The following is a 57054-nucleotide window of genomic DNA, read 5'->3' as shown; positions in this document are numbered from 1 at the left end:
CGGCCCCGGCCGGCGCGGGCGGATGTGGCTGCTCACGCCCGTCCCCGCCCCCGACCGGCTGTGGTCCCGCGCCCTGCGCTGGCGCGAGGCGCTGGACCGGTGCCGCTGACCCCGTGCCGTTGATCCCGACGCCGATCTCGGCGCCGTCGCCGTCCCGTCCGGTCGCGAGAGAGCGGCGACGCCGAGGGCGGCGCGGAACGGCCGGAGGTCAGATCCAGCCCTCCAGGGTGGCCATGTAGCCGTCGAAGTCGTCCCGGTGGCTGCAGTGGCCGGTGCCCTTGACCACGCGGACCTCGAAGCCGGCCGCGCGGAGGCGGTCGGCGCCCTCCTCGGTGACGGTGAAGCTGGGGTCGGCCAGCTGCACCAGGGAGGGCACCACCGGGGCCGCGGGGATCAGGTCGGCGCCGTGCAGGTTCTTGATCATGTCGAAGAAGCCCGGGTCGAACCGGCCGAAGCCGGCGAGTTCGGCCTCGATGTCGGCGTCGCTCCAGCGCGGGTTCATCGCGCGGACCGACTCGGCGGTGGCGCCGGCGACCATGGCGCGCATGCCGTCCGCGGCGGCCTCGGGGATGTGGCCGAACTGCCAGCCCGGGTCGTAGTAGACGGCCCGGGCCGGGCGGAGCCGGTCGACCGCCATGGACAGCGCGAGGCCGCCCATGGAGTGGCCGATGGCCAGGTCGGCGCCGGCCGGCAGGGTCTCCGCCAGGTCGGCGGCGACCTCCTCGGGGAGGTAGCGGCCGCGCGGGCTGAGGCCGTGCCCGCGCAGGTCGGGGGCGAGCACGGTGTAGCCGCGCTCGGCCAGCGCCCCGGCCACGGCGTGCCAGGTGCCGTGGTCCGACATGGCGCCGTGGACGAGCAGGGCGGTGCGGCCGCCCTCGCCCCGGGTGTGCACGTGGAGTCGCATGGGGTCCTTGTCTCTCGGAGTGGTGCGGGCGGGGGCGCCGGTCAGGCGACGCCCTTCACCCGGGTGATGGCCAGGGCGCCGATGACGGAGAAGACCGCGCCGATGATGAACAGGTAGGTGTAGCCGCCCAGGGAGACCACGATGGTCCCGGCGACGAACGGGGCGATGATCTGCGGGCCGGCGTTGGCGATGTTGAGCACGCCCAGGTCGCGGGCGGCGTCCTCCTGCTTGGGCAGCACCAGGGTGACGATGGCGTGGTCGGCGGCCATGAACACGCCGAACGCCGCGCCGCCGATCGCGGCCCAGACGAACATCCCGGCCAGGGTGGGCAGCAGCACCGGGACGAGCGTGGCCGCGGCGGCGATGACCCCGGCGACCAGGACGAACGGGCGGCGCCTGCCGATCCGGTCGGAGATCGGGCCGATGACCGAGGTGCAGGCGACGGTCAGCACGGTGTTGGCGATGACCAGCATCGGGATGGCGTCGGTGGGGGCCAGGCCGTCCGGCAGCTCGATGTGGTCGGCCAGGATGTAGGCCTGGTAGCCCATGATGAGGAAGAAGCCCATCATCATGAAGGCCCGGCTGGTGAAGGCCCAGGTGAAGTCGGGGCTCCGCAGTGCCGTCCCGAAGCCCTTGAGCTGGTCGGCGAGGCCGCCGCCGGCCGGGTCGGCGGCGGGGAGCTCGGCGCCGCGCGGGTCGTGGGTGAGCGAGGCGAACAGCACCGCGGCGACCACCAGCGCCGCCCCGAACACCAGGTAGCCCAGTTCGAGGTCGCCGACGAAGCGGGCGGCGGCGAGGCTGCCGGCCACCATGCCGACGGACTGGGCGATGCCCATCACCGCGGAGGCGCTGCCGCGCCGCTCGGCGGGGACGCGGTCCGGCACGGTCGCGGTGATGGCGGCCTGGTAGACGTTGCCCATCGCCTGCGCGGCGCACCAGCCGACCAGCAGGATCCACAGCGCGGGGGCGAAGCCCATCAGGCCGAGGAAGGCCAGGGCGCCCAGGGCGCCGCCGATCATCCAGGGGTTGCGCCGCCCCCAGCGGGACCGGGTGCGGTCGGAGAGCACCCCGCCGATCGGGTTGAACAGGGTGGCGAAGACCGCGCTGGTGCCGGTGACGACGGCGAGGTTGATCTCCTTGTTCGCCGGGTCGAACGCCTCGACCTGGACCGGGAGCAGGATGCTCACCACGCCCAGGTACATCGCGTAGAGCGCGAGGTTGCCGACGGTGAAGAGGCCGAGGAAGCGGCGGAGCCCGCGCCTCCCGCCGGTCCGCTCGACCGGGGCGGGGGCGGCCGGGGCCGTCATCGCTCCGCTCCGTGTGCGGTGGTGTGGACACGAGCAGGCTCGTTCATGGACGCTCTCCTCCATGCGGGGGTGGGGCCTGCGTCGAACCTCCTGGTCGGCGCCGGTTATTCGTTTAAGCTAGGTGATGCGATTAACCTGAGTCAATGCCCCGTTCACGACATGTTCACAGCGGAGCGCACCGGCGCCCCTGCCGGGGCGGGCGGCCGGTCGCGGAGCGAGGCAGAATGATCACGATGAATGCGACCCGTTCCCGCCCCCCGACGATGGGCGACATCGCGGCGCGCGCCGCGGTCTCCACCGCCACGGTCTCCTACGTCCTCAACGACACCCCGGGCAACCGCATCCCGGAGGAGACCCGGCGGCGCGTCCTGGCCGCCGCCGAAGACCTCGGCTACGTGCCGCACGCCAGCGCCCGCTCACTGCGCACCGGCCGCAGCGACCTGGTCCTGTTCGCCATGCCCGCCACCACCCTGGGGCCGCTCGCCGCCCGGTTCTTCGGCGGCCTCGCCGACGAGCTGCGCGCCCTGGGCTACACGCTCATCCTGCACGGCGACCCGGAGTCGCGCGGCGCGAAGGCCGCGCGCGCCTGGGCGGCCCTGCGCCCGGCGGCGGTGATCGCCGAGGGGCGGCGGCTGACCCCCACGGCGGTGGACCTGCTGACCGGGGCGGGCGCGGTGCCGCTCGCCCTGGGCCGCGCCCCGCGCAGGGGCGTGCCGGCGCTGGTCCTGGACCACTGCGGGATGGGGCGGACCGGCGGCCTGCACCTCATCGACCAGGGCTGCACCGACATCGCCGCGATCGTGCCGCGCGCCCCGGTCGTCAAGGAGATGGGCGAGGAGCGGCTGGCCGGCGTGGCCAAGGCCGCCGAGGGCGCCCGGGTGCGCCGCACCGACATGGACGGGACCCCGGAGGACGCGGCGCGCGTGGTCGCCGAGTGGGCCGAGCAGGGCATGCCGGACGGGGTGTACGGCTACAACGACGAGTACGCCGGCCTGCTGCTGGGCGCGCTGGCCGACGCCGGGGTGGACGTCCCCGGCCGGGTCCGCCTGGTCGGCACCGACGACCTGCCGCTCTGCGGGATGCTGCGGCCCCGGCTGACCAGCGTCGGGGCGCGCCCGCTGCTCTCCATCGGCGAGGTGGCCGCGCACATCGCCGCACTGGTCTCCGGCGACGCCGACCCGGCCGCGCCGATCCGCGCCTGGGAACCGGAGCTGCGCCGGCGCGAGTCCTCCTGAGGCCCCGCCGGGCGAAGGCCCTCCCCTGCCGATGATCTTGACGTTGCGGGGCCATCAGAGCGCTCTGATGGCCCCGCAACGTCAAGATCATCGAGGGAGGGGCGGAGACGGAAGCGGCCGCCGCCCGGTGGGGCGACGGCCGCTCAATCGTTCCGGGATCCGGGTCAGACGGTCCCCGAGGCGGTGATGGTGATCGCCTTGGAGGTCCGGCCGCTCTGCGACCCGAGGGCCTCGATCTCCTTCACCAGGTCCATGCCCTCGACGACCTCGCCGAAGACGACGTGCTTGCCGTCCAGCCAGGGGGTGGCGACGGTGGTGATGAAGAACTGCGAGCCGTTGGTGTTCTTGCCCGCGTTGGCCATCGACAGCAGGCCGGGCTTGGTGTGCTTGACCTGGAAGTTCTCGTCGTCGAACTCCCCGCCCCAGATGCTCTTGCCACCGGTGCCGTTCCCGTGGGTGAAGTCGCCGCCCTGCAGCATGAAGGCGGGGATGACCCGGTGGAACTTGGAGCCCTGGTAGCCGTAGCCGTGCTGACCGGTGGCCAGCTCGCGGAAGTTCTTGGCGGTGTCCGGGACGATGTCGTCGTAGAGCTTGAAGACGATGCGCCCCTTGGGGGCCTCGTCGATGGTGATGTCGAAGAAGACGTTGTTGCCCATGGGGTGATCATCGCACGCTCCGGATACCCGATTTCACCTGCGGCGACCGCGCGTCGGGGTACGGGCGCCCCTGCGCCTCCCTCTCGATGATCTCGACGTGGCAGGGGCATCGGAGCGTTCTGTCGGCCTTGCAACGTCGAGATCATCGCCGGTGCGCGGGCGGGCGGCCGCCGGGGAAGAGGGAGGGGGTGCGGCCGCCCGCCGGTCCCGGTCAGGCCCCGGGGAGCGGGGCCGACAGCCGGACGTCGGCGTAGGAGCGGCCCGCCTGGACGTCGTGGCCGCCGGGGACGGGGCGCCAGGCATGCTCATCGGCGTCCCAGTACTCGGCGGCGCGGCGCGCGAGGGCGACCGGGACCTCCACCGTCTCGCCGGGGCCGGCCTGCACCGCGGCGAAGCCGGCCAGCACCCGGGCCGGGTGCTCCCCGCCGGGCTCCCGGGGCGCCAGGTAGACCTGGACGATCTCGCGGCCCGGCCGGTCGCCGGTGTTGGTCACCGTGACCCTGGCCTCGGCCGGGGCCCCGGCGGAGCCGGCCGCCGCGACCTCGATGCCGTCGTAGGACCACTCGGTGTAGGACAGGCCGTGGCCGAACCAGAACGCCGGGGCGGCCGGGGCCTTCTCCCAGGCCCGGTAACCGATGAACACGCCCTCGCTGTACTCGATCCGGCCGTCGGCGGGCACCACGTCCCAGACCGGGACGTCCTTCTCCTCGGCCGGCCAGGTGGTGGGCAGCCGGCCGCCGGGCTCCTCCGCGCCGAGCAGCACGTCGGCCAGGGCCCCGCCGAGCTCCTGCCCGCCGAACCAGCTCAGCAGGATCGCGTCGACCTCGTCCCGCCAGGGCATCAGCACCGGGGCGCCCGCGTTGACCACGACCACGGTGCGCGGCGCGGCCGCGGCCACCCGCGCCACCAGCTCGTCCTGGCGGCCGGGCAGCGCCAGCGTGGTCCGGTCGAAGCCCTCGGACTCCACGTCCTCGGTGGTCGCGGCGATGACGACGGCGACGTCGGCGGCGGCCGCCGCGGCGACCGCCTCCTCGATCAGCTCGTCCGCGCCGGCCAGCGGCTCGGTGTGGTTGAGCGAGAAGCCGACGAAGGCGAAGTCGCCGATGGGCACGCCGTTGGTGCGGTGGGTGAGGGAGACCTCGACCGGCTCGCCCGCGGTGAGGTCGACGGAGACCTCCTGCTGCGGCGGCTGGAACAGCGCGGCCGCCGGGTCGTCGCCCTCGAAGACCAGTGCGCCGTCGAACGCGGTGGCACCGCCGACGGTGAGGGTGAACGGGCCGATGCCGGCGATGGAGAAGGTGTGCCGGCCGGTCGACTCCGGGGTGAGGGTGCCGGTGACGGTGACCGACTCCATCGCACCGGGCTCCACGCCCGCGGGCAGCTCGCCCATCCACCGGGCGGTGCCGTCGGCGATGGTGTCGGTGGCCAGCTCGGCGCCGTCCGGGCCGTGGAAGACCGCGGTGAGCGGACCGCGCAGCGGGGGCAGCGAGTCCCGCGGGTCGGCGCCGACCGCGTAGGTCAGCTCCACGCCGCCGGGAAGGGCGTCGCGCAGCCCCTCCAGCGGGGCGACGGTGCGCTCGGCGAAGACGGTGGCGGAGCCGCCGCCGCTGGTGCGGGCCTCGGAGGCGGCCAGGCCGATCAGCGCGATCCTGCGCACGCGGGAGGGGTCGATCGGCAGGGCGCGGCCCTCGTTGCGGAGGAGCACGAAGGAGCGGGCGGCCGTCTCGCGGGCGACGGCGCGGCCGTCCAGCGCGGCGGGCAGGTCGGACTCCCCGACCACCGGGGCGGCGCCCTCCAGCAGGCCGACCCGGGCGGCGAGCCGGAGGATGCGGCGGGCCATCCGGTCCACGGCCTCCTCGGGGACGCGGCCGTCGCGGACCGCGGCGACCAGCCTGTCGCCGTAGACGGTGCGCGGTCCGGGCATCGCCGAGTCCAGTCCGGCCAGGGCGTCGCGGACGGTGTCCCGGGCGGCGGTCCAGTCGGAGACGATGAACCCGTCGAAGCCGAACTCGTCCCGCAGCACCCCGTTGAGCTCGGTGTGCTCGGTCATGGTGGTGCCGTTGACGCTGTTGTAGGCGGCCATCACGCCCCAGGGGCGGGCCTCGGCCACGATCTGCTCGAAGGGGGCGAGGTAGACCTCGCGCAGGGCGCGCTCGCCGACCCGGTTGTCCACGGTGAACCGGTCGGTCTCGGCGTCGTTGGCGACGAAGTGCTTGACCGTGGTGGCCACCCCGCCCTCCTGCACGCCGCGCACATAGGCCGCGCCGACGGCGCCGGTCAGGTAGGGGTCCTCGGAGAAGCACTCGAAGTGCCGGCCGCCGAGCGGGCTGCGGTGCATGTTCACCGTGGGGGCGAGGAGCACGTGCACGCCCTTGCGGCGGGCCTCCTGGGCGAGCAGGTTGCCGGCCCGCCGGACCAGGTCGGTGTCCCAGGTGGCGGCGATGGCGGTGGGGCTGGGCAGCTGGATCGAGGGGTCGTCGGGGGTCCAGTCCTCGCCGCGCACGCCGACCGGTCCGTCCGACATGACCAGGCGGCCCAGGCCGATCCCGGGGTTCGGGGCGACCGACCACATGCCGGCCCCGGAGAGCAGCCGCACCTTCGCCTCCAGGTCGAGTCCGGCGAGGGCCGCGTCGACGCGGCGCTCCCGGGCGTCCTCCGCCGCCTGGGCCGCAGTGGAATGTGCCGTCATGGTGGATCCCCCTCGGGTCCGTTTCGGGTCCGTTCGGATGGGCGGGGCGGGGCGTGCCCCGGCGCCCGCGGAGCCGTATCCTTCGACCTACCGACTACTCGGTAGTTTTTCGGAGTGTATGCCGGGGTCCCGGCGTTGTGAAGCCCTTCACCGCCCTGCCGAGGGGTCCGCGGAGGGCTCTGCTGACGTGCGCTTCCACTGCGCCGCCGGTACCCTCCTCACTGCCGCGAAGGGCCCGGGGACGGGCCGGGGGGAGGACGTGATGGGTTCCGATTCGGGCCGCCGGCGGCCGGGATACGCCCCCGGCGGGCGCCGGGACGCGATCCTGGACGCCGCCATGGACGAGTTCGCCGACGGCGGGTACAACGGGACGTCGCTGGCGAAGGTCGCCGAGCGGGCCGGGATCACCCAGCAGGGCCTGCTGCACTACTTCCCCAGCAAGCAGGCGCTGCTGGTGGCGGTGCTGGAGCAGCGGGACGCGGCGAACCGCTCCGCGACCGCCCGCGCCGCAGGGGCCGGCGGGGAGGACGGGGAGGACGGCACCGCCCGGATCGGCGCGGCCGAAGTGGCGGAGATCGTCCGGCGCAACACCGGGCTGCCCGGCCTGGTGCAGGTCTACACCGTGCTCAGCGCGGAGGCGGTCACCGAGGGGCACCCGGCGCACGGCTTCTTCGGCGAGCGGTTCGAGCGGCTGCGCACCGAGTTCACCCGCACCCTGCGCGAGGAGCACGGCGGCCGGCTGCGCCCCGGCGTCACCCCCGAGGACGCGGCGACGCTGCTCATAGCGGTGATGGACGGGCTGCAGGTGCAGTGGCTCTACGACCAGGGCGCGGTGGACATGCCCCGCCTGGTCGAGGTGGTGCTGGACGCGCTGAGCGCCCCCGCCGACTCCCCCGCCGACTGAGCGGCCCCGCGATGATCCCGGCGCCGCCGCCCCGACCGGCTTCGGGGCGGCGGCGGTGCCGGGATCATCGGGCAGGGGGCGGGAACCCGCGTGGCGGAAACCCCTGGGACGCCCGGGATTGAGAGCATGGGCCGCTATGAACGGCCTTGAGATGATCGCGGTGCTGCTGGTCGGACTCGCCCTCGGCGCGGCCCTGGGGTGGATGCTGGCGCGCGGGCGCACCGCGGAGGCGCGGGCGGACGCCCGGGCCGCCGAGGAGCGGGCCGCCTACATCGAGGAGCAGCTCGCCGACCGGTTCCGGGCGCTGTCCGCCCAGGCCCTGGACGCCACCGGGCAGCGGTTCATGGAGCTGGCCGAGGGGCGGATGCGCGCGGTGGGCGCCGAGGCCGGGCAGGAGATGGAGCTGCGCCGCCGGGAGGTGGAGCGGCTGGTGGAGCCGTTGCGGGAGACCCTGGCCAAGGTCGAGGGGCAGCTGCGCGAGGCCGACGCCGGGCGCCGCGCCGCCCACGCCGAGCTGGCCAAGCAGGTGGAGTACGTGCGGGAGGGCTCCGAGCGGCTGCGCGAGGAGACCCGGTCGCTGGTCACCGCGCTGCGCCGGCCCGAGGCCCGGGGCCGCTGGGGCGAGCTGCAGCTGCGCCGGGTCGCCGAGCTGTCCGGGATGAGCGCCCGGTGCGACTTCGACGAGCAGGCCTCGGTGCGCACCGAGGACGGGACGCAGCGGCCGGACATGGTGGTGCGGCTGGCCGGCGGCAAGAACATCGTGGTCGACTCGAAGGTGTCGCTGGCCGCCTACCTGGAGGCGGTGGACGCCGGGGACGATGGGCTGCGCGCCGACCGGCTCCGCGCGCACGCCCGCCACCTGCGCACCCACGTGGACCAGCTGGCGGCGAAGGGCTACTGGAAGGCCTTCGACCCGGCGCCGGAGTTCGTGGTGCTGTTCATCCCCGGCGAGGCGTTCCTGGCCCCGGCGCTGGAGCACGACCCCGGGCTGCTGGAGTACGCGATGGGCCGCAGGGTGCACATCGCCACGCCGACCACGCTGGTGTCGCTGCTGCGCACGGCGCAGTACGCCTGGCAGCAGCAGGCGCTCGGGGAGAACGCGCGCGAGGTGTTCGAGCTCGGCAAGCGGCTGCACGCGCGGCTGTCCACCCTGGGCGGGCACGTGGACGGGCTGGGCAGGGCGCTGTCCAAGGCGGTCACCGCCTACAACCAGACGGTGGGCTCGCTGGAGAGCCGGGTGCTGGTGACGGCCCGCCGGTTCGAGGAGCTCGGCCTGGTCGACGGCGACCTGGACCGCCCCTCCGGCGTCGAGGAGCAGGCCCGCCCGCTGGCCTCGGCCGAGCTGACCGCCGACGCCGGCCCGGAATTCCCGGTCGCCCCGGAGGCGCCGGCCGGGCCGGGGCCGGAGGGCCTTCCGGTCAGGGCGCCGGCCGGAGCGGCCGCCGGGGAACCGGCGGAGGAAGAGGAAAAGGAAGAGGAATCGGAGGGCGGCGGCGGTGCGGAGCGGCCGCCTCGGGGGCAGAATTCGGGAACGGCCGGAATCGGGCGGGAGGAATCGGAAACCGGGGACGATGCCGTCCGCGTCGGACTGTACGGCGGCGTGTTCGGCCCGGAGGCGTCGACCGACACGTCTTCTGAGGAAGAGCAAGAATACTCACCACGAGTGACACACTAATCACTGTGAGTCATATAAGGGAGCGTACGGCCATGGGCTCGCGTAGGACGGAAAGCCCCGAAGACCCCCGGGGCCCCTTCTTCACGCCTCCGCCCCCGCGCCGCCGCACGCGTTCGCGCCCCAGGCCGTCCACCCCGCCCGCCGCCTCCGGGAAACGGCCGCAGCGGCCGCCCAAGGGACGGCGGCCCGCGCGGACCGGCCGGGCAGCGGCGGCGGCCACCGGGGCGCAGATCCGCCTCACCGGGCGCGGCGGCGTGCTGGTCATCATCGCCGCCGGACTGCTCGCCGCGCTGATCGCCGAGGCGACCGGCTGGAGCGCGCTGAACGGGTACATGTTCGTCGCGTCGTGCGTGGCGGCCGCCCTGCTGGTGCGTCCGAGCGACCTGCTCTCGCTGACCGTCAGCCCGCCGCTGGCCTACTTCATCGCCGCGGTGCTCGCGGAGAGCCTGCTGACCCTGGGCAGCGAGGGCTTCGCCCGCGGCCTGGCGATCGGCCTGGGCACCCGGCTGGCCGACGTCGCCCCGTGGCTGTTCCTGGGCACCGCCCTGGTGCTGCTCATCGCGGTCTTCCGCGGCCTGCCGGCGAACTTCCGCGACTTCAGCGACCAGCTCAACGGGCGCCGCCCGCGCCGCTGACCCCGCCGCTCCTGCCAACGGCGCCACCGGGGCCGGAATCCGCGGGAATCCACAGGCGCGGGGATCCGGGGTGATCCGCGGTAATCCACAAGGCACGGAAAACCGCTTTCCGCGCGGGACGCCCGGTTGCGATCATCGTCCGCATGATCCGCTTCTCGGACTTCGACACCCGCAACTACCCCACCGTCGACGTCGCCACCGGTTACGGCCGCTGGGCCGACACCTACGAGCAGACCGTCGAGGACATCATGGACCTCGGCCTGCTCGACCGGCTCCCCCGCCCGGACTGGTCCGCGGTCCGCCGCGCCGCCGACCTGGGCTGCGGCACCGGCCGCACCGGCGCCTGGCTCCGCTCCCGAGGGGTCGGCTCCGTCGACGGCGTGGACCTCACCCCGGAGATGCTGGCCCTCGCCGAGAAGAAGGGCGCCCACGACCGCCTGGTGCAGGGCGACGCCACCGACACCGGTCTGGAGTCCGGCGCCTACGACCTGGCCATCGCCTCCCTGATCGACGAGCACCTGCCCGACCTCGCCCCGCTCTACGCGGAGGCGGCCCGCCTCACCCGGCCCGGCGGCTCCTTCGTCATCGCCGCCTTCCACCCGCAGTTCATCATCTCCAGCGGCATGCCCACCCACTTCACCGAGGCGACGGGCGAGTCCCTGGCCATCACGACCAACGTCCACCTGGTCAGCGACCACATCAAGGCCGGCCTGGGGAACGGCTGGACGCTCACCCACATGGACGAGGGCGTCATCGACGACACCTGGATCGCCACGAAGCCGAAGTGGGAGAAGTTCCGCAGCGTCCCCATCTCCGCGGTCTACGCCTGGGAGAAGCAGGAGGTGTGAGGTAGAGGGTCGGTCGGGGGCGCCCCCCCGCACGCGCGGGGCCGACTGACCCCCACCTACTGAATCAGTATTTGAGGGGGGACCATCCCCGCACTTGCGGGGCCGACAACTCGTCGCCCGGGACGGCGGAATGGGAGTGCGGACCATCCCCGCACTTGCGGGGCCGACACTAGTTAACCTGCGCCTCTACTCCCCGACGACCCCGTTTTCATTCACTTGCGTCAGCTCAGAACGGGGCGTCGGCGTCCCTCTCGCCCTGGTGGGCACTGTTCTCCTCCATGGCGACGGCGAGCTTGGCGCGGGCGCCTTCGAGCCACTGCTCGCAGGTCTTGGCGAGCTGCTCGCCCTTCTCCCAGAGGGCGAGGGACTCCTTGAGCGTCAGGCCGCCGGACTCCAGGCGGCGCACGACGGTGTCGAGTTCCTCGCGGGCCTCCTCGTAGCTGAGTTCCGGGCCTGCCGAGCCGTTCTGCTCCTGGCCGGTCTGCTCCGGAGCATCGGGCTCCGGTGCGGTCGCCTTCTTCGCCATGGTCTCCTCAATCGTTCCCGTCCGCGGTGTCCTCGCGGGCGGAGGCGGGTTCGGTGGTCGGTTCGCCCGCGGTGGCCGAGAGGCTGTCCTCGGCGAACCGGAGGCGGAGTTCGTCGCCCGGGGAGACCTCCGTCGCGGAGCGGAGCACCGCCCCGTCCGGGCCCTGGACGATCGCGTAGCCGCGGGCCAGGGTGGTCGCCGGGGAGAGCGCGTGCAGCCGGGCCCTGGTGTGCACCAGGTCGTCGCCGGCACGGTCCAGCGAGACGGTCAGGCTGCGCCGCGCCCGGTCGCGCAGGCCGGTGACCTGCTCGGTGAGGCGGTCGATCTCGCGGATCGGGCTGGCCAGGACCGGGCGCGAGCGCATGCCGTCCAGCCACGCCTTCTCCCGGTCGAGGCCGCCCCGGATGACCCGGCGGGCGCGGTCGCGCAGCTGCCGGATGAGTTCGAGCTGCTCACCGACGTCGGGGACGGTCTTCTTCGCCGCGTCGGTGGGGGTGGAGGCGCGGACGTCGGCCACGTAGTCGAGCAGCGGGGCGTCCTGCTCGTGGCCGATGGCGCTGACCACCGGGGTGCCGGCGGCGGCGACCGCGCGGACCAGCGCCTCGTCGGAGAAGGGCAGCAGGTCCTCCAGGCTGCCGCCGCCGCGGGCGATGACGATGACGTCGACGCCGGGGTGGCCGTCGAGCTCCTTGAGCGCCTCGACGACCTCGCCGACGGCCCGGTCGCCCTGGACCGCGACCTCGCGGACCTCGAACCGGACGGCGGGCCAGCGGCGGCGGCCGTTCTCCAGCACGTCGCGCTCGGCGGCGGAGTCCCGGCCGCAGATGAGGCCGACGGTGCCGGGCAGGAACGGCAGCCGGCGCTTGCGCGCCTCGGAGAAGAGCCCCTCCGCGGCGAGCGTCTTGCGCAGCTGCTCCAGCCGGGCCAGCAGCTCGCCCAGGCCGACGTGCCGGATCTCCAGGGCGAGCAGGGAGAAGGTGCCGCGGGCGACGTAGAAGTCGGGTTTGGCGTGGATGACGACGCGGGCCCCGGCCTGCGGCGCCGGGCCGTTGGCCTCCAGCACCCGGATCGGGCAGACCACCCGGGCGGACACGTTGGCGACCGGGTCGCGCAGGGTGATGAAGGCGGTACCGCCGCGCCGGTTGAGTTCGGCGATCTGCCCCTCGACCCAGATCCGGCCCAGGCGCCCGATCCAGCCGCCGACGGCCTGCATGACCACCCGCACCGGCTGCGGTGCCTCGGCCGAACTCTCCATACCCATGCGTCCGAGCCTAGAGGAGAGCGGTGACGCTTCCGCGGAGGCTCCGACCGCGCCCCGACCACCGAAGGGCTCCCCCTCCTGCGTTGATCTCGGCGTTGTGGCCGTCTCAACCGGCTTGTCGCCAAGAGGTCGTTGCAACGAGGAACCCGGGAAAGGTCGAGGGGCGAGAGATGCCCCGACCGAGTGCGGCGCCCCACGGGGTGCAGGTTCAGGCGAGCGGCGACGGCAGAGGAAGGCGCGGGCGAAGGCGATCACCCGAGCGCGGCACCCCGCGGAGCGAAGGTCCAAGCGGGCAGCGAAGGCAGGAGGGGGACCGGCCGGTCGGTCCGGCGCCCCGCAGAGCAAAGGTCAAGACGGGCGGCAACGGCACCGGCAGAGCCGGGAGCAGAGGCCGTCACCCGAGCGCGGCGCCCCACGGAGCGAAGGCTCAGACCAGCGGCGACGGCGGGAAGGGGACCGGCCGGTCGGTCGGGCGCGGCGCGTCACGGAGTGAAGGTCAAGACGGGCGGCGACGGCAAGGGTAGGGGCGGGGCCGGGCGCCTCACCCGGGTGCGGCGCCTCGCGGGGCGGGGGTTCAAGCGGGCGGCGAGGGCGGGAGAGGGGCGGGGCGCCGCGTTCACCGGCCCGGCCCGGCGCGTGCCCCCGCCGGGGAGTGCCCTTATCCCCTATGCCGGGTTTACGGCGGGGGTCGAGCGGGTGTGGGGGCGGCCTGCGCACCGCGAGAGCACCCCGATTACATATACCAGCGAGTAGTAAGCCCCCAAGCCCCCACCACCCCCTCCCCGATCACCCAGAGTGGCCAAAGCGGGCCCTCCCGGCAGGACAAAAGCGACATCCCGCCCCCGCCCCTGCCCTCCCCGGGTTCCGGCCCCCTGCATCCCGGCCTTCCGGGCCGCTCGAACCCCTGATCAACGGCCCAACCGGGGCGATTCGGGCCTCTCGGGGGCCGATCCGGCCCAGGATGCGCGCTCGGGAATCACCGGGGTGCTCTCGCGATGCGCAGGGCGCCCCTCCCGACCTTCACTGTGCGTATTCATCCAGGTCAGGGGCGGGCGGTGGTTTCAAGGGCGGCCGGCCCCGGCACCCGGGCGACGCGGGAACGGCGAACCCGCCACCCCGGCCGCCCCTCCCTGCTCTGCCGCACCCGACCGACCAGCCGGTCCCCACCGCCGCCCTCGCCGCCCGCTTGAACCTCTGCCCCGTGGGGCCCGCGCCCGGGCGACCGCCTCCGCCTCGGCCCTACCGCTGCCGTCGCCGCCTGCTTGGGCCCTGACCCCGTGGGGTGCCGCGCCTGACCGACCGGCCGGTGCCCACTGCCGCCCTCGCTGCCCGCTTGAGCCCCGGCCCCGTGGGGCCCGCGCCCGGGCGACCCCCGCGCCCCGCCCCTGCCGCTGCCGCCGCTGCCTTCCTGAACCTTCGCTCTGCGGGGCGCCGCACCGGACCGGCCGGCCGGCACGCCCTCCCGCCCTCGCTGCCCGCTTGAACCTTTGCTCCGCGAGGCGCCGCGCCTGACCGGAATGCCGGATCGCTGAGGGGAGAAGGGGGGATCGACACCGGGGAAACGCCCTGCCTGCCGCCCCTGTCCCGCCGACCGCTCCCTCCCGTTGAGCTCGGCGCTTTGCGGGGTCGGGGGTCAGCCGTCCCAGGCGGCGGCGACCGCGGTGAGGACCGAGGGGGCCTGGTTCCGTCCGGCGCGGGCGGCCGGGGCGCGGCGGGCGGGGTCGAGCAGCCGGCCGCCGAACGCGTCCAGCGACGCGGCATCCGGAGTGACCAGGGCGGTGCGGGTCTTCTCCGGCAGCTCGGCCAGCTGGGCGGCGGGGCCGGGGACCGGCCCCCAGCCCGCGGGGATCGGGGCGAGGACCACGACGCGGTCGTAGCCCTCGGCCAGGTCGACGTTGGCCGGGGAGTGGACGCCGCCGTCGATGTAGAGCCCGCCGCCGGTCAGCACCGGCGGCCACACCCCGGGGACCGCGCAGCTGGCCGCCACCGCGTCGACCAGGGGGACGCCGGCCTCGCGGTCCAGCACGGCGCGGTCGCCGGTGTGCGCGTCGACCGCGACGACCCGCAGGTCGGTATCGGGCCACTCGTGCGCGGGGAGGCGGGAGGCGATGACGGCGCGGCGCTCGGTCTGCGAGGAGGTGGAGGTCTTGTGCGCGATCCGCCCGACCCGGGCGCGGGCGCGGCGCGGGTCGCGCTCGCCGAGGAACGCCAGGGCGAACCGGGCCATCCGGAGCCGGGAGACGCGCGCCCCGATCTCGGCGGAGGGAGGGGCCAGCTGCCGCCGGTAGAGCTCGTGCAGCGGCGTCCCGGAGGTGATCTGTGCGCCGACCACCGAACCGGCCGAGGTGCCGACGACCAGGTCGGCGTCGGTGAGGTCGAGGCCGGCGTCGTAGAGCCAGGAGAGGACGCCCAGCTGCCAGGCGATTCCGGTGATCCCTCCGCCCCCGAGAACCAGGGCCTTGCGCATGCCGTTCCTCCTCGCTCTCCGCCGGGGCGGGCCGGCGGGTCCACGTCAGGGTCCGGGCCAGCTTAGACACCCGGGGCGGCCGGCGTCAGAGGCGGCGGGTGCCCTCCCGGGCGATCCCGCAGCTCATAGACGTCCCCGGCACAGAAATAGCGCCTGCCGCGGACGTCCTTGACGCAGCCGATCCTTCCGCGCCGCTCCCACCGGCGCAGCGTCGTCGCCCCGATGTGGAGGAGGAAGGCGGCTTCGCCGGTGGTCAGGTAGTGGTCGGGGTGGGTGTGCTCATCTCGGTCCCGGTCACGGTTGTGTTCTCCCGTGGAGACAGGCCGCGGTCCTCTCGTTTTCGGCGGCCGGGTGAAGCCGGCCCGAAAGACATGGATCGAAATGCACGCCGCCGGTTAGATTCGCTTTATGCCGCCGGCGAACCCACCTCCAGGCCGGGAACGTTCTGGAGATCACCCGCATTGAGCAGAAGAAACGCATTCCGAGGTTGATCGGGCACGGAAGGGGCGGCGCCCCTATCGACTCCCTGGACTTGGATCTGATCACACCGCCCCGACCGGACCGCCTGCCTGACGGAACGGCGATCGCGGCTTCGGACCACGGTTCCGGGAACCTGGTCTACGACACACGGACGGACAGTCCGCCCGGTACGGGAAACACTGGGGCACTCCCCTCCCGTCGATCACTCGGTCAGGCCGTCGGAAGGTCCCCTATGAACGTTTGGCGCAAAGCGAAGTACAGCGAGAACTCGTCTCACTGCGTCGAGGTGCGGGAGCATCAGCACGGCGCCGACGTACGGGACACGCAGAACCGGCAGAACGGGCACCTCGCCTTCCCCGCCCCCGAGTGGAGTGCGCTCATCAGCCTCCCGGCCCGGGCCGACGACCCTCGCTGACCGAATACGGCGGCCCCGGCGAGCGTCCGCTCGCCGGGGCCGCCGGCCGTTCCCGTCGGGACTACTCGCCCTTCTCGGCCTCGGCGTTCAGCTTGGCGATCCGGTTGTCGTACATCCGGATGAACTCGGCGCGCTCCTGGTGGGCGACCTCGTAGGCGCGGAGTTCGCGGACCTGCTCGATGGTGAGCTTGCGCAGCCGGGCCCGGATGGAGGGGAGGGTCAGGCCGTCGTAGCCCGGGACCGGGAGCTCCTCGGCGGCGGGGGCGGCCTGCTTGCGGACCTTCGCCAGGATCTCGTCGCTGGCGACCTGGGTCGCGTTCTCGTTCTCGGCGAGCTCTTCGGCGACGGCCGGCTTCTCCTCCGGGCGGACCAGGTCCTCGCCGGACTCCTCGTTGGGGACCTGGGCCGGCTCGGCGGGGGCGGAGGGGGTCGCAGCCTCGGCGGCGGGGGCCGTGCTGTCCGGGGTTCCGTCCTGGTCGGCGGCGGGCTCGGGCTCGGTGGCGGGGGAGCTCTTCTCGTCGGCCTTCTCCGCGGCCTTCGCCTCGGACTTCTTCTCGGCGTCCGCCTCCGCGGGCTTCGCTTCGGGCGCCTTCTCCGCCTTCTCCGCCGGCTCCTGCGCCGCCGGTTCCGCGGCGGGGGCCTCGTCCTTGCGGGCCGCGGTCTGCTCGGCCGCGGGCTCCGCGGTCTGCTCGGCGGAGGCCCCTGCCGCCGGGACCGCGGCGGGCTCGGCCGCCTCGGCGGCCGGGGCACCGGCGGGGGTCGCCTCCCCCTTGCCGCGCCCGAAGATGCCCTTGACGATGGTCAGGAGTTTGGTGGCGATCGAAGGGTTCGACATTGGACTGGGGCTCCTGCCGCTATCGCTAGTACCAACGGGGCTCTATAGACGGTTCCGAGGACGCAAGTCAACCAGGATAGGGCCGCCAGGATGGACCCGGGCGCTGAAGAACGGAGCCGAATTCGCCATCTCGGGACGGAACCGATCGCTGACCGTTATCGGAGGTCCACCATGCGGACCCTCGGCGGGTCCTGCTGCGGGCCTCGCTGCGGGCTCTGCCGCCGACTCCGCCGCCGAATCGGCTGTGGGATGGGCGACACCTGGGCGAGGGCGTTGCCCACCGCCCATAGGATGGGCCCCATGACTGCGACGAATCGCCGCCGTGTCCTGCTCGCCCAGCCCCGGGGTTACTGCGCCGGGGTGGACCGCGCTGTCGTCACGGTCGAAAAGGCCCTGGAGCAGTACGGTGCTCCGATCTACGTGCGCAAGCAGATCGTGCACAACACGCACGTGGTGAGCACCCTGGAGAAGCGCGGTGCCATCTTCGTCGAGGAGACCGACGAGGTGCCCGAGGGCGCGATCGTGGTCTTCTCCGCGCACGGCGTCTCCCCCAAGGTCCACGAGGAGGCCGCGGACCGCCGGCTCAAGACGATCGACGCCACCTGTCCGCTGGTCACCAAGGTGCACAAGGAGGCCAAGCGGTTCGCCGCCGAGGACCGGGACATCATCCTCATCGGCCACACCGGCCACGAGGAGGTCGAGGGGACCAGTGGCGAGGCGCCCGAGCACATCCAGATCGTGGAGAGCCCGGACCAGGTCGACCAGGTCCAGGTCCGCAACCCGGACAACGTCTCCTGGCTCTCCCAGACCACGCTCTCCGTGGACGAGACCAACCAGACCGTCGACGCGCTGCGCGAGCGGTTCCCGAACCTGCTCGACCCGCCCAGCGACGACATCTGCTACGCCACCTCCAACCGCCAGGACGCGGTCAAGGCGATGGCGCCCGAGTGCGAGCTGGTCATCGTTGTCGGCTCGGACAACTCCTCCAACTCGGTGCGGCTGGTCGAGGTCGCCCTGGAGGCCGGCGCGGACGCCGCGCACCTGATCGACAACGCCTCGCTGATGGACGAGGCCTGGCTTGAGGGCGTCACCACGGTCGGCGTGACCAGCGGCGCCTCCGTCCCGGACATCCTGGTGCGGGACCTGCTGGACCGGCTCGCCGAGTACGGCTTCGGCGACGTGGAGGGCGTGCGGACCGCCGAGGAGCGGCTGACCTTCTCCCTCCCCAAGGAGCTCCGCAAGGACCTGCGCGCCGAGTCGGCCTGACGCCCGCGCGCAGGACGCGAACACGCGGCAGGGGCCGCCGCCCGGTTCTCGGGCGGCGGCCCCTGGTGCTTTTCCGGGAGGGCGCCCAGGCCGGCGGCCGGGCGGACCGGGGCGCCCAGCGAGGGGTCAGCCCTCGCCGGTGAGCCTGTCCCTGGCCGCGTCGGCGGCGGCACCGGCCGGGTCCTCGGCGATGCCGCCGACCGCGTCGGCCTGCTCCTGGACGGACTGGGCCGCGTCGGCGGCCCCGCCGAGGGCCTCTTCGCCGGCGCCCTGGAGCGCCTCCTCGGCCCCGCCGACCGCCTGCTCCTGGGCGGACTGCGCGGCCTCCGCCGCCCCGCCGAGGGCGTCCTCCTGGAAGGACTGCGCGGTCTCGGCTGCGCCTCCCAGGGCGTCCTCCTGGAAGGACTGGGCCGCGTCGGCGGCCCCGCCCATCGCCTGCTCGGCCTGCTCCCCGGCCCCGCCGAGGGTGTCGGTGGCTCCCTGCACGGCCTCGCCGGCGGAATCGCCGAACAGGCCCTTTACCCAGTCGAGTATGTCGCTGATCATCTTCTCTTCACTCCCGCAAGGGGGCGCGGCGCGCCCGGCGTCGCTGTCCTCGACGCCCCTGCCCGCCCGAGATAAGCATCGGGTGAAGCGGCGGCCTTTTATCCGGGCCGGAATCCCCACGGGGTCCGGCGGCGCCGAGTGTGGCCTGTCCGCCCTTCAACGGGGGCGGCGCGGCAGCGGTTCCGGTTTTCACCGGTAGGGAAGATTAAGGATGGGGGAAGGCGCCGAAACCCGGTGGATTCGGCCGCCCGAACCGGGGGTCTCGGCACTGCGGCCCCCATCAGAGCGCTCTGATGGGGCCGCAGTGCCGAGACCGTCGGGGAGGGGGTGGGCAAGAGGGAGCGGGGCGCGGCGGCGGGGGCCGCGTCCGGTCAGACCTCCTGCAGCGACCCGGCGAGGACTTCCAGCTCCTCGTAGCCGGACCCGCCGGTGAGGACGACGGTCGCGTCCTCCCCCCGCTTGACCAGCGCGTGCCGGGTCCCGGTGCCGTCCAGGTAGCGCTCCCACTCCTCGCCGCCGACCTGGGAGGAGCCGTCGCGCTCGCCGCCGCCGGTCGCCTTCTCGACCATGGCCTCCGGCTCCTCCTCGCCGATCAGCAGCTCGGCGTGCCGGTCGTCGGGGGTGGCGAAGCCGAGCTTCCAGGTCACCGGCTCCTCGGTGGAGAGGTCGGTGCTGGTGGGGACCCAGCCCTCGGGCAGGCCCTCCGGGGCGTAGGCGGTGAAGTCCGCGGTCTCGGCCAGCATCTCGGCGTCGGGGCGGTAGTCGACGCTGGGGATGTGCTCTTCGCTGCGCCAGTTCACCACGAGCGCCATGATCAGCAGGATGCCGACGATGATGCCCATGGCGATCGCCATGCTCCCCATCGTCGACTCGGACCGGTTGTACGTACTCATGATGCTTCCAGCTTGCCGCAGGTCGCGCGGTGGTCCGCACCGGGGTGGGGCCGCGCGGGGCGGAGTCAGCCCGCGTCCGGGGGCTCCTCCGCTCCCCCGGTCCGCCGGTTCCGCGGCCGCAGACCGGAGAGCAGGGCGGTGACCTCGTCGGCGAAGCGCCGGGCCTCGTCGTCGTCGAGCCGCACCACCTCGGAGACGGCGACCAGCATGGAACCGCTCACAACGGTCATCAGCGGCTCGTCCACCGGCTCGTCGGCCTTGCGGAACAGGGCGGCGTTGCGGTCGGTCCACTCGCGCAGCCGGGAGCGGAGCCGGGAGTCGAACCCGGGCGGGCCGTCGCCGCTGAAGAACAGGGCCGCGGTGTCCCGCTCCACGATGCAGCCCTCCAGGTAGGCGCGGGCCGCGGTGTACATCAGGCGGGCCGGGTCGGTCTCCCCCTGCGCGCGGGCCTCGGTGACCGCCTGCCGGGTGCGGTTCTGCTGGCGCTGCTGGAACTCCTCGTAGAGGGCGAGGAAGAGGTCGGCCTTGCCGGTGAAGTGGTGGTAGAGGCTGCCGACGCTGGCGCCGGCCTGCGCCACCACCTGGCTGACCCCCGCCTTGGAGAAGCCCACCGTGGTGAAGACGTGCGCCGCCGCCTCCAGCAGGGCGGCCCGGGTGGCGGCGCCGCGCGGTGCTCCCCGCCCGGCCGGCCGCCCGTTCTTCTCGGCCTTGTCGACTGTCACGTCCTCGACCCCGTCCTGTCCGTCACCGCCTGAAGCACGAGGCTACGCCCTTCCGAGCCCGGTTCGGCTCGTCACCGCGCGCCGACTGCGCCACATCTTCGGCCGCGCCGCTCCGAGCGGGGCGCCCGGCCCGCGCCCGCGACCGGGGGCGAACTAGAGTTGTCCTGAGCACCGCCGACCGGCAGGGGCTCCTCCACCACCTTTTCCCCGCAGTGTCGAAAGGCAGACCCGATGACCGCGCCCACGCCGCCCCCGAGCGCCGCCGACGTCCCCGACCGCAACCTCGCGCTGGAGCTGGTGCGGGTCACGGAGGCGGCCGCGCTGGCCGCCGCGCGGTGGGTCGGCCGGGGCGACAAGAACGGCGCCGACGGCGTCGCCGTGCACGGAATGCGCCACCTGATCAGCACCGTGTCGATGCAGGGCACCGTGGTCATCGGCGAGGGCGAGAAGGACAACGCCCCGATGCTCTACAACGGGGAGTCGGTGGGCGACGGCAGCGGCGCCGAGTGCGACGTCGCGGTCGACCCGATCGACGGCACCCGGCTCACCGCGATGGGCATGCCCAACGCGATCTCGGTCATCTCGGTGGCGCCTCGGCACTCCATGTTCGACCCGTCCGCGGTGTTCTACATGGAGAAGCTCGCCGCCGGCCCGCAGGCCGCGGACGCGGTGGACATCACCGCGCCGGTGGCGGAGAACATCCGGGCCGTGGCGCGGGCCAAGGGCGGCAGCCCGCAGGACGTCACCGTGGTGATCCTGGACCGGCCGCGGCACGAGGGCCTGGTGCGCGAGGTCCGCGAGGCGGGCGCCCGGATCAAGTTCATCACCGACGGCGACGTGGCCGGCGCGATCATGGCGGCCCGCCCCGGCACCGGCGTCGACCTGCTGCTCGGCATCGGCGGCACCCCCGAGGGCATCATCACGGCGTGCGCGATGAAGTGCCTCGGCGGCACCATCCAGGGCCGGTTGTGGCCACGGGACGCCGACGAGCGGCGCAAGGCGCTGGAGGCAGGGCACGACCTGGACCGGGTGCTGCACACCGACGACCTGGTCTCCTCGGACGACGTGTTCTTCGCCGCGACCGGCATCACCGACGGCGAGCTGGTCGGCGGGGTCCGGTACGAGGCGGGCGGTGCGATCACCGACTCCCTGGTCATGCGGGGCCGCAGCGGCACCGTGCGGCAGATCCGCAGCGAGCACCGGCTGAGCAAGCTGGCCACCTACAGCGGCGTGGACTTCGACGCGGCCGAGCGCTGACCCGCCCCGGGGGCGGCGCGGGCGCCCGCGCCGCCCCCGGCGGGGGCCGCGGGGGCTGTCACAGTGCGGTTCCGACCCGGCGGCGCCCGGGCTGTCGGCACCGTCCGGATTGGTACCTTCTTACAGGTAATCGCGCTTATCCGGAGGTCCGATGTCCCATCCTGATCCCCCCGGCCAGCCGTACTGGCGGCCGCCCGGGCCGCAGCAGCCCGGCGCTCCGGTGCCCCACCCGGCGGGCCCGGGATACGCGCAACCCCCGATGGGCCCCGCGCCGCGGCGGAACCGCATCTGGATGGTCCCCACCGCGGCGGTCCTCGGCGTGGCGCTGATGGCGACCGGCGTGTGGGCCTCCAACACGGTGATCAACGACCTGTTCGGCGGCCCGCAGCCGGACCGGGTGTTCCCCGCGGACACGATCGCCTACGCCCAGATCGATCTGAAGCCGTCCGCCTCCCAGATGGCCGGCTACGCCGGCTTCATCGGCAAGCTCCCCGACTCGGTCCGCGAGGACATCAACGACGAGGAGGACCCGGCCGCCGACTTCTTCGAGGAGTCCTTCGACTACCTCGACTACGAGGAGGACGTCGCCCCGTGGCTGGGCCGCCGGTTCGGCGCGGCGGCGTTCCCCTCCGGCGAGGGCGAGCAGGGCGTGGCGGGCGCGGTCGCGATCGCGGTCACCGACGAGGGCGCCGCCACCGAGTCGCTGGACCGGATCAGCGCCGAGGAGGAGGTCGAGTACGTCCTCCGGGACGGCTTCGCGATCTTCGCCGACTCCGCGTCGATCCTGAGCGACTTGGAGGGCGGGATCGAGTCGGACGGCTCGCTCACCGACGCCCCCGAGTTCTCCGCCGACATGGAGGCGGCCGCCGGGGACAGCATCGCCGCGGGCTGGTTCGACATCGGCGCCGCCTCGAAGCTCGCCGGCGACGCGCTCTCCTCGGCGACCGGCGGCGGCTCGGGCTACGGGGACTACGGGTACTCCACCGGCCCCGAGGTCCCCGAGCTGGAGGAGCTGGACATCACCGGCCGGGCGGTCGCCGCGGTGAGCGTGGAGAGCGACTACCTGGAGGTCCGCGGCGACCTGCTGGACTTCTCCGCGGCCGGCTTCTCGCTGGACGACTACGAGCCGTCCGAGACCGGCCTGACCGAGCTGGGCGAGCTGCCCGGCGACACCGTGTTCGGGTTCGGCGGCAGCGGCCTGGACGCGCTGAGCGAGCAGGCCTGGAACGACCTGTCCGGGGCGATCCCGGAGATCACCGAGGAGATCGAGGCGGGCGCCGCCGAGACCGGCTCCCTGCAGATCCCCGGCGACTTCGGCAAGATCCTGGGCACCCAGACCGCCTTCGGCACCAGCGCGGTCGGCGGCACCGACGACCCGTTCTCCGACTTCGACTCCGGCGCCTTCCAGTACCGCGCCGCCGGGGCGGACAAGGCGCTCTTCGACGAGCTGGCCGAGGCCGCCGCCGCGGACTCCTACTCCTCCGGCCCGGGGGTGAAGGAGGAGGGCGGCACGGTGGTGCTCTCCTCCGGCAGCTCCTCCCAGGAGAAGCTGGGCGACGACCCGGTGTACCAGCAGGTCATGCAGGAGACCGAGCAGGCCTCGCTCGGCTACTACATGGACATGCGGGCCATGATGGAGGCCACCGAGGACGCCCCGGACGCCGACCAGTGGGGGGCCGTCGGGTTCACCACCACGTTCGGCGACGGGAAGGCCAGCTCGCTGCTGCGCTGGGCGCCCAGCGGCGGCTGACCGGCCGCGGCCCGGAAACGGCGGGAAGAAGAAGAAGGAGGGCGGCGTCCCGGTGCGGGGCGCCGCCCTCCTCCGTGCGCCCGACCGGCGCCGCGGCCGGTCAGTCGATCAGCCGGCGGCGCATCTGGAAGACCGCCAGGCACCAGGCGGCGGCGACGAAGAGCAGCAGCGCGGCCCAGTGCAGCGCGGCGGAGGCCGGGTCGATGCCGAAGGCTGCGCCGCGGACCAGCTCCACGCAGTGGTGCAGCGGGTTGGCCTTGGCCAGCGCCTGCGCCCAGGAGGGCAGCGTGTCCAGCGGGAAGAAGGTCCCCGCCACCAGGAACAGCGGGGTGATGACCCCGGAGATGATGTAGTCCATCGTCTTGATCGAGGGGACCGCGGCCGACAGCCAGATGCCGGTCAGCGCGAACCCGAAGCCGGTGACCAGGGCGACCAGCGGAACCATCAGCATGCCGGGCGCCGGCGGCAGCCCGAAGGCGAGCGCGACCAGCAGCGGGGCGCAGCCGTAGACGCCGGCCTTGAGGCCGATCCAGGCCCCCTCGGCGGTCACCAGCTCGCGGACGTCCACCGGGGCGGCGAGCATTCCGTCGTAGGTGTGCTGGAAGACCCGGCGGACGTAGGTGTCGATCAGCCCGGGGAACATCGAGGTGAACAGCACCGACATCGCGACGATGCCGGTGGCCACGAAGTCGATGTAGCGGTACCCGGAGACGGCGCCGACCAGGGAGCCCAGGCCGAAGCCGAAGGCCAGCAGGAAGATGATCGGCTCGACCAGCGCGGCGAAGGTGGTCGGCTTCCAGCTGCGCCGGTACAGCGCCCACTCCCGGGCCAGCACCCCGCGGACCGGGGCCAGTTCGAAGCGGCCGGGCGGGGGCGCGGCCACCGGTGCGGCGGCCGCCGCGGTCGGCTCGGTCATTCCACACGCTCCCCGGTGAGGTGGACGAAGACGTCTTCCAGGTTGGCGGCGCGGACCTCGCCCCGGCCGAGCAGTTCGCGCAGGCCGCCGTCGATCTCCTCGGCGCGCAGCACGGCCAGCGCCGCGCCGGTGCGCCGGGTGGGCAGCCCGCGGGCGCGGGCCCGCTCCTCCGCCCCGTCGTGCCCGCCCGGGCCGACGGGGAACTCCTCGACCGTCCGGCCGGCGTGCTCGGCGATGAGCGCGGCAGGTTCGCCGTGTGCGACCACCCGCCCCTTGGCCATCAGCGCCACCTGGTCGGAGAGGCGCTCGGCCTCCTCGATGTAGTGCGTGGACATCAGCACCGTGACGCCCTCCGCGCGGAGCCGGGTGATCAGCCCCCACAGCTCCTGGCGGACCTGGGGGTCCAGGCCGACGGTGGGTTCGTCGAGCAGCACCAGGCGGGGGCGGTGCACCAGGCCGCGGGCGATGAGCAGGCGGCGGCGCATGCCTCCGGAGAGCTTGTCGGTGCGGGTGTTCCGGCGGTCCTCCAGGTGCGCGATGGCCAGCGCGCGGCGGACCGCCTCCTCCCGCTCGCCGCGCGGGACCCGGTACAGGTGGGTGAAGACCTCCAGGTTCTCCCCCGCGGTGAGCTCCTCGTCGAGGTTGTCGTGCTGGGGGACGACGCCCATGTCGGCGCGGGCCTGCTTGGAGGCGCGCGGGACCGGGTGCCCCAGGACGGTGATCTCGCCGGCGTCGGCCCGGCTCTGCGCGGTGAGCATGCGCATGGTGGTGGACTTCCCGGCGCCGTTCGGGCCGAGCAGGCCGAGGACGATCCCGGTGGGCACTTCGAGGTCGAGCCCGTCGACGGCGCGGAGCGAGCCGTACCGCTTGACCACGCCGCGCAGCGCGACGGCGGGGGCCCGCGACGGCTCCCGGGCGGTTTCGGGCCGCGCCTCCGGGCCGGGGGAGGGCGGTGGTGCGGAAGCGGAGGACGAAGACGTCATAGGGCCCACGGTAGATAAGGCGAGCCGAGATTCCCAAAGGTTTTTCCGCATGGAGGAATCGGGGGGAATCGTCGGAACCGGCCCGGATTCGCACGGGATCGTCCGCGGAATCGGGCACGGCGGAAAACGGCCGTCCGGGTGCGGCGGGCCGGGCGCCCGGGGCGGGCAATTCGGTTCTCGGAATGCCCCGGAACGCACTGTAAGGAATGTTTACCATTGCTTGCTCTCAAGCGCAAGCATGCAGGCAGAGGGTAACTTTTCCGGATATTGACTTTTCTTGGTTGCGAATGTGTATAGTCCCGTTCCGAACCTTTCGGGAGGGCTGGAACCGAACCCGAAAGGTCGTCCTCTCCAGCCCGGACGGCCGCGCGGTCTGATCAATCGCGCGGTTCCCGCTCACGTCCAACCGAGGAGAAACCCCCCATGAGACTGGCCCGTGCACTCCGCACCGCAGCCGTGCTCACCGGAATCCCCCTGGCCCTCGGAACCCTGACCGCGGGCACCGCAAACGCCCACGGCACCATGGGCGACCCGGTCAGCCGGATCGCCGCCTGCTTCGAGGAAGGCCCGGAGAACCCGCAGTCCGAGGTCTGCAAGAACCTGGTCGCGGAGAACGGCACCCAGCCGCTCTACGACTGGAACGAGGTCAACATCCCCAACGCCGACGGCCGGCACCGGGAGATCATCCCCGACGGGCAGCTGTGCAGCGCCGGCCGGGCCAAGTACTCCGGGCTGGACGCCCCCGGCGCCTGGCACACCACCGCGCTGCCGTCCAGCGGGCAGCACACCTTCACCTACACCGCCAGCGCCCCGCACCGGGGCTACTTCGAGCTGTACGTGACCAAGGACGGCTGGAGCCAGGACAAGCGGCTCACCTGGGACGCCCTGGAGCCCGAGCCGTTCCTGCGGGTCGACGACCCCGAGGTGGTGGACGGGACCTACCGGCTCACCGGCGCACTGCCCGAGGGCAAGAGCGGCCAGCACATGATCTACGCGATCTGGCAGCGCACCGACAGCCCCGAGGCGTTCTACTCCTGCTCCGACGTGTCGTTCGGCGGCGGGGGCGCCTCGCAGCCGGCCGCCCCGGCCTTCGCCCCGGAGGACACCGGAGGCCACGACGGGCACGCCGCCGGCCACGGCGGTGACGAGGGCGACGGGAACGCCTCCGCACAGGGCGACGGCTACGTCGACACCGTCGGCCACGACGGCGGCGGCTCCGCGGAGGAGGACGGCGGCGCGGCGGCCGGCGCTTCGGACGGCTCTGACGGCTCGGGCGGTTCGGACGGCACCGCCGGAGCGGCCGGCGCCGGCGACTCGCACGCCTCCGGCCACGGCGCCCACGCCGCGAGCGGCGCGGACGCCCTCCCGCTGACCGGCTCCGCGATCACCGGCCTCTTCCTCGCCGCCATGGCCGCCCTGGTCACCGGCTTCGCCACGATGGTCTACACCCGCAAGCGCCGCACCGCCGGCACCCACCGCGCCTGATCCCCCGGATCCCGTCCGCGGAGCGGACCGCGATCCCCTGAACCGGTGGAGCCCCCGGCCGGAAAGCCGGGGGCTCCCCCCTGTCCGGGGCCGCCTCCGCGTACGGGAGAGGGTCTGGCGCCCGGCGGGGCGGCGGAGTACGTTACCGGGAATACCTGAGACGGTTTCATGTTCCCGGAGGGTCCATGCGCTCCTCTCCCCCCGCCGCCGGAGGAACCGATCGGGTCGCCCGGCGCGCGCGGGCCGCCGTGTCCGGGGTCTTCTTCACCACCGGACTGGCCTTCGCCACCCTGGTCACCCGGGTCCCCGCACTGCAGGCCCGGTTCGAGCTGGGGGAAGGCGAGCTGACCGCCGTGCTCGCGCTGGTCCCGGTGGTCGCCGGGGCCGGCAGCGTGCTGGCCGGGAGCGCGTCGGTGCGGTTCGGCAGCAGGCGGGTGGTGCGGGTCGCCCAGCCCGCGCTGGTGCTGGCGGTCGCCGCCGCCGGCACGGTGCCCACCCTCCCCGGGCTGTACGCCGCCGTCGCCGCGGTGGGGCTGCTGCTCGGCGCGGTGGACGCGACGATGAACACCCAGGCCGTCGCGGTGGAGCGGCGGTACGGCACCAGCCTGCTCACCGGGTTCCACGCGGTGTGGAGCGCCGGCGCGGTGCTCGGCTCGCTCTGGGCCGCCTTCACCTCCGACCCCGGGCGGGGCGTCGGGCTCGCCGCCGCGTTCGGCGCGGCGGCCGCGGTCGGCCTCGCCGTCTCCCTCACCGCCGGGCCGCTGCTGCACCGGGACGCCCCCGCCGAGCGGGGCGGAGGGGCCGGGCCGGACGCGGAGGCCGCCGGGGCCGCGCCCCGGCCGCGCATCCCGTGGCGGCCGATCCTGCTGGTCGGTTCCGCGCTGGCCGTCGTCTACATCGCCGACTCCGCGGTCTCCTCGTGGAGCGCGGTCTACATCGAGGCCGCGCTCGGCTCGGCCGCCCTGGCCCCGCTCGGCTACGGGGCCTACCAGGCGACCACGCTGCTCGGCAGGGCCCTGGGCGACCACGCGGTCCGCCGGTTCGGGCCGGTCGCGGTGGTGCGCGCCGGGGCCGGGGCCGCGTTCGCCGGGCTGGCCTGCGCGACCGGCGCGCCCTCCGCCTGGGTCGCGGTCGCCGGGTTCGCGCTGACCGGGCTGGGCGCCTCGGTGGTCATGCCGATCGGGTTCTCCGCCGCGGGCCGGCTCGACCCGGACGGCGGCGGCACCGCGGTGGCCCGGGTGAACGTCTCCAACTACGTCGGCTTCGTGCTGGGCGCGGTGCTCATCGGCGGCATCGCCGAGGCGCTGGACCTGCGCGCCGCCTTCGCCGCGCCGACGGCGCTGCTGCTCGGCGCGGTGCTGCTCGCCCGGTCCTTCGACCCGCCGCGCCCCGGCGCCGGGCCGGCCGGGTCCCCCGGGTCGGCCGCGGAGTCCGCGCGGGGGTGACACCCGCCACGTTCACCGAGGTCACCGGTGCTCTCTGCGGGGTCGCCCGCGCCTGTCCGGCCCACTTCTGGCAATCTTGGGGGCAGGTTTCCCTGGAGGTGTCTTTCAAAGATGAGTGATTACCGCATCGAGCACGACTCGATGGGCGAGGTCAAGGTGCCCGCCGAGGCCAAGTGGCGTGCGCAGACCCAGCGGGCGGTGGAGAACTTCCCCATTTCCGGCCAGGGGCTGGAGGCCGCCAACATCTCGGCGCTCGGCCACATCAAGGCCGCCGCCGCGAAGGTCAACGCGGAGCTGGGGGTCATCTCCGACGCCCTGGGCAAGGCGATCCGCGAGGCGGCCCTGGAGGTCGCCGAGGGCAAGTGGAACGGCGAGTTCCCGATCGACGTGTTCCAGACCGGTTCGGGCACGTCCAGCAACATGAACACCAACGAGGTCGTCGCCACGCTGGCCAAGGCCGCCTCCGGCCTGGACGTGCACCCCAACGACCACGTCAACGCCTCCCAGTCGTCCAACGACGTGTACCCCTCCTCGCTGCACATCGCGGCGACCGCGGCGGTCGTCAACGACCTGGTCCCGGCGCTCACCCACCTCCAGGGCGAGCTGAACCGCAAGTCGGTCGAGTTCGCCGGCGTGGTGAAGAGCGGCCGCACGCACCTGATGGACGCCACCCCGGTCACCCTGGGCCAGGAGTTCGCCGGCTACGCCGCGCAGGTCGGCTACGGCGTGGAGCGGCTCAAGGCGGTGCTGCCCCGGGTCGCCGAGCTGCCGCTGGGCGGCACCGCGGTGGGCACCGGCATCAACACCCCGGAGGGCTTCGCCCCGCGGGTGATCGCCGAGATCGCCTCCGCCACCGGCCTCCCGCTGACCGAGGCCCGGGACCACTTCGAGGCGCAGGGCGCCCGGGACGGGCTGGTCGAGCTCTCCGGGCAGCTGCGGACCATCGCGGTGAGCTTCGCCAAGATCGCCAACGACATCCGCTGGATGGGCTCGGGGCCGCGCACCGGCCTCACCGAGATCTACCTGCCGGACCTGCAGCCGGGCTCGTCGATCATGCCGGGCAAGGTCAACCCGGTGCTGTGCGAGGCGATGCTCCAGGTCTCCTCGCAGGTGGTCGGGAACGACGCCGCGGTGGCGTTCGGCGGCGCGACGGGCAACTTCGAGCTCAACGTGCAGCTGCCGATGATCGGCCGGAACGTGCTGGAGTCGATCCGGCTGCTGGCCAACGTCTCCCGGGTGTTCGCGGACCGCTGCGTCGCCGGCATCGAGGCCAACGAGGAGCGCTGCCGCGAGTACGCGGAGTCCTCCCCCTCCATCGTGACGCCGCTGAACCGCTACATCGGCTACGAGGAGGCGGCCAAGGTCGCCAAGCAGGCGCTGGCCGAGCGGAAGACCATCCGCCAGGTGGTCGTGGAGCGCGGCTACATCGAGGCCGGCAAGCTCACCGAGGCCCAGCTGGACGAGGCCCTCGACGTGCTGAAGATGACCAACTCGCAGTAGCGGGCGGCCATCGTGCGGGGGCGGCGCCGACCGGGCGCCGCCCCCGCCGCTTCCCCCCGCTCCCCCTCCACTCCCGGCCCGGCCCCCGTCGGAGCGGCACGGGGCGTCCTCTGCGCACCGCACGGCAGGTTCCGGACATGCATCGCATACCCCTGCGAGACGCATGTCCGGCCGACGGCAGGTTCCGGACATGCATCGCATACCCCTACGAGACGCATGTCCGGCCGCAAGTTAGTAGCCTGCTGCACACGAGCACGCTTACCCCCTCCCTCTGAGAGGCCCTCCATATGTCCACGGACAGCGGTGCCCGGCTGGTCGCCGGGCGCTACCGGTTGGACAGTGAGCTGGGGCGGGGCGGCATGGGCATCGTCTGGCACGCCTGGGATACCCAGCTCCAGCGCCATGTCGCCGTCAAGGAGATCCTCCTTCCCAGCCACCTGTCCGACGTCGAGCGCTCCGAGGCCCGCGCGCGGGTGCTGCGCGAGGCGCGGAGCGCGGCACGCGTGCCGCACCCCTCGATCGTCACCGTCCACGACGTCTTCGACCACGAGGACAACCCGTGGGTGGTCATGGAACTCATCCCCGGCCGCTCCCTGGACCAGGTGATCGCGGAGGGCGGGACGCTGTCCGCCCCGCGCACCGCGGAGATCGCCAAGGCCCTGCTGGAGGGGCTGCGGGCGGCGCACGAGGCGGGCGTCGTGCACCGGGACATCAAGCCCGGCAACGTGATGGTCTGCGACGACGACCGGGTCGTCATCACCGACTTCGGCATCGCCACCGTCGAGGGCGGCGCCTCCATCACCCGTACCGGCGCCCTGGTCGGCTCGCCGGAGTACATGCCGCCGGAGCGGTTCGAGGGCGGCGCGGCCACCCCCGCCGGCGACCTGTGGAGCGCCGGCGTGACGCTGTACGCGGCGCTGAGCGGGTCGTCCCCGTTCCACCGGGAGAGCATCACCGGCGCGATCGCCGCGGTGCTGTCCGCGCCGATCCCGCCGGTGCCGCAGGCCGGCCCGCTGGAGCCGCTGATCGGCGGGCTGCTGGAGCGCGATCCGGGGCGGCGGCTGGGCGCCGGCGACGCCCTGCGGATGCTGCGCGAGCAGCGGCCCCCGGGCGGCGCGGGCACCCCGGCCGCCGGGACGCCCTCCGCCGGCCCGGCCGGCGTCCCCTTCGCCGCGCCGACCCCGGCGGGCGGCATGCCCTCCGCGGGGACCCCGGCCGGCGGGGTGCCCGCGGGCACCCCGGCGGCGGGCCTCCCCGCCGCGGGGACCCCCGCCGGAGGCGTCCCCGGTCCGCCTCCCGGCGGGTTCCCGGGCCCGGGCGGCCCCGGACCGGAGGGGCCCGGCGGCCCCGGTCCGAACGCGCCCAGCGGCGGCTGGCCGTCCGCGGCGCCCGCCGGACCGCCGCCACCGCCGGGGCCCGGCCCGGGCTACCCCGGCCCCGGTCCCGTCCCCGGCCCGGGCCCCGGTCCGGGCCAGCACTCCTACTCCGCCCCGCCGGCGGAGAAGAAGAAGGGCGGCAAGGCCACCCCGCTGGTGTTCGGCCTGATCGGGTGCGGACTGGTGCTGGTGCTGGTGATCGGCGCGGCCACGGTCGGCCTCATCGCGCTGAGCAGCCAGCCGGAGGAGCCCGTCGACCCGCCGGTCGCCGATCCCAGCGCCTCGGCCTCCCCGAGCCCCGAGGAGAACCCCACGCCGGCCTCCTTCGAGTCCTACGACGCCGACTGGTACAGCATCGGCTACCCCGAGGGGTGGACCGTCTACGACGACGAGCTGGAGCCCGACGGCACCGGGGCGGTGTCCTTCTACGACCCCACCTCCGAGCGCCGGCTGATGGTCGCCACCTGGGACAACACCGGCGGGCTGGCCAGCCTGGACCAGCTGGAGACCGACGACGAGCGGTTCAGCTCCTCGGACGACTACGAGAACTACCGGACCGACGACCTGCGCCAGGTTCCCGCCTCGGAGCTGCCCTCCGGGTGGGGCTCGGAGCACGACGTCGCCGTCGTGGTCAACCGCTACACCGCCGACGACTGGGACAAGGAGGACCGCCACCTCACCGAGTACAACGTGGTGGTGGGCGACAAGGGCTACGCCCTGTCCATGAACGTCCCCGAGGAGGACGCCGAGCAGTACGAGCAGACCCTCCAGGACGCTCTGAACAGCTGGGTCATCAAGTGACCCGGTAGACCCGGCGCCGCTCGCAAGCGACCGCCGGAGGAGGCGCCTCCTCCGGCGGTCGCTTGCGGTCCGCCTCCCCTCCCGCCTGCTCCCCCCGTTCGCCCCTCCCCCATTGCGAGGCCCCGAATGCCCGTGGACGACGGCTCCCGCACCATCGCCGGCCGCTACCGGCTCGGCGGGGAACTGGGCCGGGGCGGCATGGGCGCGGTGTGGCGGGCCTGGGACACCGCCCTGGAGCGGGAGGTCGCGGTCAAGGAGGTGCTGCTGCCGGCATCGCTCCCCGAGGCGCTGCGCGCCGAGACCCGGCAGCGGGTGCTGCGCGAGGCGCGGGCCGCGGCGCGGATCGAGCACCCGTCGGTGGTCACCGTGCACGACGTCTTCGACCACGGGGGCACCCCGTGGGTGGTGATGGAGCTGCTCCGCGGCCGCTCGCTGGAGGAGCTGCTGCGCGCGGAGGGCCCGCCGCCGCCCGCGCGCGCCGCCCGGCTCGCCCGCGGGCTGCTGGAGGGACTGCACGCGGCGCACCTGGCGGGCGTGGTGCACCGGGACATCAAACCCGGCAACGTGATGGTGCTCGGCGGCGACCGGGTGGTCATCACCGACTTCGGCATCGCCACCGTCGAGGGCGGGACCGCGATCACCCGCACCGGGACGCTGATCGGCTCGCCGGAGTACATGCCGCCGGAGCGACTGGAGTCCGGCGGCACGACCCCCGCCGGCGACCTGTGGAGCGCCGGCGTGACCCTGCAGACGGCGCTCACCGGGCGCTCGCCGTTCCGCCGGCCCACGGTGACGGCCACCATCGCCGCGGTGCTCACCGCCCCGGTCCCGCCGGCCCCGCAGGCCGCTCCGCTGCGGCCGCTGCTCGCCGCCCTGCTCCGGCGGGACCCGGAAGCCCGACCGGGTGCGGCCGAGGCCCTGCGCATGCTCGACGTGCCCTCCCCGGCCTCCCAGACCTCCCCGGCCCCTGCGGGCCCGCCCCCGGCGGAGCGGAAGGCCCCACCCGCACCGCTCCCGGGAGAGCGGAAGGCACCATCGGCACCGCCTCCGGCGAAGGGGAAGGCGCCATCCGGGCCGCCCCCGGCGGCGGGCAGGGCGCCATCCGGGCCGCCCCCGGCGGCGGGCAGGGCTCCATCTCCGCCGCCTTCACCGTCTCCGCCGTCCGCGCCTCCCTCGGCGCCTTCCCGTGGCGGCGCGGAGCCGGTCTCCCGGCCGCCGGGCCGGCGGAAGCGCCGTCCGCCACGGGGGCGGTCCCGGCACCGCCTCCGCGCCGCGCCGTACCGAACGCGCCGAACGCTCCAACCGGGCGGCGCCCCGGGGCCGGTGCGCCGCCCACCGCCGACCCCGGGGCGACGGGGGCCGTCCCCGCCGCTCCGGCCGCCCCATCCGGTCCGCCCGGCCGGGCGGACCGGCGTCCCCGCGGGCTCCTCATCGGACTGGCCTGCGGGGGCGGGGCGCTTCTGCTGCTCCTGGTGGTCGCGGTGGCGGCGGTCGCCTCCGGCGGCGCGGCCGTCGACGAGGACGCCTACGCCGTGTACCAGGCCGACATGTTCCGGGTGGAGTATCCGGAGGAGTGGCGGGTCCACGAGGATTTCGGCTGGCTGGGCGACGGGAGCGTGCGGTTCGAGTCGGAGTCGGGGGACCACTCGATCTGGGTCAAGACCTGGCACAACAACGACGACCTGACCGGGGAGGGCTTCCTGGAGGGGCAGAGCGACCCGGGCCCGCTCGAAGAGGAGGGCTCCACCGGGGTGCGGACCGGCGAGACCCGGGTGGTCCCGGTCGCGGAGTACCCCGGCCACTGGGACAGCGACTACGAGGTGGTCCGGCTGACCCGGACGCTGAGCAACGGCACCTGGCCGACCCCGGAGCGGCACATGACCGTCTACGGCGTGATCGCTGACGACGAGGGCTTCACGCTGACCCTGAACGTCCCACAGGGCGAGGTTCGCGGATACGAGCCGGTCTTCGAGCGGACCGTGGAGTCGTTCACCCAGGACTGACCCTGTCCCGTTGATCTTGGAGTTGTTGCCGTCTCAAAGCCGGTCGAGACGGCAACGACGCCCAGATCATCGAGAGGGAGCGGTCGGCGGGACAGGGGCGGCAGGCAGGGCGTTTCCCCGGTGCCGATCCCCCCTTCTCCCCTCAGCGATCCGGCATTCCGGTCAGGCGCGGCGCCTCGCGGAGCGAAGGTTCAAGCGGGCAGCGACGGCGGGAGGGCGTGCCGGCCGGCCGGTCCGGTGCGGCGCCCCGCAGAGCAAAGGTCAAGACGGGCGGCGACGGCAGCGGTAGGGCCGGGGCGCGAGTGTCGCCCGGGTGTCGGGCCCCACGGGGCAGAGGTTCAAGCGGGCGGCGAGGGCGGCGGTGGGGACCGGCTGGTCGGTCGGGTGCGGCAGAGCAGGGAGGGGCGGCCGGGGTGGCGGGGCGCCGTTCCCGCGTCGCCCGGGTACCGGGGCCGGCCGCCCTTGAAACCACCGCCCGCCCCTGACCTGGATGAATACGCACAGTGAAGGTCGGGAGGGGCGCCCTGCGCACCGCGAGAGCACCCCGGTGATTCCCGGGCGCGCATCCCGGCCCGGATCGGGCCTCTGAGCGCCCGAACGAGGCCGATCGGGCCGGTGATCGGGGTTCGAGCCGCCCGGAAGGCCGCAGAGCAGGGGGCCGGAACCCGAGCAGGGTAGAGGTGGGGCGAGATGTCGCTTTTGTTCTTCTTGGAGGGCCTGCCTTGGCCACTCTGGGTGATCGGTGAGGGGGTGGTGGGGGCTTGGGGGCTTACTACTCGCTGGTAGATGTAATCGGGGTGCTCTCGCGGCGCGCAGGCCGCCCCCACCTCCGCTCGACCCCCGCCGCGAACCAGGCATAGGGGATAAGGCCACCCCCCGGCGGGGGCACGCGCCGGGCCGGGCCGGTGAACGCGGCGCCCGCCCCTCTCCCGCCTTCGCCGCCTGCTTGAACCTGCACCCCGTGAGGCACCGCGCCCGGCTGAGACGCCCGGCCCCGGCCCTACCCTCGCCGTCGCCGCCTGCTTGGACCCTCACCCCGTGACGCGCCGCGCCCGACCGACCGGCCGGTGCCCACTGCCGCCTTCGCCGCCGGTTTGAACCCTCGCCACGTGAGGTGCCGCGCCTGGGTGAGGCCTTCGCCTCGCCCCTTCCTTGGCCGTCGCCGCCTGCTTGAACCTCCGCTCCGCGAGACGCCGCGCCGGACCGACCGGCCGGTCCCCCCTTCCGCCTTCGCCGCCCGTCTTGACCTTCGCTCTGCGGGGCGCCGCGCCGGACCGACCGGCCGCTCCCCCTCCCTGCCCTCGCCGCCCGCTTGAAGCTGCACTCCGTGAGGCGCCGAGGGCGATGCCGGGAACGACGGCGGCCCCGCGACCGGGGTCGGTCGCGGGGCCGTGCGCAGAGGCCGTTCGCGGTCTCTTAGTACCAGTTGTTGGCCTGGGAGTGGGCCCAAGCCTCGCACGGGGAGCCGTAGCGGTCCTTGATGTAGCCCAGGCCCCACTCGATCTGGGTGGCGGGGTTGGTCTGCCAGTCAGAACCGGCCGAGGCCATCTTGGAGCCCGGCAGGGACTGCGGGATGCCGTAGGCGCCGGAGCTGGGGTTCTGAGCCTGGGGGTTCCAGTTGCTCTCCTTCTCCCAGAGCGGCTCGAGGCAGCCGCTGAACTGGTCCTCGCCCCAGCCGTAGTCGCCCAGCATCGCCTTGGCGATGGACTTGGGGTCGCCGCTGGGGGCGGACGAGGAGGAGTCGCCGCCGGAGCCGGAGGAGGAAGAGTCGTCAGAGGACTTCTCCTCTTCCTTCTTCTCCTCCTTCTTCTCCTCGGGCTTGGTGGTGCCGGAGGCAGAGGCGCCGCCGTCCGCGGCCTCGACGCGCTCCTGGGTCTCCTCGCGCTGCGAGGCGCGCTGGTCGTCGGAGACCTCCTGCACGTCGGCGAAGAAGTCCTCCTCACCGGCCTTAGGGGGGTCAGCCGGCATGGCCGCGTTCGTCGCGTTGTCGGGCTCGACGCCGCTGTCGGCCAGTGCGGAGACACCGAAGACGGTGCCGGCGACGACCGTGGCGCACCCGACTGCCGCGGCAGCGCGCAGCGAAATCCGGTTGGTCAGCAAGAATTGCCCTTTCGCCAGTCGCGTGCCGTGGAAAACGCACGCGATCGACTCTGCCCCGGGCTCACAGGCGGTGTTCGGGTGAAGACGGTTTCTTGTGGTGCGGGGGTCCGCTGCCGTCCTCACCAAGGGGTCCGCACGGAACTTCTTCCTACTGGGGGCGCCCGGGGGGCGCGGGCCGTGCGGGCCGTGCGAGCACTCGGAGGCTCTTACTCGGCACGGAGGTCATCATGACCTTCCGTTTCATCACGGCACAATAACATCAATTCCGGGCAAGTCCACCCCCTGAAAGCAACAAGCGCCCCTGCCCGGAGACCGCGCTCCGAAGGGAGCGGATCCGGGCAGGGGCGGGGCTTCCGGGCTCCTCAGGACACCCGTCTTGACCTGCGGTTTCTCAATCGAAGAGGTGAACGCCACACTCCGGCCACTGGCTCTGCCAGTTGCCGCCGACCGCGTCGTAGAGGGCCTTGGCCCGGGAGGTCTGCTCATCGGCCGGGGCCTCGGCCGGGGAGCCGCTGCCGCCCACCGACTCCCAGGTGGCCATGGAGAACTGGTAGAGGCCGTAGTAGCCGCCGGCGGAGTTGACCGCGGTCGGGTCGCCGCCGGACTCGCACTGGGCCAGCGCCGGCCAGTTGAGCGAGTTCGCGTCGGCGCTGGAGTCCGGGGCCGGGGAGCCCGAGTCGGAGGAGGACTCCTCCTCTTCCTCTTCGGGCTCGGGCTCCTTCTCCTCCGGCTTGGTGGTTCCGGAGGCGGAGGCGCCGCCACCGGCGGCGTCGACGCGCTCCTGGGTCTCCTCGCGCTGCGAGGCGCGCTGGTCGTCGGAGACGTCCTGCACGTCGGCGAAGAAGTCCTCGTCGGAGGCGGCCTGCGGCACCTGCATGGCGGCGCCGGCGGCCTTGCCCGGGTCGCCCCCGCCGAAGTAGGCGGTGGCGGCGAAGAGCGCGGTGGCGGTGAGGCCCGCGGCGCCGATGCCGGCCGCGAGGCGCGGTGATATGCGGTTGAACAGCAAGGCTGGCCTTCCGTTGGGAGCGCGCGCCACTCGGGCGGACACGGACCTCGACGGGGGGTGGGGTATCGATTCGGTCCGGCTATCGGGGCACGCCCGGGGGCTCCTTAATGACGGTTCCGGACCTACCTTGCCGCATACTTTGCGGCCCCATCACCTCTACGAGGGTGACCTGTATCACACCTCGCCCTGACCCGGGCTTTACCCGGCGGGCCGGCGCCGGGGCCGGCCCGCCCGGGGCTCAGCCGCGCCCCTCCGGGGACAGCGCCTTCGACCAGAGCGAATCGCCGCTCCCGTCCCGCAGGTGCACCCGGAACTCCTTGGTCCGCGGGTCGATCTCGACCTCGCCGAAGTGCTGGTGGCCCTCCATCGGCGAGGTGTTCGCGCGCGGCGGCGCGTTCACGAACACCTCCTCCGGGCCGAAGGTCGGGTCCAGGTCGTTGGGGCCGAAGGCGCCGGCGTGCAGCGGCCCGGTGACGAACTCCCAGAACGGGGTGAACTCCGAGGAGGAGGCCCGGTCCGGGGAGTAGTGGTGCGCGGCGGTGTAGTGCACGTCCGCGGTCAGCCAGACCACGTCGCGCACGCCGCGGCGGTGCAGCCCGGCGAGGACGCCGTCGATCTCCGCCTCGCGGGCGAGCGGCTCGCCGGGGCGCCCGTTGGCGACCGCCTCGATCCGGTCCCCGTCCGGCACCACCACGCCCAGCGGCATGTCCGAGGCGATCACCTTCCACGTCGCCGAGGACTCCGCGACCGAGCGCACCAGCCACTCCGCCTGCTTCTCGCCGAGGATGCGCTCGTAGGCGGCGTCCCCGGCCGAGTTGGCGTCCCGGTACAGGCGCATGTCGATGACGAACACGTCCAGGTGCGGGCCGTAGGACAGGCGGCGGTACATCCGCCCGTCGACGGCCTCCCGGGGGAGGACCGGCTGCCACTCGTGGAACGCCCGGTGGGCCCGCCGGGCCAGCACGTCGACGGACTTCTCGGTGTACCGGTCGTCGTCGAGGACCTCCCCGGGGTACCAGTTGTTGGTGACCTCGTGGTCGTCCCACTGGACGATGTGCGGGACCCGGGCGGCGAACGCCCGCACGTTGTCGTCCATCAGGTTGTAGGCGTACTGGCCGCGGAACTCCTTGAGGGTCTCGGCGACCTTGGACTTCTCCTCGGTGACCAGATTCCGCCAGACCCGGCCGTCGGGCAGCTCGACGCGCTCCTCCAGCGGCCCGTCGGCGTAGACCACGTCCCCGCTGTGCAGGAAGAAGTCCGGGTCCCGGTCGGCCATGGCGGCGAAGGCGGCCATCCCGCCGAAGTCGGGGTTGATGCCCCAGCCCTGGCCGGCGACGTCGCCCGACCACAGGAACCGGACCGGACGGTCCGCGCCGCCCGGGGTGCGGAAGGAGCCCCGCACCGGCTCGCTGGTGTACTTGCCGGACTCGGCGTACACCCGGACGTGCACCTCCTTGCCCGGGTCGACCCCGGTGACCCGGACCTTCCCGGTGCCGTCGGTGGACGGGGTGAGCATCGGGCCGCGCACCCGGCGGGCGTCGGAGAAGTCCGGGCGCTCGGCGACCTCCACCACCATCCGGGCCGGCCGGTCGGCGCGGGCCCACACCACGGCGCCGTCCGCGCGCGGGTCGCCCAGCTGGATGCCGTGCGTGAGCCGGGGCCGGTTCCGGCCCTGGGCGTAGGCCGGCGCCGCCCCGCCGAACAGGGCCGCCCCGGCCCCTGCGGCGCCCAGGCCGAGCAGGGTGCGCCGGGACGGGCCGGACGGGCGCACGGAGGGCTCCGGGGCGGAGGGGGCGCGCGGGGGTTCGGGGGACGCGGGGGATTCGTGCTCCATCGGGGTCGGCTCCTCGTCGTCGGGGACAGGCGGGGTCAGGGGGGTTCTACCTGCCGGTTCCGAATGGCGCCGGAACACACGCCGAAGCGCGGGAGAAGAAGGGAGGGGCGGCGCCGCGGAAGGGGGGCGGAAGAGCGGAACGGGGCGGGGAAGAGGCGAGCCCCGGGGCGGCGCCCCGGGGCTCCTGCTCGTCCCGGACCGCCCGGGCGGGCGGCCCGGGGCCGGGTCAGCCCTCCAGCATCTCGGTGACCAGGGCCGCGATCGGCGAGCGCTCCGAACGGCTCAGCGTGATGTGCGCGAAGAGCGGGTGGCCCTTGAGCTTCTCGATCACCGCGACCACGCCGTCGTACCGGCCCACGCGCAGGTTGTCGCGCTGGGCGATGTCGTGGGTGAGCACCACCCTGGAGTTCTCGCCGAGGCGGGAGAGCACGGTGAGCAGCACCCCGCGCTCCAGGGACTGCGCCTCGTCCACGATGACGAACGCGTCGTGCAGCGAGCGCCCGCGGATGTGGGTGAGCGGCAGCACCTCCAGCATGCCGCGGTCCACCACCTCGTCGATGACGTCCTGGCTGGTGACCGCGGACAGGGTGTCGTGCACCGCCTGCGACCACGGGCTCATCTTGTCGTTCTCGGTCCCGGGCAGGTAGCCCAGTTCCTGCCCGCCGACCGGGTAGACCGGGCGGAACACCATCACCTTGCGGTGCTGGCGGCGCTCCAGCACGGCCTCCAGCCCGGCGCAGAGCGCCAGCGCCGACTTGCCGGTGCCGGCCCGGCCGCCGAGCGAGACGATGCCCACCTCGGGGTCGGTGAGCAGGTCGAGCGCGATGCGCTGCTCGGCGCTCCGGCCGTGCAGGCCGAACACGTCCCGGTCGCCCTTGACCACCTTCACCGACTTGTCCGGGAGCACCCGGCCCAGTGCCTTGCCGCGCTCGGAGACCAGCACCAGCCCGGTGTGGCAGGGCAGGCCGCGGGCGGCCTCGACATCGCCCGTCCCGGTCTCGAAGAGGCCGGCGACCTCGTGCGCGGGGACCTCCAGCTCGGCCGTTCCGGTCCAGCCGTGCTCGATGGCGAGCTCGGCCCGGTACTCGTCGGCCTCCAGGCCGATCGAGGAGGCCTTGATCCGCATCGGCAGGTCCTTGCTGACCAGGACGACGTCGTGGGCGGGGGCGCCCTCCTCCGCGTCGGCCGAGGCCTCCTCCTGGAGGTTGCGGGCGACGGTGAGGATGCGGGTGTCGTTGTCGCCGAGCCGGAACCCGACCGGCAGGACCGCCGGGTCGCTGTGGTTGAGCTCCACCCTCAGGGTGCCGCCGTCCTCGTTGACCGGGACGTCGGTGTCCAGGCTGCCGTGGGCGACGCGGAGGTCGTCCAGGCGGCGGAGGGCTTCCCGGGCGAAGTAGCCCAGTTCGGGGTGGTGACGCTTGCTCTCCAGCTCGGTGATCACCACGATCGGCAGTACCACTTCGTGCTCTGCGAACCGGGTGATGGCGACCGGGTCGGCCAGCAGGACGCTGGTGTCGAGCACATAGGTTCGCCGCTGCCCGTCCGCGCCCGCTGCTGCGTGCGGGGCGACGGGGGTGTGGAGGCCGCGGCGGTGGGTCGAGGAACTAGCCACTCGTTCTCCCCCTGGGCGCCGCGAGGGCGCCCTAGTGTCACGGGATACCTGGGACCGGGGCCGACCCCTGCGCAGGGCCGGGTCCGGCCCTCCTCGGCTTGGGTTCCGCGGTGGAACAGCACCTCGGACAGCAGGGGCCTCCCGAAGCGGGCGGATGTGCACCGCCCGCTGGTTCCGACGGTACCCGGCTCCTTGCAAAGAGCAAGACCCTCCGTTGGCACGGCATGTGAACGCCCGGTTAAGCGGCTTCTCCTCCGTTGAGGGCGGTGGTGGGCGACGGGCGGGACCGGGCCCGAAGGGCCACCGCTGAGGACGGTGGCGGGCGACGGTCGAGAGGGGACGTGCTCAGGAGCCGAAGCGCCGGTTGCGCGCGCCGAAGGCGCGGAGCGCGCGGAGGAAGTCCACTCGGCGGAAGGCAGGCCAGAAGACCTCGCAGAAGTAGAACTCCGAATGCGCGCTCTGCCAGAGCAGGAAGCCGGAGAGGCGCTGCTCTCCCGAGGTCCGGATGAGGAGGTCCGGGTCGGGCTGGCCGCGGGTGTAGAGGTGCTCTGCGATGTGCTCCAGGTCGAGGCGCTCGGCGAGCTCCTCGATCGTGGTGCCCTTGGCGGCCTCCTCGGCGAGGAGGGAGCGCACCGCATCAGCGATCTCACGCCTCCCCCCATACCCGACCGCCACGTTCACAATCAGGCCCGGTTCGCCGGATGTGGCCGCGCCCGCCTCTTTCATCACCCGTGCGGTGGAATCGGGCAGCAGGTCCAGTGCGCCCATCGGGTTGACGTTCCAGCCCTCGTCACGCAGGCGGATCACGGTGTTCTCGATGATCCGCAGCAGCGGCTCCAGCTCCTTCGGCGGGCGGCCGAGGTTGTCGGTGGAGAGCAGCCAGAGTGTGACCACCTGCACACCGCGCTCGCTGCACCAGCCGAGCAGTTCGAAGATCTTGTCCGCGCCGGCCTCGTGCCCGCGGTTGATGTCGCCGAGCCCGCTGATCCTGGCCCACCTGCGGTTGCCGTCCAGGATCACCCCGACGTGCCGGGGGGTGTCCGCGTCGCCGAGCTTGCGCTCCAGTCGACGCTCGTACAGCCAGTAGAGGGGATCACGGAGCCCCATGGGACGCAACCTTTCGCCGCGGTGGAGGGAAGAGGACCGGCCGTGCGGCGCGTCCCGGCGGGCCGGAGGGCCGCCCGCCCGGCACCGGGCCGCGGCGCGGTCCGGCGGGCCGGGCGCGGCCGGTGTCCGGTCCCCGTCCCCGTGCGCCGCACGCCCTCCCCGCGGCCGGCGCGCCCGTCGCGGCTCAGGCCGGCACGGGAAGGGGTCGTCACTCCAAGGTTAGATCGGATCGGGGGCTCACGATACGGCGAGCGCCTTCCGAACGTGCTTGCGTCCCTCGTGGATGCGGGATTTGACGGTGCCCAGGGCGATGTCGAGCTCTTCGGCGATCTCGTTGTAGTCCATCTGGCACAGGTCGCGCAGGACCAGCGGGGCGACCAGGTTGGGGCGCTCGCGCTCCAGCCGGTCCAGCGCCTCCAGCAGGTCGATCCTGGAGCCCGCGATGACGCTGGTGGTCCGCGGGTCGCGCTGGTGCGGGATGCGCTCGGCCTCGGTCGGCATCTCGTTGGAGCGGCGCTTCATCGAGCGGTAGGTCTGCCGGGCGGAGTTGGACACCACCGTGTACAGCCAGGTGGTGAAGAGCGACTGGCCCTTGAAGCCATGGATGTTGCGGGCCACCCGGAGCAGCGCGTCCTGGCACGCCTCCTCGGCGTCCTGCCGGTAGGGCAGGAACCGGGCGCACCTGCGCAGCACCTCCGGCTGGATGCGCCGGAGCAGCTCGTCCAGGGCGGCCTCGTCGCCGTCCCGGGCGCGTCGGGCGAGTTCTTCCAGGGCGTCGTCGACCTTCGCGGCGCTGCGCTTGGGCGCGGGCCCCTTGTCGGTGTTCGGCACGGCTGATAGCTCCTTGCTGTCGAGAGAGGCGGTCTGGAGTACCCGCCGGACTCTCCTGCTCTTACACGCGCACCCCCCACTACGAGGTTCACATCCGAGTCTGACGCTTAGGTGCCCGCTCCGGCTCCCGCCGAAGCCGGACCGGCGGATCACGTTTGCCTCCAGGCGCACCGGTAAGGGAGTAGCTGTGGCACAACCGGACAGCTTCGGGCGGTACAGGGTCATCCGCCGACTCGGCTCCGGATCGTTCGCAACCGTCTGGCTCGCCCACGACGACCTGCTGGACACCCCGGTCGCGGTGAAGGTGCTCGCCGAGAACTGGGCGCACCAGCTGGACGTGCAGCAGCGCTTCCTGGAGGAGGCCAGGATCCTGCGGCACGCCGACTCCGCGTGGCTGGTCCGGGTGCACGATCTGGACGTCCTCCCCGACGAGCGCCCGTTCATGGTGATGACCTACGCCGACCAGGGCAGCGTCGCCGACCTGGTGGCCCGCGGACCGCTCCCGCTGGACCAGGCGCTGCGGCTGCTGACCGAGATCGGCCAGGGCGTGACCGCGCTGCACCGGCACGGCATCATCCACCGCGACATCAAGCCGTCCAACGTGCTGCTGCAGTCCTCCCCGGTCGGGCAGAAGGTGCTCGTCGCCGACCTGGGGTTCGCCAAGAGCATCGACCACGCCTCGGGGTTCACCGCTGCCGCGGGCACCCCCGGCTACATGTCGCCGGAGCAGGGCTCCTCCGGCGGCGACATCGACGTGCGGGCCGACGTGTACGCGCTCGGCGCGGTCGCCTACGAGCTGGTCACCGGCCGGCGGCCGCCGACCGCCCCGGTGCGGGTCCCGCCGCGCCGGCTCCGCCCGGGCCTGCCGCGCGCGCTGAACGACCTGATCATGTCGGCGCTGTCCGAGGACCGGGCCGCGCGGCCGCCGGGCGCCAAGGAGTTCACCGACCGGGTGCGCGCCATCCGGATGGACCCGCACCTGCGCACCCGGGTGCCGTGGACGCTGCGGTACCGCGGCCCGCTGCTCCGCTCGGCCGCCGGGGTGCTCGCCGCCGCGCTGCTGGCCGGGTGCGCCCAGGCCTCGGCGGGCCGGCCGGACCTGGCCTTCACCGAGGTGCAGGACGCCACCGGTTCGGTGAGCGTGCCGGTGCCCCTGGTCTGGGCCTCCCAGCTGCAGGCCAACGGCTGGTCCCCGCGCGAGCTGGGCCTGGTCGGCGGGCACGAGCCGGGGCTGCTGGCGGCCACCGACACCGCCCGGTGGAAGAGCCGCTCGGCCCCCTCGGCCGGCGTCTTCGCGGGCCTGCTCGACCGGTCCGACTCCACCCCCCGGCTGGAGGCGGTCATCGACTCCGGGCCGTGCCCGGGCGCCCCGCAGCGGCGCGACTACTCCGACGCGTACTGGGGCGGCGAGGTGTGGCAGTGGGACCGCTGCCCGGACGGCTCGTCGTTCAGCGCCGCCGCGGTCCGCCCGCACCAGGGCGGCGCCACGGTCTACCTGGAGGTCCGCTCCCCCTGGCCGCGGCCGGATCTGGTCGACCGGGTGATCGGCGGAACCCGCCTCACCTGACCCTCCCGCCCCGCCGGCGGCCCTCCTGTGCCGAGGGGTCAGCCGAGGTAGCGGGAGAGGTCGGCGGAGCGGACGATGCGCTCGTACTCCTCGCCGCCCGTGGACGGGTCGACGATGGGCACGTCCAGTTCGATGTCGGCGCCGGGGACGTACCAGATGCGGGTCTCGAACGGCCGCCCGTCGGCGCAGGCCAGGGTCCAGGCGGCGGCCTCCACCCGCTCGCCGCTGACCAGGTCGAAGCGGTCCCGCTCGCCCCCGCCGACCGGCTCGGGGGTGGCGGAGCCGACCTGGCCGACCGAGCCCGGGCAGACCGTCCAGGGGCGCTTCCAGCCGTCCTTCTCGTCCAGGGAGCCGCCGTCGGCGTCGATGTGGCCGTCCTCGGCGGCACCGGTGCGGATCCGCAGCGCCGTGGGCGGGCAGGAGTCCTTCGGGTCGCCGGCGGTCCCGGGCGGGGCGAGGCACCCGTCCGAGCCGATCGCCCGCCACCCGTCGGGCAGCACCAGGTTGACGTCGTTGACCGCGTAGAGCGCGTCGTCGGCGCGGAGCGGGAAGCCGTCGGTGGCGGAGGCCGCCGGGCGGGCCGGCCCGGGGCGCACCTCGAGGCCGTCCGCGCACGCCGCCGCCGGGAGCAGGGCGAGCAGGCCGAGCAGCGACAGCGCGGCCCGCCGCGGCACGGCGTACGACGGCATCGGGATCCTCTCCCCTTCCCTTCCTCCCCCTCGCTTCCCCGGGCCCCCTGCCCCTCCTCTTTCCCCGCGGACCCGGGGCCGCCCTCCTCCCGGGCGGCCGACTGCGGTCAGCGCGCCCCGCCCCCCAGGCGCTCGCGGAGCCGCTCCGGGTCGGTCACCGGCAGGTCGCAGGCGAAGCCCTGGCAGACGTAGGCGGCGGGGCGGCCGCCGACCGGCGGCCGGTCGGCCAGCAGCGGCACCACCGACCCGTCCCCGTCGCCGGTGCCCAGGGCGACCGCGGTGCCCAGCGGCGCGGACCGCAGCGCCTCCAGGTGCAGGGCGCGGGTCGCCGGGTCCTCCGGCGGGCCGACCACCGCGACCTCCAGCGGGCCGCTGAGCAGCGTCTCGGTGACCGCCAGCCCCCAGCCGGCGAACCGGGGCGCCTTGCGGGCCAGCGGCGCCACCGGTTCCAGCGCCTGCTCGGCGGCGCGCCGGTAGCGCTGCTCGCCGGTGAGACCGGCGTAGCGGAGCAGCGCGCCGGCCGCGGCGGAGCGGCCGGAGGGGACCGCGTTGTCGGTGGGGTCCTGCGGGCGGCTGAACAGCCGCTCGGCGTCGTCGGCGGTGTCGTAGAACTCGCCGTTCTCCCCGGTGAAGCGTTCCAGCACCGTGTCCAGCAGCCGGCCGGCGACCGGCACCCACTCCTGCTCGCCGGTGACCGCGTACAGCGCGAGCAGCCCCTCGGCGGTGTCGGCGTAGTCCTCCAGCACCCCGGCGGCGGGGCCGAGCACGCCGTCCCGCGAGGTGCGGGCGATCCGGCCGCCGTCGATGTGCAGGCCGGTGAGGAGCCGGGCGGCGGTGCGCGCCCGGTCGACCAGGTCGGGCCGGTCCAGCAGGGCGCCGGCCTCGGCCAGCGCCGCGACGGCCAGGCCGTTCCAGGCGGCGACCACCTTGTCGTCGCGGGCCGGCGGCACCCGGTCGGCGCGGGCCCGGGCCAGCCGGTCGCGGACCCGCTCGAAGCGCTCCGGGTCGTCCGGGTCCTCGGGGAGCCGCAGCACCGAGGTGCCGTGCTCGAAGGTGCCCCGCTCGGTGACGCCGAACAGCCGCGCCGCCCAGGCCCCGTCCTCGGCGCCGAGCACCTCGGCGAGCCGGTCCGGCGTCCACACGTAGTAGCGGCCCTCCTCGCCCTCGCTGTCGGCGTCCAGCGCGGAGGCGAACCCGCCCTCGGGGGTGAGCAGGCCGGCGACCATCCAGTCGGCGGTGCCCAGCGCGGTGCGGCGGGCCAGCGGGTCGCCGGTCTCCCGGTGCAGCCGGGTGTAGGCGCGCAGCAGCAGCGCGTTGTCGTAGAGCATCTTCTCGAAGTGCGGCACGGTCCAGTGCGCGTCCACCGAGTAGCGGGCGAAGCCGCCGCCGATCTGGTCGTACATGCCGCCGCGGGCCATCCCCTCGGCGGTGCCGCGGGCCATCTCCAGGGCGGCCGGGGCGCCGGTGCGGCGGTGCTGCGCCAGCAGGAAGGAGAGCAGCATGGACGGCGGGAACTTGGGCGCCCCGCCGAAGCCGCCGTGCTCGGCGTCGTAGGACCGGGCCAGGCCCTCCACCGCGGCGTCGGCGTCCTCGGCGCCGGGCAGCCGGGCGCCGCCGATCTCCCGGGGCCCGCCGAGCGCCTCGGCGACCCGCTCGCCCTGCCCCAGGACGCCCTCGCGGTCCTGCTCCCAGGCCCTGGAGACGGCGTCCAGCAGCCGGTGGAACTGCGGCCGGGGGAAGTAGGTGCCGCAGTAGAACGGGGCGCCGTCCGGGGTGAGGAAGACCGTCATCGGCCAGCCGCCCTGGCCGGTCATCGCCTGGGTGGCCTCCATGTACACCGCGTCGACGTCGGGCCGCTCCTCGCGGTCGACCTTGACGTTGACGAACCCGGCGTTCATCAGCTCCGCGGTCTCCGCGTCCTCGAAGGACTCGTGCGCCATCACGTGGCACCAGTGGCAGGCCGCGTAGCCGACGGAGAGCAGCACGGGCACCCCGCGCCGCCGCGCCTCGGCGAAGGCCTCCTCGCCCCACGGCCGCCAGTGGACCGGGTTGTCCGCGTGCTGCAGAAGGTAGGGACTGGTGGCGTCGGCCAAGCGGTTGGACATCCTCCCACTGTGCCGTACCGGACGGGCACGACGCCATGGAGATCCCGCCCGCGGCGCTCCGGAACAGTAGGCTGAGCGCAGCGGTGGCGGAGCCGCCGAGGCCCCTCGAAGGAGGTACGCCATGACCACCGGGATGGTGGCGCCCGCGTGGATGCATACGCAGATCAGCGCGGAGCAGTACGACTCCTGGTCGGAAGAGCAGTGCGCCGGCATCGAGATCGTGGACGGGATGGTCGTGGTGAGCCCGAGCGCTTCCAAGCGGCACGACCGGCCGGCCCGGGTCCTGGCCGACGCGCTGGACACCGCCGCAGGCCCCGAGTGGAACGCCGACACGGACTTCGACGTCCGCCTGCAGGACGTCCCGCTCACCAACCGCCGCCCGGACGTCACCGTCTACCGGGCGGAGAGCATCGACATCACGCCCACCCGCCCCGAACACGTGCTCCTGGTCGTCGAGGTCGTGTTGCCCGGCTCGGAGACCACGGACCGGATCGTGAAGACCGACCAGTACGCCAAGTCCGGTATCCCGTTCTACTGGCGGGTCGAGCAGGCCGCCACCGGTGTGCCGATCATCTACACCTACGTTCTCGACCCCGCCGCCGAGGCCTACCGGGACGGCGAGGTGTTCACCGGCGCGATCAAGGCCGCCGCCCCCTTCCCCGTCACCGTGGACCTGGGAGCCGTCTGACGCCCGGTACCGGCCGAGCGCTCTCCCCGGCGCCCGGCCCGGACCGGCGGAGACGGGGCGCGCCGTAGAGGGGGCGCGCCACCGGTGCGGCCCCTCCGTCTCCGTTCGCCTCCGGCGATCACGCCCCCCGGCCCGCGGGGCCGGGCCCTTCGAGTTCGGCGGCCCAGCGCTCGGCCCATGCGTGCAGGCCGAGCAGTTCACCGCAGGCCTCGCGGCCGAGGGCGGTGAGGCCGTAGCCCTCGTCGTCGCCGCGCTCCACCAGCCGGGCCTCGATCAGTTCGAGCAGGCGCTGCCGCAGCACGCTCGAAGACATGCCGTCGCACTGCTCCCGGAGGGCCCGGAAGCCCAGCGGGCGGTCGCGCAGCTCCCAGAGGATCCGCAGGGTCCAGCGGCGGCCGAAGAGGTCGAGGGCGGCCATGACGGGGCGGCCCGTGGCGGAACCGCGGGCGGGGCGGCCCGGCCTCGGGGTCGGAGGCATCGTTCGGTGTTCCCCTCTCCGGAAAGGCTGGTGCTTCGGTTTCAGAAACACTACGCTCGCTCGCGGCGATTCGGAAATCGAACCACCGGGAGGATCCCGTGCCCGAACGCATCGCGCCGCTGGAGGCGCCCTACCCGCCGGAGACCGCGGCGCTGCTGCGCAGGATGATGCCCGGCGGCGAGGAGCCCCTGTCCCTCTTCCGCCTCTACGCGCGCAATCCGCACCTCGCGGAGGCCCTGCACCGCTGGGGCTCCTACCAGCTCAGCCGCCGGCTCGGCCTCGGCCTGCGCGACCGGGAGATCGCCATCGACCGCACCTGCGCCCGGTGCGGCTGCGAGTACGAATGGGGGGTGCACGTCGCCCGCTTCGCGCCCCGCGCCGGGCTCACGGACGCCCAGATCGCGTCCTTGACCCACGGCACGAGCGCGGACGGGTGCTGGACCGCCGAACGCGACCGCCTGCTCCTCGACGCCGCCGACGCGCTCCACGACCGGCACGACATCGACGCGGAGCTGTGGGAGCGCCTCGGCTCGGAGTTCACCCCCGAGCAGCTCCTGGACCTGTTCATGCTGTGCGGCTGGTACCACGCCATCAGCTTCACGGCCCGCGCCGCCAGGCTGGACCCCGAGCCCGGAGCACCGCTCTTCCGCGACTTCCGCCCGGCGGCGGACGACCGGGAGCGGGACTGACCCTCCCCGATGATCCTGACGCTGCGGCCCTGCCAGAGCGCCGGCCGCCAAGTGGCCGCTGCGACAAGGAACCAGGAGAAGGACGAGGGACAGAAGGACAGGAGGTGTCCCGGCCGAGCGCGGCACCCCACGGGGTGCAGGTTCAAGCCGGCGGCAAAGGCGGGAGGGGGACCGGCCGGTCGGTCGGGTGCGGCGCCTCACGGGGTGAGGGTCCAAGCAGGCGGCGACGGCAGAGGAAGGGGCGGGGTGCAGGCGATCACCCGAGCGCGGCACCCCACGTGGCCAGGGTTCAAGCAGGCGGCGACGGCGGGGAGGGGCACCGGCCGGTCGGTCGGGTGCGGCGCATCGCGGAGCGAAGGTCAAGACGGGCGGCGAAGGCGGAAGGGGGGACCGGCCGGTCGGTCCGGCGCGGCGCATCGCAGAGCGAAGGTCAAGACGGGCGGCGACGGCAGCGGTAGGGGCGGGGCGCCGCGTTCACCGGCCAGGCTCGGCGCGTGCCCCCGCCGGGGAGTGCCCTTATCCCCTATGCCGGGTTTACGGCGGGGGTCGAGCGGGGGTGGGGGCGGCCTGCGCGCCGCGAGAGCACCCCGATTACATCTACCAGCGAGTAGCAAGCCCCGAAGCCCCCACCACCCCCTCCCCGATCACCCAGAGTGGCCAAAGCGGGCCCTCCCGGCAGGATAAAAGCGACATCCCACCCCCGCCCCTGCCCTCCCCGGGTTCCGGCCCCCTGCCTTGCGGCCTTGCGGGCCGCTCGAACCCCTGATCAACGGCCCAACCGGGGCGATTCGGGCCCCTGGAGGGCCGATCCGGGCCGGGATGCGCGCCCGGGAATCACCGGGGTGCTCTCGCGATGCGCAGGGCACCCCACCCCACCATCACCCTACGTATTTGCCCAGGTCAGGGAGGTACGGCGGTTTCAAAGGCGACCGGCCCCGGCGCCCGGGCGACGCGGGAACGGCGCCCCGCCACCCCGCCCCACCCCGACCGCCCTCCGCCCCGCTCTGCCGCGCCCGACCGACCAGCCGGTGCCCCTCCTCGCCGTCGCCGCCCGCTTGAACCTCTGCCCCGTGGGGCGCCGTGCCCGACCGACCGGCCGGTCCCCGCTGCCGCCCTCGCTGCCTGCTTGAGCCCCGGCCCCGTGGGGCCCGTGCCCGGGCGACCCCCGCGCCCCGGCCCTACCGCTGCCGTCGCCGCCCGCTTGAACCTTCGCTCTGCGGGGCGCCGCACCGGACCGACCAGCCGGCACGCCCTCCCGCCCTCGCCGCCTGCTTGAACCCCCACTCCGCGAGGCGCCGCGCCTGACCGACCGGCCGGTGCCCCGCCTGCCCTCTGGTGTGCGGCGTTGCGACGCCTTTCTCCCGCCTCTCCCGCCAACGGTTCTCCCGCCACCGGTCTCAGGGCCGGAGGAGCAGCTTGCCCTTGGTCCGGCGGCCCAGGAGGTCCTCGTGCGCGTCGCGTGCGCGTTCGAGGGGGTACTCGGCGCCGACCTGGGGCCGCAGCCGGCCGCGCGCGGTGAGGGCGAGCAGTTCCTCCAGCGCCGCGCCGCCCGCCCCGTCGCGGGTGATGAGCGGGGTGAGCCAGAACCCGCCGACGGTGAGGTTCTCCACCGCGAGCCGGGTCGGCGGAATGGCCGTGGCGGCTTGGCGGGACGAGGCCCCGTAGGTGACCAGCCGCCCGAGGAACCCGAGTGCGCCCGCCGCGGCGTCGAGCACCGGCCCGCCGACGGCATCCAGGACGACGTCGACCGGCCGCCCGCGGTTGGCGCCGAGGATCCGCTCCCGGTAGCCGTCCGCCTCGCCGTCGACGGCGGCGTCGGCGCCGAGTTCGAGGGCGAGTGCGCGCTTCTCCTCGGAGGACGCCGTGGCGATCACCCGCCCCGCCCCGAACTCGCGCGCCAACTGCACGGCGAGGCCGCCCGTCCCGCCCGCCGCGGCGTGCACCACGACGGTCTCCCCCGGCCGCACACGGGCCACCGACCGGAGCAGGTGCCACGCGGTCAGGCCCTGCACCAGGAGGGCCAGCGCCTCGCCCGCGCCCACCCCCTCCGGCAGCGGGGCCAGGTCGCGCTCGGCGACGGCGGCCTTCGCCGCATATCCGCCCTGCCGAAGGTAGCCGACGACCCGCCGGCCGTCCCCGGTCCGGCCGGCGACCTCCATGCCGGGGATGCGCGGCAGGGGCCCCTGCGCCGCGTACGGCCCCTCGGTGAGCTCGCCGGCGATGTCCTTGATATCGCCGAAGTTGACGCCCGCGGCCTCCACATCGACCAGGACCTCGCCCGGCCCCGCCACCGGGTCCGGCACCTCGGCCTCCTCCAGGACCTCAGGGCCGCCGTACCGCTCGTGTCGCATGGCTCGCATGCCGGTGCCTCCCGCGCCGCTCGTGTCCGCTCACGCTACGCCGCGGCCGCCGCCGGGGGCGGTCCGGGGCCGGGCCGGGCGCCGCGCCAGGGCCTTCCCGTCGGCGGTCGGCGGCCGTGCCGGGGGTGGGGTGGTCCTCATAGGAACCTACGAAGCGCCGGTCCCGCGCCATTCGGATTTCATGCCCGCGATGCCTGGCCGACTCCCTCCGGACGGCTGTCTACTTGCTGGTGTAAGCCCGGACACAGTGCCGCCCGCAGCGGCGGCCCGGACCCCGCCCGAACCCCGGTCTCCCCGGGACGCGCCCGCCGCGTCCGACCGGCCCCCGATCCGCTCGGGTGCCGCCTCCGCGGCGGCGTCCGCCCCCCATCGCATTCGACAAGGAGCGACCATGACCGTGAACCCCGCGACCCTCGTCCAGGACGAGCAGGCATGGATGGAGCAGGCCATCGCCGTCGCGACCGAGAGCGCGAACAGCGGAGGCGGCCCCTTCGGCGCCCTGATCGTCAAGGACGGGGCGGTCGTCGTGACCGCGCGCAACCAGGTGACCGCGACGAACGACCCGTCCGCGCACGCCGAGGTCAGCGCGATCCGCGCCGCCTGCGCGGAGCTGGGCACCTTCTCCCTTGAGGGCTGCACCCTGATCACCTCGTGCGAGCCGTGCCCGATGTGCCTGTCCACCGCCCTGTGGGCGCGCGTCGACCGGGTCGTGTTCTCCGCCGACCGCAACGACGCCGCGGTGGCCGGCTTCGACGACCGCAGGTTCTACGACCTGTTCGAGAAGAAGCCCCAGGAGGCGTGGCCCCTGCAGGTCGTCCACCTGGACCTGCCCAACCGCACCGCGCCGTTCGACGCGTGGGTCGCCAAGGCCGACCGCATCGACTACTGACGGGGGGCGGAAGCCCGTACCGGCCGCACCGGGCGGAGGCGGCGGCGCTGCGGCCGCGCCCCGTCCGGTCCGCGCGTCGGCGCGTCGGCGCGTCGGCACGCGAGCACGCCGGGGCGCCGCCGCCCGCGCGCGGCCACCCGGCGGCCCGCTCCGGGGCCACGCCGGCGCCGACCCGCCGCCGGCCGCACCCGAGCCCTTGACCTCGGTGATCTGAGCCACTACGTTGCGGTCAACGTCGATCCACGGCTACCGAAAGGAGGCGACCGGCGGATGTACACCTTCTCCGACCTCGGTCGCCTCGCCCAGTGCACCGCCTGGGCTCCGGGCCAGATCGCGCACGGCTGCTGATCGCGCCGTTCTGACGTGCCCCTCCGCGGCACGCTCCGGGTCCTCCCGCCACCGCCTCTCGGCACGCCGCCGCGCGCCCGCGCCCTCTCTCGCGGCGTGTCCGAACACGGAAACTCCTCGCACGTGGTGTGTACGAACACAGAAAGCTGCCTGAAATTGGCGAACATGATGAATCGACCGACCGCGCACCGGAACGAAGGCCCGTCATGGTAGCCGCGCGGATCACGGTCAACGGGGAAGAAGCACCGATCTCACCGGCCGCGCCGCACACCACGGTGCTGGACTTCCTGCGCGAGCGCGGTCTCACCGGCACCAAGGAGGGCTGCGCCGAGGGCGAGTGCGGCGCCTGCTCGGTGCTGGTGGCCCGCCCCGGGGTGGACAAGCCCACCGACTGGGTGGCGGTCAACGCCTGCCTGATCCCGGCCGCGGCGCTGGACGGCCAGGAGGTCGTCACCTCCGAAGGCCTCGCCACCGCCGGCGAGCCGGGCACGCCGCCCGCCCTGCACCCGGTGCAGGAGGAGATGGCGGTCCGCGGCGGCTCCCAGTGCGGCTACTGCACGCCGGGCTTCGTCTGCAGCATGGCCGCCGAGTACTACCGGCCCGACCGCTGCGCGCACGCGGACACCGACGGCGGCGTCGGCGGCGCCGACGCCGAGCACGGCCCGAACGGGTTCGACCTGCACGCGCTGAGCGGCAACCTGTGCCGCTGCACCGGCTACCGCCCGATCCGCGACGCCGCGTTCGCCGTCGGCGCGCCCGCCGACGAGGACCCGCTGGCGCAGCGCCGCGAGCAGGCCGCGCCCGCTCCGGTCGCCACCGAGTACGCCCGGGACGGCAGCGCGTTCCTGCGGAAGGACACCCTGGCCGAGACGCTGGAGGTGCTGCGCGAGCGCCCCGACGCGGTGGTGGTCGCCGGCTCCACCGACTGGGGCGTGGAGGTGAACATCCGCTCCCGCCGGGCGGACTGCGTGGTCGCCGTCGACCGCCTCCCCGAGCTGCGGGAGCTGCGGGTCGAATCCGACCGCGTCGAGATCGGCGCGGCGCTGACGCTGACCGAGATCGAGCGCCGCCTCGACGGCGCCGTTCCGCTGCTCGCGGAGCTGTTCCCGCAGTTCGCGTCGCGGCTCATCCGCAACGGCGCGACCCTCGGCGGCAACCTGGGCACCGGCTCCCCCATCGGCGACAGCCCGCCGGTGCTGCTCGCGCTGGAGGCGTCGCTGGTCCTGGCCGGCGCCGACGGCGAGCGCGAGGTCCCGCTGGCGGAGTACTTCACCGGCTACCGGCAGAGCGTGCGCCGCCCCGGCGAGCTGATCCGGTCGGTGCGCGTCCCGCTGCCGCTCTCCCGGACCGCGGCCTTCCACAAGATCGCCAAGCGGCGCTTCGACGACATCTCCAGCGTGGCGGCGGCCTTCGCGCTCGACATCGAGGACGGGATCGTCCGCAAGGCCCGGATCGGCCTGGGCGGCGTGGCCGCCACCCCGATCCGCGCCCTGGCCACCGAGGCGGCCCTGGAGGGCGAGCCGTGGTCGGCGGAGACGGCCGAGGCCGCGGCGCGGGTGCTGCGGGGCGAGGGCACGCCGATGGACGACCACCGCGCCAGCTCCCTCTACCGCTCCGCGATGCTCGGCCAGAGCCTGCTGAAGCTGCACGCCCAGACCACCGAGGCGGTGTCGTCATGAGTCATCTGTCCGAGCGCCCGGAGAAGCCCGCCGTCGGCCTCCCGCTGCCGCATGAGAGCGCGTTCCAGCACGTCACCGGCGCCGCGCTCTACACCGACGACCTGGTGCACCGCACCAAGGACGTGCTGCACGCGCACCCGGTCCAGGTGATGCAGGCCCGCGGCCGGGTCACCGCGCTGCGGACCGCGCCCGCGCTCGCCGTGCCCGGCGTGGTCCGCGTGCTGACCGGCGCCGACGTGCCCGGTGTCAACGACGCCGGGATGAAGCACGACGAGCCGCTCTTCCCGGACGAGGTCATGTTCCACGGCCACGCGGTGGCCTGGGTGCTCGGCGAGACCCTGGAGGCGGCCCGGCTCGGCGCGGCCGCCGTCGAGGTGGAGATCGACGAGCTGCCCTCCCTGGTCACGGTGGAGGAGGCGATCGCGGCCGAGAGCTTCCACGGCGCCCGGCCCGTGATGGAGACCGGCGACACCGAGGCCGGGTTCGCCGACTCCGCGCACGTGTTCACCGGCGAGTTCCGGTTCTCCGGCCAGGAGCACTTCTACCTGGAGACGCACGCGGCGCTGGCCCAGGTCGACGAGAACGGGCAGGTGTTCGTCCAGAGCAGCACCCAGCACCCCTCGGAGACGCAGGAGATCGTCGCGCACGTGCTCGGCGTGCCCTCGCACGAGGTGACCGTGCAGTGCCTGCGGATGGGCGGCGGCTTCGGCGGCAAGGAGATGCAGCCGCACGGGTTCGCCGCGGTCGCCGCGCTCGGCGCCAAGCTGACCGGCCGCCCGGTCCGGTTCCGGTTCAACCGGACCCAGGACCTGACGATGTCCGGCAAGCGGCACGGGTTCCACGCGGCGTGGAAGATCGGGTTCGACGCAGACGGCCGCATCCAGGCGCTCGAAGCCACCCTGACCGCGGACGGCGGCTGGAGCCTGGACCTGTCCGAGCCGGTGCTGGCCCGCGCGCTGTGCCACATCGACAACACCTACTGGATCCCCAACGCGCGCGTCGCCGGCCGCATCGCCAAGACCAACACGGTCTCCAACACCGCCTTCCGCGGCTTCGGGGGCCCGCAGGGCATGCTGGTGATCGAGGACATCCTGGGCCGGTGCGCGCCGCAGCTCGGCCTGGACCCGGTGGAGCTGCGGGAGCGCAACTTCTACCGGCCGGGCCAGGGGCAGGAGACGCCGTACGGGCAGCCGGTCGCCCAGGCCGAGCGGATCTCCGCCGTGTGGCGGCAGGTGAAGGAGGACTCCGGGTTCGCCGACCGGGAGCGCGAGATCGCCGCCTTCAACGCCGCGCACCCGAACACCAAGCGGGCGCTCGCGATCACCGGCGTCAAGTTCGGCATCTCGTTCAACCTCACCGCCTTCAACCAGGGCGGCGCGCTGGTGCTGATCTACAAGGACGGCTCGGTCCTGATCAACCACGGCGGCACCGAGATGGGCCAGGGCCTGCACACCAAGATGCTGCAGGTGGCCGCCACCACGCTGGGCATCCCGCTGCACAAGGTCCGGCTCGCCCCGACCCGGACCGACAAGGTGCCCAACACCTCCGCCACCGCCGCCAGCTCCGGGGCGGACCTCAACGGCGGGGCGATCAAGGACGCCTGCGAGCAGCTGCGCGAGCGGCTGCTGCGGGTGGCCTCCACGCAGCTGGGCGCGAACGCCTCGGACGTGCGCATCTCCGAGGGCGTCGCGCGCGCCCTGGGCAGCGACGAGGAGCTGGCCTGGGACGACCTGGTGCGCACCGCGTACTTCCAGCGGGTGCAGCTGTCCGCGGCCGGCTTCTACCGGACCGAGGGCCTGCACTGGGACGCCAAGGCGTTCCGGGGCTCGCCGTTCAAGTACTTCGCCCACGGCGCCGCCGCGACCGAGGTGGAGGTGGACGGCTTCACCGGCGCGTACCGCATCCGGCGGGTCGACATCGTGCACGACGTCGGCGACAGCCTGTCCCCGATGATCGACATCGGCCAGGTCGAGGGCGGTTTCGTGCAGGGCGCGGGCTGGCTGACCCTGGAGGACCTGCGCTGGGACACCGGTGACGGGCCCAACCGCGGCCGGCTGCTGACCCAGGCGGCGAGCACCTACAAGCTGCCGAGCTTCTCCGAGATGCCCGAGGAGTTCAACGTCACGCTGATGGAGAACGCCACCGAGGAGGGCGCGGTGTACGGCTCCAAGGCGGTGGGCGAGCCCCCGCTGATGCTGGCGTTCTCGGTCCGGGAGGCGCTGCGGCAGGCCGCCGCCGCGTTCGGGCCGGGCGGGACCGGCGTCCACCTGGCCTCGCCCGCGACGCCGGAGGCGGTGTTCTGGGCGATCGAGGAGGCCCGCCGGGGCGGCGCCGCCGGGAACGGCCGCGCCCGTGACGGGGCCGCCGCGGGCGGCGGCGGGGTCCGGGCCGTCGCGGAAGCGCTGAACGGTGCCTGACATGACGTGGGTCGCCGCGGTCGCGCGGTTGCGGGCGCGCCGGGAGTACGGCGTGCTGGTGACCGTCGCGACCGTGCGCGGCCACGCCCCGCGCAACGCCGGCGCGAAGCTCGTGGTGGGGCGGTCCGAGACGTGGGGATCGGTCGGCGGCGGCAACGTCGAGGCCGTCGCGATCGACCGGGCCCGGGAGATGATCGCCGCGGGCGCGGCGGAGCCGGAGCTGATCGATTTCGCCCTGAACGACAAGGTGACCAACCGGCACGGCGTGCAGTGCTGCGGCGGCACCGTCTCGGTGCTGCTCGAACCGCTGCCGACGGTGCGGGCGGTGGCGATCTTCGGCGTCGGGCACGTCGGGCTGGAGCTGGCCCGCATCCTGGCCCGGCACGACCTCGACCTGCACCTGGTCGACAGCCGCCCGGAGATCCTCGCCGAGGAGCGGCTCGGCGTGCTGGCGGACGCGGCGGCGCAGGTGCACGTGCACCACACGCCGCTGCTGCCCGAGGAGGTGCTGGCGGAGCTGCCGCACGGCGCCCACGTCCTGATCATGACGCACGACCACGCCGAGGACGCCGCCCTGTGCGACGCCGCCCTGCGCACCGATCACCTCGGCTCCATCGGGCTGATCGGGTCGGCGGCCAAGTGGGCGCGGTTCCGGAAGCGCCTGGCCGCCGAGGGCGGCCACGACGAGGCCGCGATCGACCGGATCAAGACCCCGATCGGGCTGGCCGGCATCACCGGCAAGGAGCCCGCGACGATCGCCGTGAGCGTCGCCGCCGACCTGCTGCGCGCCTTCGAGGCCGAAGAGGGCTGACCGGGCCCCGCGACGGCCTCGGCGGCCGCGGCCCCGGCAGGGCGCCCTGCCGGGGCCGCGGCCA

At 74.2% G+C, this 57054-nt stretch carries 47 protein-coding genes and 3 pseudogenes (1 of these 50 only partly in view); 24 read left to right on the top strand and 26 right to left on the bottom strand.

All coding sequences use genetic code 11. The features are described 5' to 3' along the window. A protein-coding gene (locus tag D459_RS0107350) for an FkbM family methyltransferase (RefSeq protein WP_017592350.1) crosses the window boundary here: on the top strand, positions 1-109 show its 3' portion. The gene continues 839 nt to the left of window position 1, outside the view; only the last 109 of its 948 coding nucleotides appear in the window; its start codon lies off the left edge, out of view; the stop codon is at positions 107-109. Between the two features lie 99 nt (positions 110-208). On the opposite strand, the gene D459_RS0107345 is transcribed toward D459_RS0107350, so the two are convergent. Continuing rightward, positions 209-904 carry an alpha/beta fold hydrolase gene (locus D459_RS0107345; RefSeq protein ID WP_017592349.1) on the bottom strand — a complete coding sequence of 232 codons (696 nt, stop codon included), beginning with the start codon at positions 902-904 and terminating at the stop codon, positions 209-211. A 41-nt stretch (positions 905-945) separates the two neighbouring features. Beyond that, positions 946-2211 (bottom strand): MFS transporter, encoded by a 1266-nt coding sequence (locus tag D459_RS0107340; RefSeq protein ID WP_017592348.1) that lies wholly within the window; start codon positions 2209-2211, stop codon positions 946-948. A 233-nt stretch (positions 2212-2444) separates the two neighbouring features. Here D459_RS0107340 and D459_RS31015 point away from each other — a divergent pair, with 233 nt between their 5' ends. Further along, positions 2445-3446 (top strand): LacI family DNA-binding transcriptional regulator, encoded by a 1002-nt coding sequence (locus tag D459_RS31015; protein ID WP_152522918.1) that lies wholly within the window; start codon positions 2445-2447, stop codon positions 3444-3446. A 164-nt stretch (positions 3447-3610) separates the two neighbouring features. On the opposite strand, the gene D459_RS0107330 is transcribed toward D459_RS31015, so the two are convergent. The 4 genes and pseudogenes from D459_RS0107330 to D459_RS37550 all read right to left on the bottom strand — a co-directional run. Then, the gene (locus D459_RS0107330) at positions 3611-4102 is read right to left on the bottom strand and encodes a peptidylprolyl isomerase (protein ID WP_017592346.1); all 492 of its coding nucleotides are present in this window, start codon (positions 4100-4102) and stop codon (positions 3611-3613) included. A 211-nt stretch (positions 4103-4313) separates the two neighbouring features. After that, positions 4314-4595 (bottom strand): fibronectin type III-like domain-contianing protein, encoded by a 282-nt coding sequence (locus tag D459_RS37560; RefSeq protein WP_394296691.1) that lies wholly within the window; start codon positions 4593-4595, stop codon positions 4314-4316. A gap of 147 nt (positions 4596-4742) precedes the next feature. Beyond that, positions 4743-5951: pseudogene (locus D459_RS37555) on the bottom strand (glycoside hydrolase family 3 C-terminal domain-containing protein); the annotation flags it as partial. Further along, positions 5931-6626: pseudogene (locus D459_RS37550) on the bottom strand (glycoside hydrolase family 3 protein); the annotation flags it as partial. The pseudogenes D459_RS37550 and D459_RS37555, both read right to left, overlap by 21 nt. A 427-nt stretch (positions 6627-7053) precedes the next feature. Between D459_RS37550 and D459_RS0107320 the strand changes: the two are divergent. The 4 genes from D459_RS0107320 to D459_RS0107305 all read left to right on the top strand — a co-directional run bounded on the left by D459_RS0107320 (position 7054) and on the right by D459_RS0107305 (position 10853). Then, positions 7054-7695 carry a TetR/AcrR family transcriptional regulator gene (locus tag D459_RS0107320; protein ID WP_017592344.1) on the top strand — a complete coding sequence of 214 codons (642 nt, stop codon included), beginning with the start codon at positions 7054-7056 and terminating at the stop codon, positions 7693-7695. 136 nt (positions 7696-7831) lie between these two features. Then, entirely contained in the window at positions 7832-9370 is a 1539-nt protein-coding gene (locus D459_RS0107315) for a DNA recombination protein RmuC (RefSeq protein ID WP_017592343.1), read from the top strand. Positions 9371-9402: 32 nt separating this feature from the next. Continuing rightward, on the top strand, positions 9403-10005 hold the full coding sequence (locus D459_RS0107310) for a DUF6542 domain-containing protein (protein ID WP_026120147.1): 603 nt from the start codon (positions 9403-9405) through the stop codon (positions 10003-10005). Between the two features lie 143 nt (positions 10006-10148). After that, positions 10149-10853, top strand: coding sequence for a class I SAM-dependent DNA methyltransferase (locus D459_RS0107305; RefSeq protein ID WP_017592341.1), 705 nt, complete (start codon positions 10149-10151; stop codon positions 10851-10853). A gap of 226 nt (positions 10854-11079) precedes the next feature. On the opposite strand, the gene D459_RS0107300 is transcribed toward D459_RS0107305, so the two are convergent. The 4 genes from D459_RS0107300 to D459_RS36775 all read right to left on the bottom strand — a co-directional run bounded on the left by D459_RS0107300 (position 11080) and on the right by D459_RS36775 (position 15364). Next, positions 11080-11379: an exodeoxyribonuclease VII small subunit gene (locus D459_RS0107300; RefSeq protein ID WP_017592340.1), complete on the bottom strand. Its 300-nt coding sequence runs from the start codon at positions 11377-11379 to the stop codon at positions 11080-11082. Between the two features lie 7 nt (positions 11380-11386). After that, the gene (xseA, locus tag D459_RS31010) at positions 11387-12640 is read right to left on the bottom strand and encodes an exodeoxyribonuclease VII large subunit (protein ID WP_040709475.1); all 1254 of its coding nucleotides are present in this window, start codon (positions 12638-12640) and stop codon (positions 11387-11389) included. Between the two features lie 1633 nt (positions 12641-14273). Then, the gene (locus D459_RS0107290) at positions 14274-15107 is read right to left on the bottom strand and encodes a patatin-like phospholipase family protein (RefSeq protein WP_017592338.1); all 834 of its coding nucleotides are present in this window, start codon (positions 15105-15107) and stop codon (positions 14274-14276) included. A 62-nt stretch (positions 15108-15169) separates the two neighbouring features. Beyond that, on the bottom strand, positions 15170-15364 hold the full coding sequence (locus tag D459_RS36775) for a MerR family transcriptional regulator (protein ID WP_275041850.1): 195 nt from the start codon (positions 15362-15364) through the stop codon (positions 15170-15172). Positions 15365-15819: 455 nt separating this feature from the next. Here D459_RS36775 and D459_RS0107285 point away from each other — a divergent pair, with 455 nt between their 5' ends. Next, positions 15820-16002, top strand: a complete 183-nt coding sequence (locus D459_RS0107285; protein ID WP_017592337.1) for a DUF397 domain-containing protein — start codon at positions 15820-15822, stop codon at positions 16000-16002. Positions 16003-16063: 61 nt separating this feature from the next. On the opposite strand, the gene D459_RS0107280 is transcribed toward D459_RS0107285, so the two are convergent. Continuing rightward, positions 16064-16837 (bottom strand): hypothetical protein, encoded by a 774-nt coding sequence (locus D459_RS0107280; RefSeq protein ID WP_026120146.1) that lies wholly within the window; start codon positions 16835-16837, stop codon positions 16064-16066. A gap of 300 nt (positions 16838-17137) precedes the next feature. Between D459_RS0107280 and D459_RS0107275 the strand changes: the two genes are divergently transcribed. Then, on the top strand, positions 17138-18103 hold the full coding sequence (locus D459_RS0107275) for a 4-hydroxy-3-methylbut-2-enyl diphosphate reductase (RefSeq protein ID WP_026120145.1): 966 nt from the start codon (positions 17138-17140) through the stop codon (positions 18101-18103). A gap of 126 nt (positions 18104-18229) precedes the next feature. Here D459_RS0107275 and D459_RS0107270 read toward each other — a convergent pair whose 3' ends face one another. The 3 genes from D459_RS0107270 to D459_RS0107260 all read right to left on the bottom strand — a co-directional run bounded on the left by D459_RS0107270 (position 18230) and on the right by D459_RS0107260 (position 20264). Continuing rightward, complete coding sequence (locus D459_RS0107270) at positions 18230-18649, bottom strand: hypothetical protein (RefSeq protein ID WP_017592335.1); 420 nt, start codon at positions 18647-18649, stop codon at positions 18230-18232. 371 nt (positions 18650-19020) lie between these two features. Further along, on the bottom strand, positions 19021-19542 hold the full coding sequence (locus D459_RS0107265; protein ID WP_026120144.1) for a DUF4245 domain-containing protein: 522 nt from the start codon (positions 19540-19542) through the stop codon (positions 19021-19023). 65 nt (positions 19543-19607) lie between these two features. Next, positions 19608-20264, bottom strand: coding sequence for a TetR/AcrR family transcriptional regulator (locus tag D459_RS0107260; RefSeq protein ID WP_017592333.1), 657 nt, complete (start codon positions 20262-20264; stop codon positions 19608-19610). Positions 20265-20495: 231 nt separating this feature from the next. Here D459_RS0107260 and glpX point away from each other — a divergent pair, with 231 nt between their 5' ends. Both glpX and D459_RS35815 read left to right on the top strand, forming a co-directional pair. Further along, on the top strand, positions 20496-21521 hold the full coding sequence (gene glpX, locus D459_RS0107255) for a class II fructose-bisphosphatase (RefSeq protein WP_017592332.1): 1026 nt from the start codon (positions 20496-20498) through the stop codon (positions 21519-21521). Between the two features lie 292 nt (positions 21522-21813). Next, positions 21814-23271: a hypothetical protein gene (locus D459_RS35815; RefSeq protein WP_026120143.1), complete on the top strand. Its 1458-nt coding sequence runs from the start codon at positions 21814-21816 to the stop codon at positions 23269-23271. 100 nt (positions 23272-23371) lie between these two features. Here the strand turns inward: D459_RS35815 and D459_RS0107245 are convergent, their stop codons facing one another. Continuing rightward, a complete protein-coding gene (locus D459_RS0107245; RefSeq protein ID WP_017592330.1) occupies positions 23372-24187 on the bottom strand; it encodes an ABC transporter permease in 816 nt (271 codons plus the stop codon). Continuing rightward, a complete protein-coding gene (locus tag D459_RS0107240; RefSeq protein ID WP_017592329.1) occupies positions 24184-25062 on the bottom strand; it encodes an ABC transporter ATP-binding protein in 879 nt (292 codons plus the stop codon). Before D459_RS0107240 ends, D459_RS0107245 begins: the two co-directional genes overlap by 4 nt. Before the next feature lie 531 nt (positions 25063-25593). Between D459_RS0107240 and D459_RS0107235 the strand changes: the two genes are divergently transcribed. The 6 genes and pseudogenes from D459_RS0107235 to D459_RS35810 all read left to right on the top strand — a co-directional run bounded on the left by D459_RS0107235 (position 25594) and on the right by D459_RS35810 (position 33780). Further along, a complete protein-coding gene (locus tag D459_RS0107235; RefSeq protein WP_017592328.1) occupies positions 25594-26655 on the top strand; it encodes a lytic polysaccharide monooxygenase in 1062 nt (353 codons plus the stop codon). 185 nt (positions 26656-26840) lie between these two features. Continuing rightward, positions 26841-28100: an MFS transporter gene (locus D459_RS31005; protein ID WP_017592327.1), complete on the top strand. Its 1260-nt coding sequence runs from the start codon at positions 26841-26843 to the stop codon at positions 28098-28100. A 111-nt stretch (positions 28101-28211) separates the two neighbouring features. After that, a complete protein-coding gene (locus tag D459_RS0107225) occupies positions 28212-29600 on the top strand; it encodes a class II fumarate hydratase (protein WP_017592326.1) in 1389 nt (462 codons plus the stop codon). Positions 29601-29887: 287 nt separating this feature from the next. After that, positions 29888-31777: a serine/threonine-protein kinase gene (locus tag D459_RS0107220; RefSeq protein WP_017592325.1), complete on the top strand. Its 1890-nt coding sequence runs from the start codon at positions 29888-29890 to the stop codon at positions 31775-31777. A 126-nt stretch (positions 31778-31903) separates the two neighbouring features. Further along, positions 31904-32641, top strand: a pseudogene (locus tag D459_RS37545) (serine/threonine-protein kinase); the annotation flags it as partial. Between the two features lie 608 nt (positions 32642-33249). Next, positions 33250-33780 (top strand): hypothetical protein, encoded by a 531-nt coding sequence (locus D459_RS35810; protein ID WP_017592323.1) that lies wholly within the window; start codon positions 33250-33252, stop codon positions 33778-33780. Positions 33781-35196: 1416 nt separating this feature from the next. Here the strand turns inward: D459_RS35810 and D459_RS0107205 are convergent. Further along, complete coding sequence (locus tag D459_RS0107205) at positions 35197-35748, bottom strand: aggregation-promoting factor C-terminal-like domain-containing protein (RefSeq protein ID WP_241484970.1); 552 nt, start codon at positions 35746-35748, stop codon at positions 35197-35199. On the opposite strand from D459_RS0107205, the gene D459_RS36765 reads away from it, so the two are divergent. Next, a complete protein-coding gene (locus D459_RS36765; RefSeq protein ID WP_241484969.1) occupies positions 35747-35962 on the top strand; it encodes a hypothetical protein in 216 nt (71 codons plus the stop codon). The two genes, D459_RS0107205 and D459_RS36765, sit on opposite strands and share 2 nt — an antisense overlap. 309 nt (positions 35963-36271) lie before the next feature. Here the strand turns inward: D459_RS36765 and D459_RS0107200 are convergent, their stop codons facing one another. From D459_RS0107200 to D459_RS0107175, 5 genes are all read right to left on the bottom strand, one after another. Further along, positions 36272-36886: a transglycosylase family protein gene (locus D459_RS0107200; RefSeq protein ID WP_017592321.1), complete on the bottom strand. Its 615-nt coding sequence runs from the start codon at positions 36884-36886 to the stop codon at positions 36272-36274. A 238-nt stretch (positions 36887-37124) separates the two neighbouring features. Next, positions 37125-38720, bottom strand: coding sequence for an alkaline phosphatase D family protein (locus D459_RS0107195; protein ID WP_017592320.1), 1596 nt, complete (start codon positions 38718-38720; stop codon positions 37125-37127). A 226-nt stretch (positions 38721-38946) separates the two neighbouring features. Continuing rightward, positions 38947-40242 carry a PhoH family protein gene (locus D459_RS0107185; protein WP_017592319.1) on the bottom strand — a complete coding sequence of 432 codons (1296 nt, stop codon included), beginning with the start codon at positions 40240-40242 and terminating at the stop codon, positions 38947-38949. Positions 40243-40677: 435 nt separating this feature from the next. Then, positions 40678-41439, bottom strand: coding sequence for an isoprenyl transferase (locus tag D459_RS0107180; RefSeq protein ID WP_017592318.1), 762 nt, complete (start codon positions 41437-41439; stop codon positions 40678-40680). Positions 41440-41676: 237 nt separating this feature from the next. Beyond that, a complete protein-coding gene (locus tag D459_RS0107175; protein WP_017592317.1) occupies positions 41677-42270 on the bottom strand; it encodes an RNA polymerase sigma factor in 594 nt (197 codons plus the stop codon). Positions 42271-42457: 187 nt separating this feature from the next. Here D459_RS0107175 and D459_RS0107170 point away from each other — a divergent pair, with 187 nt between their 5' ends. Continuing rightward, positions 42458-43837, top strand: coding sequence for a serine/threonine-protein kinase (locus D459_RS0107170; protein WP_017592316.1), 1380 nt, complete (start codon positions 42458-42460; stop codon positions 43835-43837). 38 nt (positions 43838-43875) lie between these two features. Here the strand turns inward: D459_RS0107170 and D459_RS0107165 are convergent, their stop codons facing one another. After that, positions 43876-44526 carry a hypothetical protein gene (locus tag D459_RS0107165; RefSeq protein WP_017592315.1) on the bottom strand — a complete coding sequence of 217 codons (651 nt, stop codon included), beginning with the start codon at positions 44524-44526 and terminating at the stop codon, positions 43876-43878. Positions 44527-44633: 107 nt separating this feature from the next. Next, positions 44634-46631 (bottom strand): thioredoxin domain-containing protein, encoded by a 1998-nt coding sequence (locus tag D459_RS0107160; RefSeq protein WP_026120141.1) that lies wholly within the window; start codon positions 46629-46631, stop codon positions 44634-44636. A gap of 121 nt (positions 46632-46752) precedes the next feature. Here D459_RS0107160 and D459_RS0107155 point away from each other — a divergent pair, with 121 nt between their 5' ends. Beyond that, entirely contained in the window at positions 46753-47319 is a 567-nt protein-coding gene (locus tag D459_RS0107155) for a Uma2 family endonuclease (RefSeq protein ID WP_017592313.1), read from the top strand. A 118-nt stretch (positions 47320-47437) separates the two neighbouring features. On the opposite strand, the gene D459_RS0107150 is transcribed toward D459_RS0107155, so the two are convergent. Continuing rightward, complete coding sequence (locus D459_RS0107150; RefSeq protein WP_017592312.1) at positions 47438-47737, bottom strand: winged helix-turn-helix transcriptional regulator; 300 nt, start codon at positions 47735-47737, stop codon at positions 47438-47440. A 158-nt stretch (positions 47738-47895) separates the two neighbouring features. Between D459_RS0107150 and D459_RS0107145 the strand changes: the two genes are divergently transcribed. Continuing rightward, positions 47896-48486, top strand: a complete 591-nt coding sequence (locus D459_RS0107145; RefSeq protein ID WP_017592311.1) for a carboxymuconolactone decarboxylase family protein — start codon at positions 47896-47898, stop codon at positions 48484-48486. A gap of 1397 nt (positions 48487-49883) precedes the next feature. On the opposite strand, the gene D459_RS0107140 is transcribed toward D459_RS0107145, so the two are convergent. Continuing rightward, a complete protein-coding gene (locus D459_RS0107140; protein ID WP_026120139.1) occupies positions 49884-50846 on the bottom strand; it encodes a quinone oxidoreductase family protein in 963 nt (320 codons plus the stop codon). Between the two features lie 391 nt (positions 50847-51237). Here D459_RS0107140 and D459_RS0107135 point away from each other — a divergent pair, with 391 nt between their 5' ends. From D459_RS0107135 to xdhC, 4 genes are all read left to right on the top strand, one after another. Continuing rightward, positions 51238-51735 carry a nucleoside deaminase gene (locus D459_RS0107135; RefSeq protein WP_017592309.1) on the top strand — a complete coding sequence of 166 codons (498 nt, stop codon included), beginning with the start codon at positions 51238-51240 and terminating at the stop codon, positions 51733-51735. A 554-nt stretch (positions 51736-52289) separates the two neighbouring features. Then, positions 52290-53762 (top strand): xanthine dehydrogenase small subunit, encoded by a 1473-nt coding sequence (locus D459_RS0107130; RefSeq protein WP_017592308.1) that lies wholly within the window; start codon positions 52290-52292, stop codon positions 53760-53762. After that, on the top strand, positions 53759-56179 hold the full coding sequence (xdhB, locus tag D459_RS0107125) for a xanthine dehydrogenase molybdopterin binding subunit (protein ID WP_017592307.1): 2421 nt from the start codon (positions 53759-53761) through the stop codon (positions 56177-56179). The genes D459_RS0107130 and xdhB overlap by 4 nt, the downstream gene beginning before the upstream one ends. A gap of 1 nt (position 56180) precedes the next feature. Continuing rightward, the gene (gene xdhC / locus D459_RS0107120) at positions 56181-56990 is read left to right on the top strand and encodes a xanthine dehydrogenase accessory protein XdhC (RefSeq protein ID WP_017592306.1); all 810 of its coding nucleotides are present in this window, start codon (positions 56181-56183) and stop codon (positions 56988-56990) included. The last annotated feature ends 64 nt before the right edge of the window (positions 56991-57054 follow it).

Origin of the sequence: Nocardiopsis potens DSM 45234 (assembly GCF_000341105.1) — a bacterium.
In the GTDB taxonomy this organism is placed as follows: domain Bacteria; phylum Actinomycetota; class Actinomycetes; order Streptosporangiales; family Streptosporangiaceae; genus Nocardiopsis_A; species Nocardiopsis_A potens.
Note: the sequence above shows the minus strand (reverse complement) of the source record. Positions and strands in the feature narration are given on the sequence as shown.

Coding starts and splice junctions, on each gene's coding strand:
- D459_RS0107305 (WP_017592341.1), top strand. CDS start 10,149: ATGATCCGCTTCTCGGACTTCGACACCCGCAACTACCCCACCGTCGAC.
- D459_RS0107135 (WP_017592309.1), top strand. CDS start 51,238: ATGACCGTGAACCCCGCGACCCTCGTCCAGGACGAGCAGGCATGGATG.
- D459_RS0107150 (WP_017592312.1), bottom strand. CDS start 47,737: ATGGCCGCCCTCGACCTCTTCGGCCGCCGCTGGACCCTGCGGATCCTC.
- D459_RS0107225 (WP_017592326.1), top strand. CDS start 28,212: ATGAGTGATTACCGCATCGAGCACGACTCGATGGGCGAGGTCAAGGTG.
- D459_RS0107275 (WP_026120145.1), top strand. CDS start 17,138: ATGACTGCGACGAATCGCCGCCGTGTCCTGCTCGCCCAGCCCCGGGGT.
- D459_RS0107140 (WP_026120139.1), bottom strand. CDS start 50,846: ATGCGAGCCATGCGACACGAGCGGTACGGCGGCCCTGAGGTCCTGGAG.
- D459_RS0107340 (WP_017592348.1), bottom strand. CDS start 2,211: ATGACGGCCCCGGCCGCCCCCGCCCCGGTCGAGCGGACCGGCGGGAGG.
- xdhC (WP_017592306.1), top strand. CDS start 56,181: ATGACGTGGGTCGCCGCGGTCGCGCGGTTGCGGGCGCGCCGGGAGTAC.
- D459_RS31015 (WP_152522918.1), top strand. CDS start 2,445: ATGAATGCGACCCGTTCCCGCCCCCCGACGATGGGCGACATCGCGGCG.
- D459_RS0107330 (WP_017592346.1), bottom strand. CDS start 4,102: ATGGGCAACAACGTCTTCTTCGACATCACCATCGACGAGGCCCCCAAG.
- D459_RS0107345 (WP_017592349.1), bottom strand. CDS start 904: ATGCGACTCCACGTGCACACCCGGGGCGAGGGCGGCCGCACCGCCCTG.
- D459_RS31005 (WP_017592327.1), top strand. CDS start 26,841: ATGCGCTCCTCTCCCCCCGCCGCCGGAGGAACCGATCGGGTCGCCCGG.
- D459_RS0107285 (WP_017592337.1), top strand. CDS start 15,820: ATGAACGTTTGGCGCAAAGCGAAGTACAGCGAGAACTCGTCTCACTGC.
- D459_RS0107290 (WP_017592338.1), bottom strand. CDS start 15,107: ATGCGCAAGGCCCTGGTTCTCGGGGGCGGAGGGATCACCGGAATCGCC.
- D459_RS0107235 (WP_017592328.1), top strand. CDS start 25,594: ATGAGACTGGCCCGTGCACTCCGCACCGCAGCCGTGCTCACCGGAATC.
- glpX (WP_017592332.1), top strand. CDS start 20,496: ATGACCGCGCCCACGCCGCCCCCGAGCGCCGCCGACGTCCCCGACCGC.
- D459_RS0107165 (WP_017592315.1), bottom strand. CDS start 44,526: ATGCCGTCGTACGCCGTGCCGCGGCGGGCCGCGCTGTCGCTGCTCGGC.
- xseA (WP_040709475.1), bottom strand. CDS start 12,640: ATGGGTATGGAGAGTTCGGCCGAGGCACCGCAGCCGGTGCGGGTGGTC.
- D459_RS0107320 (WP_017592344.1), top strand. CDS start 7,054: ATGGGTTCCGATTCGGGCCGCCGGCGGCCGGGATACGCCCCCGGCGGG.
- D459_RS0107180 (WP_017592318.1), bottom strand. CDS start 41,439: ATGGGGCTCCGTGATCCCCTCTACTGGCTGTACGAGCGTCGACTGGAG.
- D459_RS0107155 (WP_017592313.1), top strand. CDS start 46,753: ATGACCACCGGGATGGTGGCGCCCGCGTGGATGCATACGCAGATCAGC.
- D459_RS0107220 (WP_017592325.1), top strand. CDS start 29,888: ATGTCCACGGACAGCGGTGCCCGGCTGGTCGCCGGGCGCTACCGGTTG.
- D459_RS0107245 (WP_017592330.1), bottom strand. CDS start 24,187: ATGACCGAGCCGACCGCGGCGGCCGCCGCACCGGTGGCCGCGCCCCCG.
- D459_RS0107315 (WP_017592343.1), top strand. CDS start 7,832: ATGAACGGCCTTGAGATGATCGCGGTGCTGCTGGTCGGACTCGCCCTC.
- xdhB (WP_017592307.1), top strand. CDS start 53,759: ATGAGTCATCTGTCCGAGCGCCCGGAGAAGCCCGCCGTCGGCCTCCCG.
- D459_RS0107195 (WP_017592320.1), bottom strand. CDS start 38,720: ATGGAGCACGAATCCCCCGCGTCCCCCGAACCCCCGCGCGCCCCCTCC.
- D459_RS0107160 (WP_026120141.1), bottom strand. CDS start 46,631: ATGTCCAACCGCTTGGCCGACGCCACCAGTCCCTACCTTCTGCAGCAC.
- D459_RS35815 (WP_026120143.1), top strand. CDS start 21,814: ATGGTCCCCACCGCGGCGGTCCTCGGCGTGGCGCTGATGGCGACCGGC.
- D459_RS0107300 (WP_017592340.1), bottom strand. CDS start 11,379: ATGGCGAAGAAGGCGACCGCACCGGAGCCCGATGCTCCGGAGCAGACC.
- D459_RS0107205 (WP_241484970.1), bottom strand. CDS start 35,748: ATGCCGGCTGACCCCCCTAAGGCCGGTGAGGAGGACTTCTTCGCCGAC.
- D459_RS0107270 (WP_017592335.1), bottom strand. CDS start 18,649: ATGATCAGCGACATACTCGACTGGGTAAAGGGCCTGTTCGGCGATTCC.
- D459_RS0107280 (WP_026120146.1), bottom strand. CDS start 16,837: ATGTCGAACCCTTCGATCGCCACCAAACTCCTGACCATCGTCAAGGGC.
- D459_RS0107310 (WP_026120147.1), top strand. CDS start 9,403: ATGGGCTCGCGTAGGACGGAAAGCCCCGAAGACCCCCGGGGCCCCTTC.
- D459_RS0107265 (WP_026120144.1), bottom strand. CDS start 19,542: ATGAGTACGTACAACCGGTCCGAGTCGACGATGGGGAGCATGGCGATC.
- D459_RS0107130 (WP_017592308.1), top strand. CDS start 52,290: ATGGTAGCCGCGCGGATCACGGTCAACGGGGAAGAAGCACCGATCTCA.
- D459_RS36765 (WP_241484969.1), top strand. CDS start 35,747: ATGGCCGCGTTCGTCGCGTTGTCGGGCTCGACGCCGCTGTCGGCCAGT.